We start from the raw sequence: 57671 nt of genomic DNA, 5'->3' as shown, positions 1-57671 counted from the left end.
AGATGACGGTCCAGCCACGGCATGGTGGTGGTGCCCACCCGTCGGTACCAGTCGTCGACGCTGACCAGCACCTCCTCGGTCTGGTGGACGGCAATCAACGCCAGCGTCCACGCCCAGACGCGATCATTGCGGTTCATGCTTCCTCCTTCTGGCGGCTTCGTGTGGCGGCAAGAGCCCCCAGGGCATGGGCGACGGTCAACCAGCCGCCGGTCAGGGCGATGGCCCGCCCCCAGTGGGCGGTGCGCGGAACTCCGGCCCGGCGCAGCCGACTGGCCGCCCACCACCACTGCGGCAGGACGACGGTGGGGGAGGTGGCCACGCCCGTCGTGTACCGGCCGCCCAGCGCCGTCGCAGCCAGGTGGCCGAAGCCGTGGGCGCCGAAGACCAGCTGCACATCCTGGTAGAGCCAACCTCGGCCGCGGGTGTGGATCCCGTCGGCCACCGCGGCGCCCAAGAGCACGCCCATTGTCGCAATGCCCACCCGCACATGGGTCTGCGAGATGCCCGTCGTGGGAGCCATGGTGAGCAACTCCTCGCCGTCATTGGCCAGGAAGGAAGCCCCCAGGGAGAGCGGGACCAGCCAGCGCTCCCGGTTGTCCAGTGCGTCGTCGGTGGGTGCTGCGGGCATGGCTCCTCCAGTTCCGAAACAATCAGTAGCGATACTGACGGTAGCGCAATGGGGGTCCATCTGGAAGGGTGGGGCCATGGCAGTGGGTAGACCGCGGGACTCATCGGTGGAGCGCAAGGTGTTGGGTGCCACGCGCGCCCTGCTGGCCGAGCGGGGATACGCCGGCCTGCGGATCGACGAGGTGGCCGCCCGCAGCGGGGTCGCCAAGACCACCATCTACCGCCGCTGGCCCACCCTCGCGCACCTGGTGGTGGCTGCCATGGTGGAGTTGATCGGGGAGCGGGACCTGACTCCCGTGGGCGACCCGGAGCAGGACCTGCGAAAGGCCTGTCGCAGTGGTCTGGTCTCCCTGCGCCAGGCCGGTCCCGGCGTCGCGGCACTGGCCTTGGAGGTGCATCGGCAGGCCGACGACGAGCTGCGTCGGGCCTACCGCGCGGCCGTGATCGACCCGGTGCGCGAGGCGATCGCGGCGGCCATCCGGCGGGGGCAGTCCGCCGGTACCTTCCGTGCGGACGCCGAGCCCTACGTCACCACGGATGCCCTGGTGGGAGCCGCCGTCTATCGACTGGTGATCCTGCACGAATCACCCGACGAGGGTGACCTGGATGCCCTGCTGGACGTTCTGCTGGCCGGTCTCATGCCGGGCTGAGAGGGCGCAGCCGATGATCTCAACCCCTTGGGGGAGGCATGTCCACCGTTCGGTGGACACGGCATGACCCCTTGTCACGATGTGATGGAGATATGATCCAGATCGAGCACCTGACCAAGCGCTATGGCAATTTCACCGCCGTGGACGACGTCACCTTCACCGCCCAACCCGGCCGCGTGACCGGCTTCCTCGGGCCCAACGGCGCCGGAAAGTCCACGCTGATGCGGATGCTGTGCGGCCTGACCCCGCCGACCTCGGGCAGCGCCACCGTGCTCGGGATGAAGTATTCCGAGCTGCCCAACCCCATCCAGCACGTCGGCGTGATGCTGGATGCCGCCGCACAGCACCCCGGGCGGACCGGCGCGGAGGTGCTGTCCCTGGCTGGCCTGATCGCGGGCGCATCCAAGCAGAAGGTCTCCGAGATGACCGACATGGTCGGTCTCACCCCGGCCGAGACCAAGCGTCGGGTCAAGGACTACTCGCTGGGCATGCGGCAGCGCCTGGGCATTGCCGGCGCGCTGATGGGCGACCCGAAGGTGCTCATCCTGGACGAGCCCGCCAACGGCCTTGACCCGGCCGGCATCCACTGGATGCGCGAGCTGATGGCCGACTACTCCGCCAAGGGCGGCACCGTGCTGCTCAGCTCCCACCTGTTGGGTGAGGTGCAGCTGATTGCGCATGACCTGGTGATGATCGGCAACGGCAAGATCGTCGCGCAGGGATCGCTGAAGGAGATGCTGGCAGCCAAGGAGCAGGGCTGCGTGGTGGACTCGATGACCCGGCAGGACCTGGTGACGGCCGTGCAGAGTGCCGGCGGCACCATCCAGCAGCGCCCCGACGGTGCCTTCAACGCCAACCTGCTGCCCGCCCAGATGGGCCAGGTGGCGCTCGACGCCAAGGTGCCGCTGGTGCTGCTGCGCGAGCGCGACCAGAACAACCTGGAGCAGCTCTTCCTCACCCTCACCCAGAACACCGCCCGGCAGGAGATCCGATGAGCACCGTGACCCTTCCCGAGACCGCCCCCGCCCCCGCCTTCGAGCGACCCACTGGCAAGGGCCTGTCCTTTGGCCGCTTGCTGCACGTCGAGCTGCGCAAGCAGGTGGACACCCGCGGCGGCCGCGGCCTGCTGATCGCGATCGCGGTGATGACCATGATGGCCCTGGCCGGGGTGATGTACTTCCAGCGCGAGACGGGGGCGTCGTACTCCAACCTGGTCTCTGCCGTCGCCAGCCCGCAGGGCATGCTGATCCCGGTGCTGGGCATCATCACCGCCTGCAATGAGTGGTCCCAGCGCACCGCGCTGATCACCTTCACCCAGGAGCCGCGACGGTGGCGGGTGGTGGCCGCCAAGACGCTGGCCGCGATCCTGTGGGCGACGGCCTTCCTGCTGCTGGCCTGGGGCCTGGCGGCGGTGTGCCATATGGTCTCGATGTCGATCGCCGGTAATCCGGTGGACTTCGACCTGGATGCCAAGGCCCATCTGGGTGGTTGGATCGGCCAGCTGGTGGGTGTGCTGATGGGCCTGGGCTTCGGCTTCCTGCTGCTGATCACCCCGCTGGCCATCGCCGCGTACTTCGTGCTGCCGACACTGGTGGCGGGGATCACCATGGGCGTCCCGGCGCTGCAGAAATACGCCCCGTGGGTGAACACCACCACGCCGCCGATCGTGCAGGACCCGATGGTGATGGGCATGCCGGAGGTGAGCCATCCGTGGGCCAAGTTCGCCACCACCATCCTGCTCTGGGTGGTGCTGCCCTACGTCGCCGGCGCCGTCCGGGTGCTGCGACGAGAGGTCAAGTGAGCTGCTGATGTGGTGGCTGTTCGGTCTGGTCCAGCTGGCCCTCCTGGCCCTGGTGGCCTTCGTCGTGGTGCGCACCATGCGACGAGTGCCCCGGGGCGAGGAGCGCGCCCGGCTGGTGGCGACGGGCGAGGGGCACTGGTACTGCGTCGTGCACAAGCCCGGGGTGTGGAGACTCGAGACCCTGGCCCGGAACCCCGGTTCCGGTGAGCTCACTCTGCGCGAGGGCCAGCTGACCTTCACCCGGAAGGGGGAGCCCCAGCCGGTCTGGAGCCACCCGGCCAACCAGCTGAAGGTAGCGGTGGGCGGGGGGCTGCAGCGCGAACTGCGGATGATCACCCCACAGGGCGAGGAATTGCTGGTTGCGGTGAGTCATGACCCGCTGTTCTCCTGGCGTGGCCCCGAGGACAGCCGAGCCCTGGTGGAGAACTCTCTGGTGGATGACCTGGTGACCATGCTGCGCGGCTGGGGAGCCCAGCCCCTGTGGGATGTCACCTTTCCCCAGGCCGACGCCTGAACCTGGCCCGCCTGGTGCGGGGCGTCACCCCGCGAACAGGATGAAGCTGGCCACCATCACCGCCATCCCGGCCAGCATGCCGTAGATGGTCTGGTGCTTGTCGGTCTGGTAGCGCCAGGAGCCGGGCAGCAGCTCGTCGAGCGCCAGGAAGACCATCATCCCGGCGACGCCGCCGTAGAAGACGCCGAAGAAGGTGGGCGGGACCACGAAGCTGACCAGTGCCGCGGCCAGCAACCCGCCCACCGGTTCGGTCAGGCCGGAGACCGTCGCCCAGGTGAACGCGCGACGACGGGATCTGGTGGCCGCGTAGATCGGGGCGGCGACGGCGATCCCCTCCGGCACATTGTGGATGGCGACGGCGGCGGCCAGGGTCAGACCCACCTGCTGGTCCTGGTAGGTGGTGAAGAAGGTGGCCATTCCCTCGGGGAAGTTGTGCAGCCCCAGCACCACCGCGGTCAACAGGCCGGAGCGCATCACCCTCCGGGTGGCGGGGGCGGTGCGCTCGTCGAACAGATCGTCGGCACCCTCCCGCTCATTCGGGTTCAGCGCGGCCGGTAGCAGCCGATCAATCCCCAGCACCACACCGATCCCGGCGAAGAAGGCGACCCAGACCACCAGCAGGGAGACACGCTCCGAGGCGCCGCCCTGCCGCAGGTAGTCGATGCCCAGCGGCACGATCTGCACCAGCGAGATCAGCAGCATCGCCCCGGCGGCGAAGGCCAGCGCCACCGCCAGGTACTCCCGCTGCGGGCTGCGGTGCCGCAGCGCAAGCGCGCCGCCGACGCTGGTGGCCAGGCCGGCGAGCAGGCTGATCAGCAGGGCGAGTGCCATGCTCGGAGTCTAGGGCCCGTCAACCGGGGACGCCGGCCAGACCCCGGAGCTGCCTCGTCGCCAGGCACCCACCAGATGGGTGTCGACGATTCCGACCGCCTCCATCAGGGCGAACATCGTGGTGGGCCCGACGAACTGGAAACCCACCTTCTTCAGGGCCCTGGACAGGGCGACGGATTCCGGTGACTGGCTGGGCACCTCCGCGAAGCAGGTCGGGCGCGGGGTCTCAGCGGGTTGGAAGCCCCAGATGAAGTCCACCAGCCCGCCCTGCTCCCGCAGCGCGACGGTGGCTCGGGCATTGGCAATCGTCGCGTCGATCTTGCGGCGGTTGCGGACGATGCCGGCGTCGGCCATGAGCCGTTCGACGTCATCTTCTCCGAAGGCGGCCACGCTGTCCGGCTCGAAATTGGCGAAGGCCGCGCGGAAGTTCTCCCGCTTGCGCAGGATGGTGGCCCAGCTCAGCCCGGACTGGAAGGCCTCCAGGCTCAACCGCTCGAACAGGCCACGCTCGTCGCGCACCGGCATGCCCCATTCCTCGTCGTAGTAACGCCGCAACAGCTCGTCCTGCGACGCCCACACCGGACGGGCCCGGCCGTCCGCCCCGATCACCAGATCACTCATGGCTCCATGCTGTCAGGAGGTTCTGACAATTCCGTCGGAACCTGGTTGACCCAGGCACATGACTGATCACCCGGACCGGGATCTGGATCACGGACCGGCCTGCTGCGGTGAGCCTTGCCCGGTACCTGGCCCGTCGCGCGCTGTAGCCGCATCCTGCCGTGTGAGCCGGGCTCCGCTGGCCGTTCACCTGCCCGTCGTCTGGCGTCCCTAGTCTGCCGTCCGTGCCCGAGCCCACCATTCAACCCGCCCTGGCCCGACGCCTGGGGCTGACCGACGCCGTGATGATCGGGCTGGGTTCCATGCTCGGTGCCGGTGTCTTCTCCGCCTTCGCGCCCGCTGCCCAGTCCGCCGGCCGGTGGCTGCTGCTCAGTCTGGCGATCGCGGCCGTCGTCGCCTTCGCGAATGCGACGTCGTCTGCCCAGCTGGCGGCCCGCTACCCGACCAGCGGCGGCACCTACTTCTACGGCCGCGAGGAGCTGGGCCAATGGCCGGGATTCCTGGCGGGCTGGTGCTTCGTGATCGGCAAGACCGCTTCCTGCGCGGCGATGGCGCTGACCGTCGCCTTCTACCTGGCGCCCGTCGGATGGCGCCGTCCGGTGGCGATTGCCGCGGTCTGGGCGTTGGCGGCGGTCAACATGTTCGGCGTCACCCGCACCGCCCGGCTGGCCCGGATCCTGGCCGTGGTGGTGCTGGTGGTGCTCACCGGAGTGGTGCTGCTGGGCTGGGTGGGGGAACCCGGACACCCTGCCGTGGCGACGACGTCCGGCGGGTCCCCGCTGGGAGTGCTGCAGGGGGCCGGCCTGCTCTTCTTCGCCTTTGCCGGCTACGCCCGGATCGCGACCATGGGCGAGGAGGTCACCAATCCCCGACGCACCATCCCGCGCGCGATCATCCTGGCGCTGGGGATCGCCCTGCTGGTCTACGTCGCGCTGGCGCTCACCCTGCTCCGAGTGCTGGGCGTGGGTGCCCTGGCAGGCAGCGCCGCCCCGGTGGCCGACGCGATCCGGGCGCTGGACATGGCCTGGGCCCAGCCCGTCGTCCGCTTCGGCGCCGCGGCCGCCGCTCTGGGGGCACTGCTCAGCCTGGTCACCGGCGTCGGCCGCACCAGCCTGGCGATGGCGCGCGAGGGCGACCTGCCGCGCTGGCTGGCCGCCGTCGACCCCACCCATCAGGTTCCGCGACGCGCGGAGGCAACCCTGGCCGTCGTGCTGACCGCGCTGCTGCTGGTCACCGACCTGCGGGGTGCCATCGGCTTCTCCAGCTTCGGGGTGCTGCTGTACTACTTCGTCGCCAATGCCTCCGCCTGGCACCAGACCGAGGGACGGCTCTACCCCCGCGCCCTGCAGGGCCTGGGCATGGTGCTCTGCGCGGTGCTGGTGGTCAGCCTGCCCCTGGGCTCTGTCCTGGCCGGGCTGGTGGTCCTGGCGGTCGGCATCGTGGGGCGGCTGGTGACCCGGTCGCTTGCCTCGAACTGATTGGGTCAGCTGTCCTGTGGAACTTTGTGTCGGGACTACGCCACACAAAGTTCCACAGGACAAGCGTCCAGGTGGTTCTGGCGGGGAGAACTACTCCCCGGGGTGGTGGTGGACCTTCTTCGACGGGTCGTACTTCTCGTACGGGCGGTCCTGTTCGCCCTCGACGGTGTAGATGCCCGGCGCGTCCAGCACCAGGTTGGAGCCACCGGCGGCATCCGAGAGGTAGCGCGGGGCAATGGCCCGAGCCACATGCCACAGGATCACCGTCGCCAGGGTGCCGAGCGCGATCCCGCCCAAGGTGAAGTTCTCGCTGAACTTCAGGGAGACATCGCCGATCCCGATGATGATGCCGGCCGCGACGGGGACCAGGTTGACCGGGTTGCCGAAGTCCACCTGGTTCTCCTTCCAGATCTTGGCGCCCAGCAGGCCGATCATGCCGTAGAGCACCACGCAGATCCCGCCCAGCACCCCACCCGGCGTCGCCGAGATGATGGCGCCGAACTTGGGGGAGAAACCGAAGCCGATCGCCACCACCGCGGCCACCACATAGGCGGCAGTGGAATAGACCCGGGTGGCGGCCATCACGCCGATGTTCTCGGCATAAGTGGTGGTGGGGCCGGCGCCGGCACCCGTCGCGATCATCGAGGTCAGGCCGTCGGCGATGATCGCCTTGCCCATCGACTCGTCCAGGTTCTTGCCGGTCATCTCCGCGACGGCCTTCACGTGCCCCGTGTTCTCCGCAATAAGGGCGATCACGACGGGCAGCGCCACCAGGGCGAAGGCCAGGCTGAAGTGCGGCAGGTGGAAGCCCAGCACATTGTTCGTCGCGCCGTACTCCCACCCGGTCAGGTCGGTCATCGGCGGCAGTCCGAACCAGTCGGCGGTCTTCACATTGGCCCAGTCAACCCGGTAGGCGGTGGTGCTCTTGCCGTCCACCATCCGGGTGATCGGGCCCAGCGCCCGGTCAAACAGGGCGCTCAGCAGGTAACCGATCACCAGGGACAGGAAGATAGCGATCCGGCCCAGGAAGCCGCGCAGGCCCACGGACAGGAAGACCACCACCAGCATCACGATGAAGGCGGTCCACTGGTCCTGCGGCCAGTAGACCCCGGCCACGACGGGCGCCAGGTTGAAACCGATCAGCATCACCACGGCACCGGTGACCACCGGCGGCAGCACCCGGTGGATCACCCGGGCGCCGGCCACGTGGATCACGATGCCCACCACCAGCAGCGCCAGCCCGACGAAGAACAGGGCGCCGGAGACGTCGGCCGGGTTGCCGCCCATGCTGTAGATGGCGGTGGCCACGCCGACGAAGGAGGCCGAACTACCCAGATAGCTCGGGACCCGGTTGCGGGTCAGCGCCAGGAAGATCAGCGTCGCGATCCCACTCATCATCACCGCCAGCTGCGGGTTGAGCCCCATCAGCAACGGGAAGACGAAGGTGGCTCCGAACATGGCCACCACGTGCTGGGCGCCCAGACCAATGGTCTTGCCCCAACTCAGACGTTCGTCGGGAGCGACGACGGCCCCCGGTTCGAGATGGCCATTTCCGTGCAGTTTCCAGAGCATGTGGGTTCCCTTCCGGGGGATGATCCTATGCTGCGGCCGCGGCCAGCTGTCACGCAGATGGTTCTTTGGGACTCAACCAGCCGTGACACGACGTTCGCCGGATGGGTTCGAGTTCCTGGCTGAACAGCACTGTGGCCCGGAGCTGAGCTCCGGGCCACAGATCAAGCCGCTATCAGGACCGCCAAGGACATCATGAATCGAGTTTCTTGGAGCCCGTCACATAGCCCACCTTGGTCCAGTCCGGGATGTTGGCGAAGCCGGGCGCCCCGTAATTGGCGATGTCGGGGTGCTGGACATAGAAGTCATAGGACTGCCACAGCGGAATGGTGCCCGCCAGCTCCCACAGCTTCGCGTCGGCCTGGTTCATCAGGTCGTAGCGCTTCGTGGCATCCAACTCGACGGCGGCATCACCCAGCAGCTTGTCCACCTCGGGGCTGCCGATCTTGCCGAAGTTCTGCTCGCCCTTCTCCTTCCAGATGGCGTCGCCGCTGGACAGCACCGGGTTCCCATTCCAGCCGAACAGCGTCAGGTCGAAGTTGCCGGGGATGACGTACTTGCTGAAAAGGTCGGTCGGCGGAACCTTGCTGACCTGCATGTTGATGCCGACGGCCTTCAGCTCCTCCTGGACCACCGGAACCACGGCCTCGTTGGTCTTGGAACCGTCGTTGTAGACATAGGTGATGGTGAGCTGCTTGCCATCCTTCATCGCCTTGCCGTCGGTCATGGTGTAGCCGGCCTCGGTGAGCAGCTTCTTTGCGGCCTCGACGTCGTACTTGCCGAAGTCTCCGGAGTTGTCCTTGTAACCGTCCTGGTTGGTGACCAGCAGGTGGTTGTTCTGCTGTGGCATGCCCTTCGGGTACGGCATGACGGCATTCACCGACTGGAAGATGTCATCGCGGTTCATCGCCCGCTGCACGGCCTGGCGCACCTTGACGTCGGCCAACGGACGGCCCTTGGCGCCGTTCAGGGTGATGTGGGTCCAGTCGGGGCCCGCAGCCTTGCGCAGGACGGATCCCTTGCCCACCAGGTCCTTCAGGACCGTGTAAGTGGCGGGCACGGAAGTCTCAGCCTGGTCCAGCTGGCCATTCTTGTAGGAGGTGGCGGTGGCCGGCGGGGACTCGATGGTGGTCCAGAGCACCTTGTTCAGCTTCGGCTTTTCGCCCTTCCAAGCGGGGTCCGGCACGATCGAGACCGTCTTGTTGCCCTCGTCGGCCTTCTCGATCTTGAACGGTCCGCCGGTGACCAGGGGCTTCTTGATCCAGCCTGTGTTGAAGGTGTTGGCGTCCTTGGCTAGGGCATCCGGCATCACGTCGGCCAACGCCATCCAGTCGGCGTACTGGGTCTTGAAGGTCACCTTGGCGGTGTACTCATTGCCACCCTTCTCGATCTTCTCCACCTGGTCATAGCCGCTACTGGAAGCGATCTGGTAGGCCTTGTCCTTGCCGCTCATGACCCTGAAGACATTCTCGATCGACTTGTAGTCGATCGGCGTGCCGTCGGACCACTTCATGTCCGGGTTGAGTTCGATCTCCATCGTCAGCGGCTTGTCGGAGGTCTTCTCGATCCGCTTCGTGTAGAGCGGGTTGGGCTCGATCTTGCCATCAGCGGTGTACAGGTACAGCGTGGGGAAGATCGCGTAGCCGATGTCCTTGGTGTTCTTCTCGTTGCCGTCCGTGTGCCACACATTCCAGTTGGCCGGGTAGGCATTGTTTGCCAGCCTCAGCGTGCCACCCTGGCCGACATCCTTGGCGTCCTTGGGGTTGACATCATTGACATTGGCGGCAAGTGCCTCATCCGACGCGCCACCGGAGCCGCTGTTGCTGTTGTCTGCCTTGCCGCAGCCGGAGAAGACCAGCGTGGCAATGGCCGCCGTGGCCAGCAGACGCTTGGCTGTCGTGTGAGTCGTCATGTTTCCTCTTTCTCGAAGGGCCCGCAACTAGCCGATGACTAGCGTCTCGGCTTGCGCGACATAGTGGCATGCTGCCCCATGCCCGGGGGTCTGGTCTAGGAGTTCTGGCGAATTGTGTATGCAATTGTTACGTTCGCCATCCGAGAGTAGGTTGCGGAAGACCGGGCAGCGTCCCTGGAAGCGACAGCCGTCCGGGATCTGGTCGGGTGAGGGCAGGTCGCCGGTGAGCATCAAGCGCTTGCGGGTCCGTTCGCGTTCGGGGTCTGGCACCGGCACTGCAGACAGCAGCGCCTTGGTGTACGGGTGCTGGGGATCCTGGAAGACCTGCTGGGTGTCACCCACCTCGACGATCTTGCCGAGGTACATCACTGCTACCCGATCCGAGATGTGGCTCACCACCGAGAGGTCATGGGAGACGAACAGGTAGCTGACCCCCAACCGGTTCTTCAGATCATCGAGCAGGTTCAGCACCCCCGCTTGGATGGAGACATCGAGGGCGCTGACTGGCTCATCCAACACAATCAGCTTCGGCTCGCAGGCCAGTGCCCGGGCGATGCCGACGCGCTGCCGCTGGCCACCGGAAAACTCCGTGGGATACCGGGAAGCCTGCTCTGGGATCAGCCCGACGGTCTTGAGCAGCCAGCTGATCCGCTCGTCCATTTGCTTGTCGGTGTACTTCTGCACCTGCATGGGTTCGCGCAGGATGTCGCCGATCGGCATGCGGGGGTCCAGGGAGGCCATTGGGTCCTGGAAGACGATGGCGATGTCTGAACGCATCTGGGCCTTCTCCTGACGGCTCAGGGTAGAGGTGTCCTTGCCGGCTACCCGAATGGTCCCCTTCTGTGGCTTGGCCAGCTGCATCACCTCCATGATGGCGGTGGTCTTGCCGCAGCCGGACTCACCCACCAGGGCCAGAGCCTCGCCCTGCCGGATGTCGAGGTCGATCTCGTCGACTGCCTTCACTTCGCCGATCCGGCGCTTGACCAAGGCTCCCTTGGTGAGCGGGAAGACCCGCTGCAGACCGGTCACCTCCAGCACTGGCTCGCGCTGCTCCCGGGGGGTGAGGATGGTGGGCTCGGCCACGTGGTCACGAGGGAAGATGTCGGTGTTGCTGGCCAGCAGGTCCGAGAGGTGGCAGGCCGCGCGGTGGTTGTCGTCTACGGCATGTAGCGGGGGCTCCTGCGTGTGGCAGATGTCCTGGGCGATCGGGCAGCGCACGGCGAAGGGACAGCCGTCGGGCACTGAGACCAGTGATGGTGGATTGCCCTTGATGGATACCAGCGGCTCCTTGTGGTCGGCATCGACCCGGGGCACCGACGCCAGCAGGCCGACCGTGTAGGGCATCCGCGGGGAGTAGAAGACGTCGTTGATGGGCCCTTCCTCCACGCCCTTGCCGGCGTACATCACCATGACTCGGTCAGCGAAGCCGGAAACCACGCCGAGGTCGTGGGTGATCAGGATGGTGGCGGCGCCGGTGATCTCGCGGGCGCGCTTGAGCAGGTCCATGACCTGGGCCTGGATCGTCACGTCCAGCGCCGTGGTGGGCTCATCGGCGATGATCAGCGACGGATCGTTCGCGATGGCCATGGCGATCATGGCTCGCTGTCGCATGCCACCGGAATACTCGTGCGGATAGGCACCCGCCCGCCGCTTCGGGTTAGGGATACCAACTTCCCCCAGCAATTCCACCGCACGGTCGGCGGCCTTTGCCTTACTGATTTCTGGATGGTGGATCCGCACCACCTCGGCGATCTGGTCGCCGACGGTGTAGACGGGGGTGAGCGCGCTGAGGGGATCCTGGAAAATCATGCTGATCTCGTTGCCCCGCAGCTTGGACATCTCGTCGTCGTCGCGGCCCAGCATCGACTGGCCCTTGAATTCCACGCTGCCGGAGATTCTGGCGCTGCCAGGCAGCAGCCCCATGATGGCCAGGGAACTGACCGACTTGCCGGAGCCGGACTCGCCGACGATGGCCAGTGCTTCACCCTTGTGCAGGTCATAGTTCAGGCCACGCACGGCGTGTACGACGCCAGCCTCGGAATTGAAGTTGACCGTGAGGTCACGCACCCGCAGGAGGGGCGCAGCGGAATCGTGGATGTCTGTCATGTGTGTGTCCTAGATCCGGCTGGAGCCGCTGGTCGGGTCGAGGGCGTCGCGCAATGCTTCACCCATCAGGTTGATCGAGATGACCACCAGGGCGAGCACGAGGGCAGCGGGAATCCAGGTGTAGGGCGCCGAGATGTTGTAGTCCTGCAGCACCGTGCCCAGGGACACTTGCGGGTACTGGATGCCGAAGCCGATGAAGCTCAGGCCGGTTTCGCCCAGGATCGCGCCACCGACGCCCAAGGTCGTGTCGATGATGATCCAGCTGGCGACATTGGGGATGATGTGCCGCCGAATGTTGGTCAGGGGAGAGACACCCATGAACTTGGCGGCGTTGACGTAGTCGGTGTTCACGAGCTGCTGGGTCATGGCTCGCAGTACACGGGCGGTCAGCATCCAAGAGAAGCTGGCCAGCAGGGGAATCATCCAGAGCCAGGAGGCCTTCTGTAGGGCCGGGCTGAACAGCATCATGATCAGCAAGCTGGGCACTACCAGGAACAGGTTGATCAGGTTCATCACGCCGGTGTCCACTCTGCGGCCCCACTTGTTCTTGGCGCTGACATATCCAGCCAGCGTGCCGAAGAAGAGAGCGATGACAGTGGTAAGCACGGCGGTGCCAATACCGATCACCAGCGAGATCCGGAGCCCCACCATGACCCGAGCGAAGATGTCGAGACCGTTCTCGTTCACACCGAACCAGTGGTACTTGGACGGCCCGGTCAGAGAATTGCGTAGGTCCCGCTCGAAGGGGCCGTAGGAGTAGAACATCGGCGCGAAGATCGCCGCCAGAACCAGGAAGCTGAAGATGCTCATCCCGATCCAGGCTTGCGGATTGCGCAGGAAGCGTCGGCGCAGCAGCTCACTTCGTGACATGGCCCGCGCCTGGACCGACGGGGGCAACTCGGTGAGTTCCGCGACGGGCGTTGCGACGGTCTCACTCATGGCCGCGGCTGTGGCGTAGTGCTCGACGGAGTCGACACCGCGCGCGGCAGGGTTGGTGGGAGTGGCGGAGACTGGGTTGTCGGTCATGGGTCACCGGATCCGGGGGTCGAGGAGGCCCTGCAGGAAATCGGCCAGCGTGGCGGACATCAGGGTGAGGATGGCTGAGTAGAGCACCACGCCAGCGGTGCCGTTGACGTCGGCCATCTGGAGGGCCTGGACGCCGAAGGAGCCGATCCCGTTCCAATTGAACATCATCTCGATGAACAGGGATCCAGCGAAGGCGGCACCCACCGCGAAGGCCAGATACTGGCCCATCGGGATGAGGGCCATCCGCAAGCCGTGCCGGGTCATGGCCTTCGACTTTGTCAGGCCCTTGGCCCGGGCTGTGCGGAGGTAGTCGGAGCCCAACACGTCCAGTGTCGTGACCTTCATGTACCGCGAATAGGAGGCCATGCCGAACATGGCCAGCACGATCGTAGGCATCACCAGAGCCTGCGCCTGGTACTTGATGTCGGCCCAGGAACCCGGCTCCAACAGGGGATTGATCGGGTTGATGGCTGGTAGTCCGTGGCCGGTGGCATCCATGATTGACTGGTTGATCTGCTGCACAACCAGAATCGCCACCACTGTGGGGAGGGAAAGGACTAGGAAGGAGAACATGGTGGTGGCGCGGTCGCCTAGAGAATTGCGTCGCACTGCCGAAACCATGCCCACCAGAATGCCGAGGACGACGCCGATCGCAGTGCCCAGCACCACCAGACGCAGACTCATCGGGATGCGCGTCTGAAGCACCTCCAGGACAGGGGTCATCGCCTTGTTCGTACCGGCGGTGACACCCAGGTTGCCATGCAGGAGATCGGTGAGCCATCGGGTGTAGCGGGTCATCAAAGAGTCCGCGGGGTTGATGTTGCGTGCGTTCAGGTACATCTGTGCGGTCTCCGGGGGGACCGGCTTGGTCGCCATCGGCGGGTAGAGAACCTCCTCAGGGTGCATCAGCTTGGCCGACAGCAGAAACGCGAATGAGGTGGCAAGGAAGCTCAGCAGTAGGTAGTTGAGGAAGCGAAGCGAGAGAAACTTAGCCATGGTCCGACCCCTCTGCCGTGCGCGGGGCGCTGGGCGGTGCGGATTTCAAGCCCGCTGAAAACCTCACACTGAACTCCATTGTCATCGTGCCGGGTCACCGACGCGTTCCCGACTCCTGCGTGCCAACACAGTACCCTGCAGCCGCAAGGATCAGCCGAAATGCACTCCATCTGGACGAACTTCCGTGGTCCGGCGCCGGCTGGGCGCTAGCAGCTATCGTGACACCATGTCCTTGGTAGAGGCGATCGTCTTCGGCGTGGCGCTGTTGCTGTCGGCTGTTCTCGGGGATCTCTTGCACGCGTGGGAGTTGCCCCGATGGCCACACACGGTGTCGGTGTTGTTGATGGCAGTGTTGGGCGGCTATCTGGGCAGCGTGCTGCTGGTCGCGGCCATGTTGGGGGCTGGCGTGGGGTGGCTGCTGATTGGCGGCGTACTTCAGGCCCGTGAGCACGCCGAGCGGCGAAGGATTGTTCGGGAGGTTCGTCGTGCTCGATTGGCGAACGAGGAGAAACGACTCCGGGGGTGACGCTGCCGCTCAGATCCATGACCGGAACCACATCCGCAGCAGCCACGCCTTGCGGGTCATCAGCTGGTCGGTGAGGATCGGGTAGATGAAGGCGAAGTTGGCCGCCACCAGGGCCATTGCCCCGCCCGCGATCCATGCGCCCCGCTTTCGTCGCGGCCCGTCGGCCGGGCCGATGATCCGGCCCAGCCACATCGCCAGAATGGTGACGGTGAACGGGATGATGCAGATGGCGTAGAAGAAGAACAGCGGCCGGTCGGCGTATTTGAACCAGGGCAGGTAGGTGCTCATGGCGGCGATGATCGGCAGCCCGAAGCGCCAGTCCCGCCCGCCGATCCAGACCACCATCCCGGCCAGCAGCGCGGCCAGGGCAAGCCACCACAGGATCGGGGTGCCGGCGCCGGAGATCACCCGCAGACAGGTGTCGTTGACCGCCTCGCAGCCGTCGACGCCGGGCTTGATGCCGTTCACCGCGTCGATCCCGATCGGCCGGTACATCACCAGCCAGCCCCAGGGATTGGCCTCGTAGACGTGGGTCTCGTTCATCATCCCGGAGCCGGTGTGGAAGTCGTACATTTCCTTGTGGTAATGGAAGAGCGAGGCCAAGGGTGCGCCGAAGACCTTCACCGTCCAGGCGCCCTCATGGCTGGCTCCCCAGCCCCGGCTCCAGCCGCCATGGGTCGTCAGCCAACCGGCCCAGGTGGCCAGGTAGACCGGCACGGCCACCACGACGAGCTGGACGAAGGCCGGGATCCCGTCGCGCAGCACCGAGCCCCACGCCCGCGGGCCGGCGCCGGCCAGCCGTCGGGCGGACAGGTCCCAGACCACTGACAGGATTCCCATGCTGGCCAGCACGAAGATGGAATTCCACTTCACCGCGCAGGCCAGGCCGAACATGATCCCGGCCAGCAGCCGCCATGGCCGCAGGTACAGCGCCGGGCCGTAGCGGCCGGCCAGGTCCACCTGCCCGGTGCGGGTCAGGTGGGCGGCCAGCCTGTTGCGGAACCAGTCCCGGTCCGCCGCGACGCAGGCCACGGCGCTGACAATGAACAGCGCCTGGAAGATGTCCAGGAGTCCAATCCGGCTCATGGTGAAGGCCAGCCCGTCCAGGCTGAGCAGGAGGCCGGCGATGGCGCCCACCAAGGTGGAACGGGACAGCCGTCGGGCCAGCCGGATGGTGACCAGCACCAGCAGCGTGCCCGCCACCAGGGAGCTGAACCGCCAGCCGAAGGAGTTCATCCCGAAGAAGTGCTCCCCGACGGCGATCAGCCACTTCCCCAGGGGCGGGTGCACGATGAAGGACGGGTCGCGGGACCAGCCGTCGGTCATGCCCTGGGCGATCGCGTCGTTGATCTTCAGGCCGGGTTTGCCGGGCTGGGTCTTGGGCCAGCTGCCCTCGTAGCCCAGGTGCAGCATGGTCCAGGCGTCCTTGGGGTAGTAGGTCTCGTCGAAGACCAGGTTCCCCGGACGACGCAGGTTGACGAAGCGGATCAGGAAGGCGAAGGCCGTGATCCCCAGGGTGACCAGCCAACTCACCAGCCGGTCCGGTGGCGGGGCGTCACGCAGGCGGGCGATGGCGCTGTCCGGCGACTCGTCGCGGGTACTGGTGGTGGCTTCGATCACGGGGCAATCCTAGAAGGTGGCTCTGACAGTTCCGGGAAATGCACCAGGGCCCGGCAGCGGTGAAGCGGCCGGGCCCACGGTGGGGAATGGAATCCGTCAGAAGCGCATCCGACGGGCGGTGATGGTTGCCCCGGCCAAGGTCAGGCTTAGCAGGCTCAAGGTGACGGCCGGGTTGGGGCCGGAGTCACCCGCGTCGCCGGTGTGCGGCAACACGGAGGGGCGGGGACCCTGCGGGGCCCCGGACGTGGTTCCGGCGGGCGTCGGCCGCTGCGACGAGTGCTCGGCCGGGCCCGGCGTCCCGCTGGGGGTCACGGTCGGGCTGGGAGTGCCGGACGGTGTCGCGGTGGGAGTCCTGCTGGGCGATTCGGCTGGAGTCGGCGTGGGAGTGTCGATCGGGGTGGGTATCGGTGTCGGGGTGGGCGTCGGAGTTTCGACCGGGGTCGGCGTCTCGGTCGGCGTGGGCGTCGGAGTTTCGACCGGGGTGGGTATCGGTGTCGGGGTGGGCGTCGGGGTTTCGACTGGGGTGGGTGTAGGCGTGGGCGCGGGGGTCTCGACCGGGGTCGGCGTCGGAGTTTCGACCGGTGTCGGGGTAGGCGTCGGAGTTTCGACCGGTGTCGGGGTAGGCGTCGGAGTGGGTGTCGGCGTCGGGGTCGGGGTGGGCGGCATGTCGCCGTCCGCGTCTCCACCACCGGTCCACTTGCCCACCGTGGTGACATCGCTGGACTGCTTGCCCAACGTGGTCACGCTCGCCTCGTCAGCCCAGCCACCAAGTCCCGGGTCGGTCACCTGGACGGGCAGGAAGATCCGGCCGGCGGATCCCTTGGGAAGGGTGATGCTGCCGCTCACCGTGTCCTCGTCGCAGGTCAGCGCAGCGGCATTCGTTGGCGACACCTTCTCCGGGTCGCCCGACTCATTGAGCGACGGGAAGGAGTAGGCGCCAGGGTGCACCGGGCAGACAAAGCGCTGCCCGGCCGAGGTCAGTTGGTCGGTCCAGGTGAACACCTGGTTCTCCGTGGTGGCGGTCGGGAGCTGGACGGTCACGGTGATGCTGCCATCGCTGTTGAGCTGCCCCCACTTCTGCACCGTGGTGGGCATGGTGTGGCAATCCGGGCAGGGGCGGATGGTGATCGGCGTGACGCTGGTCTTGCCATTCACCACCCAGATGACGTCCTTGCTGGTGTCGGGCAGGTTGTCGCCCGAGACATAGGCCGTCAGCCAGCCATTGACCCGGACATTCTGGTGGGTCTCGACGTAATCGGTCATGGTCACCAGGACTGTGGTTCCCCTGACCGTCATGGTTGCTGCGACGGCTCCGGCTGGCGTGAGCAGCTGGAAGGTCGAGCCGCTCTGGCCTCCGAACTCGGCCGGGAACTGGAAGCTGAAGCTGTCACCCGCACAATGGCCGTCGGTGATGGTTCCGGAGAAAAGGACCTTGAGGCTCTCCCACGCGTGCAGGTCCGTGGACTTGCTGAGGGAGACGTTCATCGGATCGGTCACCGGAGAGGGCGTGCAGGACGCCGGCTTCGGGGTGTCCACGGCGACCGGCGTCACCGCTGGGATGGGCGCGCTCGGCATGGCGGTGGCCGGTGCGGGCTGGCCGCTGCTGCCATTCGTTGGCGTCGGGGACGGGCTCGGGTCCGCGCCCAGGGCGACGGTTGCCGGGCTGGCCCAGATGGACGTGATCCCCAGGATCGCCAGCGCGGAAAGGCTCGCGCGTTGACGACTAGTCGTGAAGTGCAGTTTCGGTTATCCCCCAAGTTGTCGACGCAACCTTGCGCCGCGGCATCCGCCTGGATGCCTGTCGCCATTCCCCACGAGCAGCGATTCACTCAGGTTATGCCAGTCGGCCGACTGGATTGCCCTCTGGAGTGGATGCAGCGCCGGTCTTGGGCAATTCGTCAGTGTGTGAACAAACCGACCAAGCGGTCACAATGGACTCCATGAGCACCGATGTCGCCCCACCAGAGGCAGGTCAGGATGATGGCCCACAGCGCGTCAGCGTGCGGCAGTTGGAACCGGATTCCCGGGGTCTGGGGCGGGTGGTGCTGGCGGCCACCCCGATCGGTTCCAGCGTCGATGCGTCCGAGAATCTGCGGGCCGTGTTGGCTGGCGCGGAGGTGATTGCCGCCGAGGACACGCGTCGGCTGCAGACCCTCCTGCGGCGTTTGGGGGTCACCACCCAGGCCCGGGTCCTGAGCTATTTCGAGGGAAATGAGACCTCCCGGACCGACGAGCTGCTGGCCGAACTGCGCGCCGGCCGCAATGTGGTGGTGGCCACCGATGCCGGGATGCCGTCGGTGAGCGACCCGGGATATCGCCTGGTCAGCGCCGCCATCGAGGCCGGACTGGAGGTCACCTGCGTGCCCGGGCCGAGCGCCGTGTTGACCGCGCTGGCGGTCTCCGGGCTGCCGGTGGACCGCTTCTGCTTCGAGGGATTCCTGCCCCGAACCGGCGGCCCCCGGCGTCGTCGGCTGGCGGAGCTCGCTGCCGAAGCCCGCACGATGGTCTTCTTCGAGGCGCCGCACCGGTTGGCCGACTTCCTCAGCGATTGCGCCGCCGCTCTGGGTGACGATCGTCCCGCCGCGGTCTGCCGGGAGCTCACCAAGCCCCATGAGGAGGTCAAGCGCGGTGGGTTGGCCGAGTTGGCCGAATGGGCGGTGGAGCACGCCCGGGGCGAGATCTGCGTCGTGGTGCAGGGGGCCCCGGCCCGCGACGAGGCGGAGGATGCCCTGGCGCTGGTGCAGCGCCGGATTGCCGACGGGGAGAAGCTGTCCGCGGCCGTCGCGGAGGTGGCCAAGCTGACGGGAGCCAACAAGAAGCAGCTCTACCAGGCGGCACTGGACGCCCGCTGAACTGGGTCGCGTGTCCTGTGGAACTTTGGGTGGTGAGTACGCGACACAAAGTTCCACGGGACAGGCGTCCAGATCGGGTTGGGGCCAGCGACGGGCCCAGTCGTCGTGCGATCTGGGAGGATGGAACCCATGGACATCCCCGCACGGCTCGCCGAGCTGAAACTTCCCCCGCTCCCGGAGCCGCTGCCCAGCCCCGTCATCGACTCGCACACCCATCTGGACGCCACCCAGGAGTATTCCGGCCTGGACGTGGAGACCAATCTGGCGGCGGCTCGCGCGGTGGGGATCGAACGGGTGGTGGAAGTGGGCTGTGACGTCGCATCCTCCCGGACCGCCGCCGAGCTGGCCGCCCGGTACCCGCAGGTGGTCGCCGCCGTCGCGATGCACCCCAATGACGCCGCCCGCAGCACGACGCTGGAGCAGGACATCGCCCAGATCGACGCCCTGGCCGGGGCCGGCCACCATGTCCGCGCGGTGGGGGAGACCGGGCTGGACCACTACCGCACCACCGATGAGGCGTTGCATGCCGTGCAGGAGCACAGTTTCGTCGCGCACATCCAGATCGCCCGACGGCATGGCAAGACCTTGGTGATCCACCATCGTGACGCCCACGCCGACCTGCTGAGGGTGCTGGCGGAGCAGGACCTCCCGGAGCGGACCTTGATGCACTGCTTCAGCGGCGACGCCGATTTCGCCCGGGCCTGCCTGGCACATGACGACGCGGACCACGGGATGTGGCTCAGCTTCCCCGGCGTGGTCACCTACAAGAACGCGCCCTACCTGTCCGAGGCGCTGAAGGTGACGCCGCGTAACCGGATCCTGGTGGAGACCGACGCGCCCTACCTGACCCCGGTGCCCGCCCGGGGCAAGGCCAATGCGCCCTATCTGGTGCCGCACACCCTGCGCTTCATGGCTGACGTGCTGGGCATGGGGCTGGACGAGCTGTGCCGGCAGGTGCGCAGCAACACCGTCGAGGCCTTCGGTGGGGAGTGGGGCAGCGATGCCTGAGAACGGACTGTTGGATCCCCGTTCCGTGCGCGCCCTGGCCGCCGAGCTGGACCTCAAGCCCACCAAGCAGCGCGGGCAGAACTTCGTGATTGACCCCAACACGGTGCGGCGGATCGTGTCCCTGTCCGGGATCGGTGCCGACGACGTGGTGCTGGAGGTGGGCCCCGGTTTGGGCTCGCTGACCCTGGGGCTGCTGGAGACCGGGGCCGCGGTCACCGCCATCGAGATCGACGAGAAGCTGGCCCCTCGCCTGGCCCGGACCGTCGCCGAGCGGATGCCCGAGGCCGACGGCCGGATGAGCGTCGTGCACTCCGACGCCCTGCAGGTCAACGAACTCGACGGGGACCCGGTGACCGCGCTGGTGGCCAACCTGCCCTACAACGTCTCCGTGCCGGTGCTGCTGCATCTGCTGGCGCGCTTCAACTCCTGGCGGACCGGGCTGGTGATGGTGCAGTTGGAGGTGTGTGACCGTCTGGTCGCCACCCCGGGCAGCAAAATCTACGGTGTGCCCAGCGTCAAGATGGCCTGGTATGCCGAGGCCACCCGGGTGGGAACCGTTCCGCCCAAGGTCTTCTGGCCGGTGCCCAATGTGGACTCCGGGTTGGTGCGGATCATCCGTCGCGACCCGCCGCAGACCACCGCCACCCGGGAGCAGGTCTTTGCGGTGGTGGACGCCGCCTTCGCCCAACGACGCAAGATGTTGCGGGCCGCCCTGGCCGGAATCTGCGGCTCCTCTGCCGCCGCCTCCGAGGTGCTGGTGGCCGCCGGGGTTGACCCCCAGGCCCGGGGTGAGGTGCTGACCATCGAGGACTTCGCCCGGATCGCGGAGCAGCTCAGCTCCTGAGCGTCGCACCAGGACTGTCCTGGGCCACTGCGTCTGCCCGCTGAACGGCAGCATGGCGCCGCTGCCCGGCCCCGATCGCCACCGGCCTCGACGGGTCCGCCCGGCGCCGCACCCACCCCGCGGCCATCCCGGCTGTGGGCTGGGCGTCGATCGGCGTCGAACTGACCATCTTCTTCACTGCCCGGGGGCTGTCCAAGGTCTCGGCTCCGGCCACGGCCCCCTTCCCGCGCGGGCTGGTGGCGGGCTGGTGGGGTGCCGGTGATGGTCCCGGGCTTGGGTGGAGGGGTGAGGTGATGGCCCAGAAACTCGTCGAGGGGTGGCGTGGTGCCGGTGACGCGCCCCGAGCTGGCCGAGGGGCACCCGCTCCATCCGTCGCTTCCGCCCAGTTTCTCCGACGGGATGCGCACCCCAACCCATCTGGGCTAGGTTCGCTGGCGTGGGAGCGATGCAGCAGACAACCGACTCGAACCAGAGTGTGCGCGTCCGCGTGCCCGCCAAGATCAACCTGGCGCTGTGCGTGGGGCCGGTGCGCCCCGACGGATTCCATCCGCTGGGCACGGTCTTCCACGCCGTGAGCCTGTTTGACGAGGTGCTGGCCCTGCCCGGCGACCCCGGACAGGTGCTGCTCACCATGTCCGGCGACGGGCTGGAGGAGGTGCCCGCCGATGGCTCCAACCTGGCCTGCCGGGCGGCCCGGTTGCTGGCCGAGCGGCATGGCACCCCGGACCTGGGAGTGCGGCTCCACCTGAAGAAGTCCATCCCGGTGGCGGGCGGCATGGCCGGTGGTTCGGCGGACTGCGCCGGTGCGCTGCTGGCCTGCTCCATGCTGTGGGACCTGGACACCACCCCCGACGACCTGCATGACCTCGCCGCGGAGCTCGGCTCGGACGCGCCCTTCCCGCTGATGGGCGGCAATGCGATCGGCACCGGCCGGGGTGACCAGCTGGTGCCGATGATCAGCCGGGGGCAGTACCACTGGGTGCTGGCCTTCGCCCACGAGGGGCTGTCCACCCCCGCGGTCTTTCGTCGCTTCGACGAGCTTCAGGCCCTCCCCGGAGCCCCGGCCACCGGCACCGAGATCCCGCCGGAGGTCTCCGCGGCCCTCGCCACCGGGGATGCCGTCCGTCTGGGGCGCGCCCTGCACAATGACCTGCAGGCCGCGGCCGTCGACCTGCGCCCCGAGCTGGGCCAGACCCTGCGGGCCGGGCTGGCCGCCGGCGCCCTGGGCGGGATCGTCTCCGGCTCCGGCCCCACCTGCGCCTTCCTGGCGGCCAGCGAGCCCGCCGCCATGGACCTGAGCTCCGTGCTGGCCAAGCTGCCCACGGTGCGCGCCACCCGTCGCGCGACGGGGCCCGTGCCGGGCGCCACCATCCTGGGCTGAGGCCGCACGTGGGGCCGCCCCGGAGCATCGGTTGGCGCGACATCCCCGTCTCCCACCCATTGTGGGACCGCGGGCAGCGCGTCGGCCCGGGACTCTGCTTTCATGTGCCTATGACCCAGATGCCCCCGATGCCCCCGGCCACCCCCAGCCATGACGAGGTGGATGATCTGGTGGCGGCCTGGCATCGGGAGCGGGCCGATCTCCCCGTCGAGCCGATGCACATCTGGTCCCGGATCCTGCGGCTGGCCGTCCACCTGGACGAGGCCCGACGGGTGGCGCACGCCCGGCACGGCCTGGAGGGCTGGGAGTTCGACGTGCTGGCGGCGCTGCGCAAGGAGGGCGCCCCCTACACCATGAGCCCCGGGCAGCTGCTCAAGCAGACCCATGTCACCTCGGGCACCATGACCAACCGGGTGGATCGCCTTGTCAGCCGTGGTTTCGTGCGACGTCAGGCCGACCCCAACGACGGCCGGGTGGTGCGGGTGGTGCTCACCGACGACGGGCGGGAAGCCGTCGATGCCGCCCTGGAGGCGCTGCTGGAAGCAGAAGAGAACCTGTTGGCGCACCTGGACGCGGAGAAGCGGGACCGGCTGGCGGCCGCGCTGCGTGGTCTCCTTCTGGCGCAGGGGGATGTGGCCGCGCACTAGCCAACCGCTGGTCGGTGGAGTCCCGGCGTCGCCGTGTCGGATCGCGATCTGCTGATCCGCAATCGCGCAGGGTGCCCGTTTGTGTCCCGGGCCTGGTCACCGGATGGTCCCGCCGGTCACTGTGTTGCGGACCGTGGACGGCGCGCATCGCGTTCCGCCGGGCCCAAGGCGCCAGTCACCGGCTTGCGGAACCCGGGCTTGCCCGGAAAAGCATGGGTCAGTGCGTGTCCATTTCACCAGAAACGGCTCTCAGCGGACGCTTGGCTGCGTTGACTAGCGTGGCCCGTGGCCGACAATTCACCAACGAACGGATTGCCTTGACCACGCTGAGCCTCACCGTCCCCACGGCGCTGATTCCTCTGCAGACCGGCATCGTCGGTCAGCTGATGGGCTGTCTGGAGAGGCTGATGGTAACCATCGGTGCTCCCGGCGCCGCGCTGGCCGTTTTCCTGGAGAATGTTTTCCCGCCGATCCCCAGCGAGGTGATCCTTCCGCTGGCCGGTTTCGCGGCCGGGCAGGGGCATTTCAGCGTCCTCTCCGCGGTGCTGTGGACCACCCTTGGCTCCGTCACCGGAGCGTGGCTGCTCTACTGGCTGGGCCAGGCCCTGGGTGTGGAACGCCTGAAGGCCATCGCGCGGCGGCTTCCGCTGACCGACCCGCAGGACATCGACACCGCCCTGGGCTGGTTCGACCGGCACGGCGGCAAGGCGGTCTTCGTCGGGCGGATGATCCCCGGGGTGCGCTCGCTGATCTCCATCCCGGCTGGCCTGCACCGGATGAGCCCCGCCCTGTTCACGCTGTACACGACATTGGGCAGCCTGGCCTGGAATGCGTTGTTGATCTACGCCGGCTACGCGCTGGGCCACAACTGGGCCCTGGTGGAGGGCTGGGTGGCCCGGGTCCAGGACGTGGTGATGGTGCTGCTGCTGGCCGCCGCGGGCTGGTTCATCACCCGTCGGATCCGTTCCCGACGGCGGCAGCGTGCGGCCGAGTCCCAGGAGTCCGCGCCCGAGCGGGAACTCGTCGACGCCTGACCTGCCCGGACTCCCCGGGCACGGCGCCTGTCGCACGCCCGGCACCGGTAGGCTCGGCCTGTGACCGATACCCTCACCGTCCTCGTTGTCGGGTCCGGTGGCCGCGAGCATGCGCTCGCCCTGGCCATCAGCAAGGATCCCGCTGTCAGCGCCGTGCACGTCGCCCCCGGCAATCCCGGCACCGCGAGCTTCGCCACCAACCACCCGGTGGACCAGAACGATGGCGCGGCCGTCGCCGGACTGGCCCAGGAACTGGGCGCCGACCTGGTGGTGGTCGGTCCCGAGGCCCCGCTGGTGGCAGGCGTGGCCGACGCGGTGCGCGAGGCCGGGATCGCCTGCTTCGGCCCAAGCAGGGCAGCCGCGCAGTTGGAGGGTTCCAAGGCCTTCGCGAAGGAGGTGATGGCCGCCGCCGGCGTGCCCACCGCCGCCGCCCGGGTGTGCGTCACCCAGGAGGAGATCGAGGCCGCGCTGGACGAGTTCGGCGCAACCTACGTCGTGAAGGACGACGGTCTGGCCGCCGGCAAGGGTGTCGTGGTCACCGATGACCGCGATGAGGCGTTGCAGCACGCGCTGGCCTGTGAGCGCGTCGTGATCGAGGAATTCCTGGACGGCCCGGAGGTCAGCCTGTTCGCCATCTGCGACGGCACCACCAGCCGGCCGATGCAGCCCGCGCAGGACTTCAAGCGCGTGGGTGACGACGACCAGGGCCCGAACACCGGCGGGATGGGCGCCTACACCCCGCTGCCCTGGGCGCCGGCCGACATCGTGGAGCAGGTGGACCGGCTGGTGATCCAGCCCACCCTGGCGGAGATGGAGCGCCGTGGCGCCCCCTTCACCGGCCTGCTCTATGCCGGGCTCGCCTTGACCAGCAAGGGAATCCGGGTGGTGGAGTTCAATGTCCGCTTCGGTGACCCGGAGACCCAGGCCCTGCTGGCCCGGCTCAAGACCCCGCTGGGGCAGCTGCTGCACGCCGCCGCCACCGGCGTACTGGCCCAGACCCCCGCGCTGGAATGGGGCAGCGGAGCAGCCGTCGTCGTAGTGATGGCCGCCAATGGTTACCCGGCGAGCGCCGAGGTTGGCGGGCAGATCATCCTGGCCCCCGACACCGAGACGGCGCACACCATCCAGGCCGGCACCGCTGAGCTGGACGACGGCACCCTGGTGGCCAATGGCGGCCGGGTACTGGGCGTCGTCGGCGCCGGCGATGACCTGACCGCCGCCCGCCAGGCCGCCTACGCCCAGGTGGCCGCCACGGACTTCGCGTCGGGCTTCAACCGTACCGACATTGCCCTCAAGGCATCCCAGAACAAGATCAACCACACCGCACCCACCACGGAGAACTGAATGAGCGCCGTCCCCAATGTGTTGGCCAACCGCTACGCCTCGCAGGCGATGCGGGAGATCTGGTCGCCCGAGAACAAGATCAAGTTGGAGCGACGGTTGTGGATCGCCGTGCTGGAGGCCCAGCGTGATCTTGGGGTTTCCTTCGGCGACGATGACCCGCAGGCCGTGATCGACGCCTACCAGGCCAAGATCGACGAGATGGATCTGGGCTCCATCGACGCCCGGGAGCGGATCACCAAGCATGACGTGAAGGCCCGGATCGAGGAGTTCAACGATCTGGCCGGTTACGAGCACATCCACAAGGGGATGACGAGCCGGGACCTGACCGAGAATGTGGAACAGCACCAGGTGCTGGCCAGCCTGCAGCTGGTGCGGGAGCGGATCATCACGGCCCTGGCGATGACCGCGGATCTGGCCGTGCAGTACACGGACCAGGCCATCACCGGCCGGTCCCACAATGTGGCCGCGCAGGTCACCACCCTGGGCAAGCGCTTCGCATCGGCCGTCGACGAGATGTTGGTTGCCCATGCCCGCGTCGACGAGCTGATCAAGCGCTACCCCGGCCGCGGGATCAAGGGCCCGATGGGCACCGCGCAGGACATGCTGGACCTGCTGGACGGGGACACCGCCAAGCTGGCCGAGCTGGAATCCCGGGTGACCCAGAGCTTGGGCTTCGCGTCGGTGCTGGATTCGGTGGGTCAGGTCTACCCGCGCAGCCTGGACTTCGACGCGGTCAGCGCGCTGTACCAGACCTCGGCCGGCCCGAGCAGCCTGTGCACCACGCTGCGCCTGATGGCCGGCAATGAGCTGGTCACCGAGGGCTTCAAGCCCGGGCAGGTGGGCTCATCCGCCATGCCGCACAAGATGAACGCCCGCTCCTGCGAGCGGGTCAACGGTTTCAACGTGATCTTGCGCGGTTATGTCGCGATGACCGAGGGACTGAGCGGCGTGCAGTGGAATGAGGGCGACGTGAGCTGCTCCGTGGTCCGCCGGATCGCCCTGCCCGACGCCTTCTTCGCCCTCGACGGGATGTTCGAGACCTTCTTGACCATCCTGGGCGACTTCGGGGCCTTCCCGGCCGTGATCGGTGCCGAGCTGGAACGCTACCTCCCCTTCCTCACCACGACGAAGGTGCTGATGGCCGCGGTCCGCAAGGGCGTCGGCCGCGAGGACGCGCACGAGGCGATCAAGACCAATGCCGTCGCGGTGGCCCTGGAGATGCGCGAGCAGGGGTTGCGCACCAATGACCTGTTCGACCGGCTGGCCCGGGAGTCGTCGCTGGGCCTGACCCGGGACGAGCTGGAGGCGCTGGTCAGCCAGCCCCTGGAGCTCACCGGAGACGCCGGGAACCAGGTCGCCCGGGTGGCGGCCCGCGTGCAGGAGCTGGTGGCGGCCAATCCCGAGGCCGCCGCCTACCGCCCCGGCTCCGTCCTCTGACGAGGGAAGAACCCGGGCTCCAGTACTGACCGTATCTGGCACCGATACCGGTGCCAGATACGGTCCTTGAGCTTGTCACAGTGTCCTGGCGACTTTCTTGCCTCTCCGAAACCACTCCAACGGTGCACCAGACCCGCTAGGTTCAATCCATGAAGAGCGTCTTCCTGGGCCTGACCACGCTGGACGTGGTGCAGCGGGTGGGGGAGCGGCCGCCCTGGGGCGTGAAGTCCGTGGTGGAATCCACCGAGCTCACCGCCGGTGGACCCGCGGCCAATGCCGCTGTCACCGCCGCGGCCCTCTTGGGGCGTGCGACGCTGATCACCGGGCTGGGCAGCTCACCCGCCGCCCATACGGCCCGGGCCGATCTTGAGGCCCACGGGGTCACCATCATTGATCTTGCAGATCCCAGCTTCACCCTGCCGGTCAGTACCTGTGTGGTGGAGCCGGACGGCACCCGCACCGTCTTCTCCACCAGCGCGCTGCGCACCCGGTTCCAGCTCAATGACGCCGCCCATCGTGCCCTGGCCACGGCCGATGCCCTGCTGGTGGACGGGCACCACCCGGTGGCCGCCGGGATGGCGCTGGGGCTGCTGGCCGATTCGCCCTGTCTCACGGTGCTGGATGCCGGCAGCGTGAAACCCGCGGCGGAGAGCTGGCTCAGCTGGCTGGATGTGGTGGCCGGCTCCGCCGATTACGCCCAGGGACTGGGAGTTGATCTTGCAGGCGCGGTGCGCCACGTGCTGGAGCGGGGCGCCACCGCCGCGGTGATGACCGACGGTGGAGGAAAGATCCTCTGGCGGAACCCGTCGGAGCAGGGGATGGTGCAGCCCCCGTCCGTGTCCGCCGTGGACACCCTGGGAGCCGGCGACGCCTTCCACGGGGCCCTGGTGGCTCATCTGCTGCTCTCCGACGGTGACCTTGCTGCCGCGGTGGCCGCGGCCAGCCGCGTGGCCAGCCTGCGGGTGCAGCACGCCGGCGCGAGGGGTTGGCTGAACCACCTGTCCTGAGCCAGTCCGAGCCCTTGGTGTGGTGCTTCCACGGGCTCGGGCGACATGGGTTGGCCCTCGGCGGGCTCGCGCATCGTGGGGCGGCCTGAGACGCCGTCGTGCCCAGAACCGGGGTCAAAAACATAGTCCATCGGGAAACTCGGTCACGGTGGAGCCGGGGCGCCCGGGACAGGCTCCGGTGCCAGGGGGTGGCCGTAGACAGGTTCGGGCCTGGGGCGGGTGGCATGTGATGGGCTGGGGCCGTGGGTGGCCGGGGCACAAGAAACGGGCGCCGCGGCCAATGGCCACGGCGCCCGAATCCGCGTCGAACCAGAAGAGCTCAGCTCTTCCAGCTGTAGACCAGCATGGAGTACGGGGCCAGGGTCACATTGCCCGAGTACTCGAAGCCATCCTGGTCCTGCTCTTCCGCCGTGATGTCGTAGGCCTCGGCGCTGCCGAAGTGCGGCGAGTAGACGGTGGAATCGGAGTTGAACTTCAGCTCCCATCGGCCGCCGGCCGGCAGTCCGATCCGGTAGTTTCCGCGCACCTGGTCCGAACCGTTGATGACCACCACCACGTCATCATTGGTGCCGTGCTCGCGCCACCGGTGCCAGGCCATCACCTTGAAGTCGTCGTTGGTGTGGAAGATGTTCAGGCCCGGGCCGCGCAGGCCCTCGGTGTCGTCCTGCCAGTTGCGGCGCAGCTGCATCAGGTCGGCGTGCAGCTGCACGATCCCCTGGTAGTCCTCGTTCAGGTTCCAGTCCAGCGGGACCTCGTCGGTGAAGTAGCCACCCTGCAGGAACTCCTGGCCCTGGAAGACCATCGGGATGCCGGGGGCGGTGAGCGCCACCATGGTGCCCAGGGTGGCGCGCTTGGTGGCATACCAACCCTGCTGGTCAATCGGGTTCACGTCGCTGACCGCGCGCTGCTTGCCGTTGGCAACTTCGTCGTGGCTCTCGGTGAAGATCACCCGGCGGAAGGCCTCGCCGTCATAGTTGTGCGCGATGGCCTCCGAGACCTCGCCCAGGTTGCGGTCGGCGTCGTTGTAGGCACGGATGAAGCGACGCATCGGGTGCACGAACTCGGCGTCCCACTGGGCGTGGAAGGCGGCCTGCGCCCAGCCCTCGCCCACCATGTCGTCATGGCCATGCATGTCCTCGGCGATCATGATCTTGCCGGGGAACTTGTCCCGCACCTCGCGGTTGACGGCGCCCATCAGGTCGAAGCCGTCGGGCAGGTCATTGGTGAAGGCATCCTTGGAGCGGATGTAGGCGGTCATGTCCCAGCGCAGGCCGTCGGCGTGGTACTTCTCCAGCCACATCATCGCGTTGTCGCGGATGAAGCGACGCACCTCGGGCCGGCCATAGTCCGGGCGGGCATCGCCCCACGGGGTCTGCGAGCGCCAGTCGTTGTAGAAGTAGATGCCGCCCTTGCCGTTCTCGCTCCACCCGTCGAACTGCCACAGGTCCAGGTCGCTGGGGCCGAAGTGGTTGTAGACCACGTCGATGATCACGGCGATGCCGTTCTTGTGGAACTCGCGGACCAGGGTCTTCAGGCCGTCGGGCCCACCATAGGCGCTCTCGACGGCGAAGATGTGGGCCGGGTTGTAGCCCCAGGAACGATCGCCGGCGAACTCCATCACCGGCATCAGCTGCACCGCGGTGACGCCCAGCTTCTTGAAGTGGTCCATCTTGGCCAGCACGGAATCGAAGTTGCCCACCTGGTCCGCGGGGGTGTTGAAGGAGCCGACGTGCAGCTCGTAGATCACCAGCTCATTGTGCGGGGGGCAGGCGAAGGAGTCGCCCTGCCAGTCGAAGTCGTCATGGTTGTAGATGATCGAATTGCCCACCGAGTTGGTGACCTTGTGGGCGTAGGGATCCACCTTGTCCAGCTCGATGACGTTGTTGGGGTCCTGGCTGTTGACCAGGTGGTACTTGTACTCGTCGCCCACCTTCGCGCCGTCGACGGCGGCGTACCAGTAGCCGTCCTGCTCGGGTTCCAGGGGGTTGGCGTCGTTCTTCCACTCGTTGAAGCTGCCGAAGACCGAGACCTGGCTCGCGTGCGGTGCCCACACCCGGAAGGCAACGCCCCCGTCATAGGGCAGGGCGCCCATGCCATCCAGTCGAGGTTCTTGAGTCATGCGTGCTCCACCTTCCAGGATCTGGTTCTCCGCGTGCTGTGCGGCCCCCGCAAGACTAACCGGTGCCGGTCCGGTGACCCACTTCATCGAAGGCGGCCAAACATGGCGCGGACGCACAAGGTGTTAACTCTTAATCATCCATCGGCGGGATTCTGTTGTGGGATTGACCTCCCGCGTGTGAAATGTTGTCCATGTCCAAGCCATTTGGACGGCGTCACGGCGCGCGAGTGGAGCCCCGTAGGGCTGCCCCCGAGACCATTCGAGCCGTGGCGTTCCTGTTTCCGACGCGCAGCCGCCGTCGAGGCGGACCCGAGAGCCCCCTTGGAGTGATAGCCGTGCCACCCGAGCAGGGGAGCAAGTTCGCCCAGGTGCTCAGCGACGCGATCAAGGCCCGCGGGCTGAGTCTGGAACGGATCCGCCACCGGCTGGAGGAGTCGGGGGTCAGCATCAGCGTCGCCACCCTCAGCTATTGGCAGAATGGCCGGTCCCAGCCCGCGCGGGCGCAGTCCCAGAAGGTGCTGTCCGCCCTGGAGACCGTGCTGGACCTGCCGGCCAACACCCTCACCTCGCTGGCGCCGGTGGCCCACACCCGTCGCCGCTCCGGGAATGGCGCCGAGTTGCAGGTGTTGCCGCATTCCGTGGAGGACGCCCTGGAACACGCCGGGTTGAGCACGCAGGGGCTGCGCACCATCAGCACCCACGTCACGCTCTCGGTCACTGCGCAACGCGGCTATTCCTCTGAGGTGGTGCGCAAGGTGGTGCAGTGCCTGGTGCCCGGGACCCGCAGCTTTCCCGTCGTGGTGGCCGACGCCGGGCTCGCCGACGGCCGGGGGCAGGAGGTGCAGGGTCTGTCCAACTGCACCACTGGGCGGCGCTTCCATGTGCCCGAGGACAACCTGGTGCTCACCGAGATGCTGCTGCCCCGGCCGCTGCGCCAGGGTGAGCTGTTGATGCTGGAGTACCTGACCACCTTCGAGCCCGGGCCCCGTCCGGGCGAGGACACCAAGTCACTGGGGCTGGCGGTGCAGCGGATGAACGTGCTGGTGATGGAGGTGCACTTCTCCGAGCGGAACCTGCCGTCGCGGGTGGTGGCCTGCACCGGGGCCGCCCCCGAGGACCTGGCGGACGAGATCGATCTGGACGTGCCGGGCGCGGTGGACCTGCCGGTGGACGGGGGTCTGGCACAGATGGTGCACGTCGATGTGCAGCCGGGGGTGTACTTCCTGCGCTGGGAATGGTGAACCCGCGGCCCGAATTTGGTCATAGGGTGTCTGCGTGAGCCAGTACACCAGCCTTGACCTGCCCCTGATCCATGCCGGAAAGGTGCGCGAACTCTACGCGTTGCCGGCCGACGACCGGATGCTGATGGTGGCCACCGACAACATCTCCGCCTACGACTTTGTGCTCACCCCCAGCATTCCGGACAAGGGTGTGGTGCTGACCCAGCTCTCGCTGTGGTGGTTCGACCAGTTGCGGGAGTTGGTGGACAACCACGTGCTGTCCGCGGACCCGACGGGTGAACTGGGGGCCGACCGGGCCGCGGCGGTGCGCGGCCGGGCACTGGTCTGCGAGAAGCTGGAGATGGTCCCCGTCGAGTGCGTCGCCCGAGGCTACCTGACCGGCTCCGGCTGGGCCGAGTACCAGGCCAGCCGGACCGTCTGCGGGATTCCGCTGCCCGACGGGTTGCAGGACGGCTCCCGGCTGCCCGAGCCGATCTTCACCCCCGCCACCAAGGCGGAGCTGGGGGAGCACGACGAGAATGTCGACTTCGAGACCATGTGCCGCACCACCGGCGTCGAGCTGGGCAACCAGCTGCGGGACCTGACGCTGGGCATCTATGCCCGGGCCGAAGAGATCGCGCGGGAGCGGGGGATCATCCTGGCCGACACCAAGTTCGAGTTCGGCCGTCGCCCCGACGGCACCATCGTGCTGGCCGACGAGGTGCTCACCCCGGACTCCTCCCGCTTCTGGGATGCCGACGGGTGGACCCCCGGCGGGCAGTTGGCGAGCTTCGACAAGCAGTTCGTCCGGGACTGGCTGACCAAGGAGTCCGGCTGGAGCCGCAGCAATGACGCGCCGCCGCCCGCCCTGCCCGCCGACATCGTCGAGGCCACCCGGGCCCGCTACCTGGAGGCCTACGAGAAGCTCACCGGGGCGGAACTGCAGCTGGGCTGAGCGCCCTTTTGGCGAGTGATCGCAGCCTGACCCGGCTCCGAACCACTCCCGGCGCCAAAGTTGGCAGCCATTTGGGACTTTGAACGTGTCCAATCGATTTCTGTGTCCACAGGAGCGCCAACTTTGGCGCCCGGTCGGATCCTTGGACGGTTGACCGGCATCTTGAGGCGGGTGCAAAGGGCAAGAGCCCAACCACGGGGCCGAGCCTGTCGAGGCCTTGGCCTCAGCCCTTCACGCCCGGGCCAGCAAGCCCAGCCCGCCCAGCACCAACGCCACGCCGACGCCCATCAGCCAGGTGAAAGGCTCGCCCAAGACGAAGACTGCCAGCAGGTTGGCTACCATCGGCTCGGCCAGCGCCAGGGTGGCGGCGGTGGCCGCGTCAATGCTGGCCATCCCGCGCTGGTAGAGCAGATAGGCCAGGGCGGTGGCCATCACCCCGAGCCAGGCCAGCACCAGCAGGTTGCGCGGATGGCCGGCGAAGGTCAGGCTCTGCCCCAGCATGGGGGCCAGCAGGACCAGGGCAGACAGGGTGAAGATGGCGGCGGTGCTGGTCAGTCCGTCGACGCCGGCCTCGGCCACCTGCCGCCCGGCGACGGTGTAGCAGCCGAAGGCGCAGCCGGCCACCAGCGCCAGCGCCAGCCCCAGCGGCGCCGGCGGTTCGGCGCCGCCACCCACCAGCAGGGCCGCCCCGGTCAGGGCCAGACCGGTGGCCAGCGCCCAGCGCCGGGAGGGTCGCAGGCCGCGCAGGGCCCAGCTCGCCAGCCCGGCGAAGCAGGGGGAGGTGCCCAGGACCACCAGGGTGCCCACCCCCACCCCGGCCAGCGACACGGCGGCGAAGAAGGTCAGCTGGTAGAGCGCGACGCACAATCCCGCCAGCAGCAGCCAGCCGATGGTGCCGCGGCCCAGCCCGCGCAGCCGCCCGACGACGCCACGGGGGAGGGCGAACAGCAGCAGCGCTGCGGCCCCGATGCAGGAGCGCAGCCCGCCGACGGCCAGCGGGGCGGGGGAGCCGGTCAACAGCGCCTGGGAAGTGCCGGTGGTGCCCCACAGCACCGCGCCGGACAGGGCCAGGATGGCCCCGGTGAGCGGGCCGCTGCTGGTTCGGATCACGGCCGTCACCCTAGGCGCTCGCCCTCCGGGCTTGGGTGCACGTCGGCTGGCGAGACGCCCGACATCAAGTGACTTTCCTCACACTTTTTTCGCCAGAGGTCTTCCCTTCGACCCATCGGCTCTGTAAATATGAATGCTATTCATTTCGTTAGTCAGCCGGTCGACGTCGACCACCAGCGAAGGGGATCCGATGACCACACTGCAGAACTTCATCGACGGCACGTTCGTCGACGCCCACGGCAGCCAGACGATTGACCTTGTGGACCCGACCACCGCGCAGGTCGTGGCCCAGTCCCCGGTCAGCGACCGGACCGACGTCGACGCCGCCTTCGACGCCGCCCAGCGAGCCTTCCGGGCCTGGCGGCGCACCACGCCGGGCGAGCGACAGGGCATGCTGTTGCGTCTGGCCGACGCCGTGGAGGCCGCCAGCGACGAGCTCGTCGCGGCGCAGCGCCGCAACACCGGCCAGCCGGCCGAGCAGATCGCGGTGGAGGAGGTGGCCACCGGAGCCGACCACCTGCGCTTCTTCGCCGGAGCGGCCCGCCTGCTGGAGGGACGCGCCGCCGGCGAGTACTTCGGGGAGAACACCTCCTATGTCCGGCGGGAGCCGATCGGCGTCGTGGCCCAGGTGACGCCCTGGAACTATCCCCTGATGATGGCCATCTGGAAGCTGGGGCCGGCCCTGGCTGCCGGCAACACCGTGGTGCTGAAGCCGTCGGACACCACCCCCGAGTCCACCCTGGTGCTGGCCCGGCTGGCCGGTGAGATCTTCCCGGCGGGCGTGGTCAACGTCGTCCTGGGGGATGCCTCCACCGGCCAGCTGATGACCGAGCACCCCACCCCGGCGATGGTCGCCATCACCGGATCGGTCCGGGCCGGGCGGGCCGTGGCCACGAGCGCCGGCGGCCAGCTGAAGCAGACCCACCTGGAGCTGGGCGGCAAGGCCCCGGCCGTCGTCTTCGCCGACGCGGACCTGGCGCACACCGCCGAGCAGCTGGTGGCCTTCGGCACCTTCAACTCCGGCCAGGACTGCACCGCCGTCACCCGGGTGCTGGTGCAGGACAGCGCGCACGACGAGCTGGTCAAGCACCTGGTGGCCGCCGCCGAGGCCACCACCACCGGCAGCACCGACGGCAGTGAGGACTTCGGCCCGCTGAACAATGTCCGCCACTTCGACGAGGTGGTGGCCAAGCTGGGCCGGGTGCCGGAGCATGCCACCGTGCTGACCGGAGGCCAGCCCCTGGGCCGGGAGGGCTACTACCTCCCGGCCACCATCATCGACGGCCTCCAGCAGGACGACGAACTGGTGCAGGCTGAGACCTTCGCCCCGGTGCTGACCGTGCAGACCTTCACCACGGAGGAGGAGGCCATCGAGCTGGCCAATGGCGTGGACTATGCCCTGGCCTCCAGCGTGTGGACCAGTGACCACGGCACCGCGATGCGGGTCAGCCGGGAGCTGGACTTCGGCTGCGTCTGGGTGAACACCCATGTGCTGCTGGCCGCGGAGATGCCGCACGGCGGCTTCAAGCAGTCCGGCCACGGCAAGGACCTCTCGCTCTACTCCGTCGAGGAATACACCCGGGTCAAGCACGTGATGCACAACCTGGAGCGCTGAGCCCCAGACCATCCGTCCGCGCCCCGGCCGCCCGTCCGGCCGGGGCCCACCAGCAAGGAGCACTGCAATGACGCAGCTCACGCCGGTCGTCGAGGAGAAGGGGCTCAAGGCCGAGAGCCTGGGGCTGGCCGCGGTCATCGCCATCGGCCTGTCCACCGTCGCCCCCGCCTACTCCATGACCTCAAGCCTGGGGCCCACCGCCCTGGAGATCGGTACCCAGGTGCCGGCCATGCTGTTGCTCGGATTCATCCCGATGTTCCTGGTGGCCATGGCCTACAAGGAACTCAACGACGAGATGCCGGACAGTGGATCCAACTTCACCTGGTGCTCCTCGGCCTTCGGGCCGTGGGTGGGGTGGATGGGTGGCTGGGGTTTCATCGCCGCCAATGTGATCGTGCTGTCCAGCCTGGCCGGGGTGGCGGTGGACTTCTTCTATTCCTTCCTGGGCACCATCACCGGCTCCGAGGCGGTCGCCAACCTCACCAACATCACCTGGGTCAACATCGTCACCTGTCTGGCGATCATCGCCATCAGCACCTGGACGGTGCTGCGCGGCATCGAGACCACCGCGTGGGTGCAGTACGTGCTGATGGGCCTCCAGATCGGCGTGCTCCTGCTCTATGCAGCCATGGCGCTGCACAAGGCGTGGCGGGAGGGCTTCCCCCACGAGGTGCCCAGCGTCCACTGGATGAACCCCCTGGCGGCGGGCAGCTTCTCCGCCGTGGCGGCGGCCGTCAGCCTGACCATCTTCCTGTTCTGGGGCTGGGATGTCTGCCTCACCCTGAGCGAGGAGACCAAGGGTGGGGCCCGGATCGCCGGCGTCGGGGGCACGGCGTCGGCCGTGATCGGGCTGTGCATCTACCTGGTGCTGGCCTATGCCACCATCGCCTTTGCCGGGGTGGGCACCGACGAACACGGCCTGTCCAATGTGGACAACGCGGACAATGTCTTCCTGCACCTGGCCCAGCCGGTGATGGGCAAGTGGTCCTTCCTGCTGGTGCTGGCCATCTTCTCCGCCTCCACCTCATCCCTGCAGGCCACCATGAGCGGCCCCTCCCGGGCACTGTTCGCCATGTCCCACTACCGGGCCCTGCCGCCCTTCCTGCAGAAGGTGGACCTGGCCCGCGGCACCCCGTGGGCCGGCATCCTGGCCTCGGCCGTGGTCTCGGGCAGCTTCTACATCGGGATGCGGCTGGTCTCCACCAGCGTGCTCAATGACACCATCGCCACGCTGGGCATGATGGTCTGCTTCTACTACGCCCTGACCGCCTTTGCCTGCGTCTGGTACTTCCGCAAGCGGGCCCGCACGCCCAGCCAGATCCTGCTGCGGCTGGTGATGCCGGCCGTCGGCGGGCTGCTGCTGGCCGTGGTCTTCCTGCGGGTCAGCATCGACGCGATGGACCCCAACTTCGGCTCCGGCTCCCAGGTTGGTGGGATCGGTCTGGTCTTCCTGATCGGGATCGGGATCCTCGCCATGGGCGTGGTGCTGATGCTGATCACCCGCTTCATCGACCCGACGTTCTTCCGCGACGGCCTGGTCTGGAATGGCGTGGACCCGGCTGCGGAGCTGGCCGAATGAGCGCCCGGTCAATCCTCCTGATGCGCCACGGGGGCGGGTTGCAGGCCCCCCACCAGGGCCCGCAGGCCCAGCTCGAAGGCGTCGTCGGAAGCCCGACGGGTGCTGCCGGCGCGCGTCAGCCGGGCGCGAGCCGCCGCGGTGAACCGGGGCGCGGCCTCGGCCGCGGAGCCGGGTTCGAAGATGTCGGCCGGGGCGTCCAGGTCCAGGGCCGAGCCGAAGACGAAGGCCTCCACCGCGACGATCACATCCACCGCCTGTTCGGGCTGCCAGCCGGCGCGCAGCAGGCCGTCGAGCACCGCCTCATACATGGCCAGGGTGACCGGCGCGTCGGCCACCGGCTGCACCGCCATCACCGGCGCCAGCATCGGGAAGGGCGCATAGGCCTCGCGATAGGAGCGGGCCCAGGTGAGCAGCGCCTCCCGCCAACCCTGCCGGGCGAAGCAGTCCACGTCGATGGCGGTGTTGATCTGTTCCTGCATCCACATCATCACCACCGCCTTGGAACTGGCGTGGTTGTACAGCGCCGAGGCCCGCACCCCCAGCGCCCGCGCCAGGCCGTTGAGGCTGAAATTGCGGCTTCCCTGGTCCGTCACCATCCGCAGCGCCTCGGCGGTGATCCGCTCCCGGCTGAGCACCGGTGCGCTGGGGCGGCCGGGGCGTCGGGCCGGCGACGTGATCTGTTCCACCCCCTGATCCTACGAATTTCGACACACATCACAGGAGAGAACCATGACCAATGAGACGATCCAGACCGTGAATGACGCCAATCGGGCCCCCGAGCCCCTGGCGGTGGACGTTGCCGTCGTCGGTGCCGGCCCCGCCGGGCTCACCACCGCCCGTCGGCTCACCCAGGCCGGCAAGTCCGTCGTCGTGCTGGAGGCCCGGGACCGGGTGGGCGGTCGGACCTGGTCCAACCGGGTGGACGGGGCCTTCCTGGAGCTCGGCGGCCAGTGGATCTCGCCGGACCAGACCGCGCTGATCGCCCTGGTGGACGAGCTGGGGCTGGAGACCTTCCAGCGCTACCGCGAGGGCGACAATGTCTACCTGGCCCCGGACGGCACCCGCCACCTCTACCGGGGGGACATGTTCCCGGCCGGGCCCGAGGTGGAGGCCGAGATGGCCCGGATCACCGCGGAGCTGGACCGGCTGGCCGCCGGGATGGACCCGGACAAGCCGTGGGAACACCCGCAGGCCCGTGAGCTGGACACCATCTCCTTCCACCACTGGCTGCGCCAGCAGTCCGCCAATGAGGAGGCCTGCAACAACATCGGCATCTTCATCGCCGGCGGCATGCTGACCAAACCCGCCCACGCCTTCAGCACCCTGCAGGCCGTGCTGATGGCCGCCTCCGCGGGCTCCTTCTCCAACCTGGTGGATGACTGCTTTATCCTGGACCGACGGGTGGTGGGCGGCATGCAGTCGGTCTCCCTGACCATGGCCGAGCAGCTGGGCGACGTCGTGCGGCTCAACCAGCCGGTGCGCACCATCCAGTGGGATGAGCAGGGCGCGACGGTGATCAGCGACGGGCTGCGGGTGCGCGCCCGGCAGGTGGTGTTGGCGGTGCCGCCGAACCTCTACCACCGGATCAGCTATGAGCCGCCGATGCCGTGGCGCCAGCACCAGATGCACCAGCACACCTCGCTGGGCATCGTGATCAAGGTGCATGCCGTCTACTCGACGCCCTTCTGGCGCGAGGCGGGGCTGTCCGGCACCGGCTTCGGCGCCGCGGAGATCTCCCAGGAGGTCTACGACAACACCAACCACGGCGACCAGAAGGGCACCCTGGTGGGCTTCGTCTCCGACGAGCGGGCCGACGAGCTCTTCGGCCTGCCCGCGGACCAACGGCGGGAACTGATCCTGCGCTCGCTGGCCAACTACCTGGGTGAGCAGGCGCTGCACCCGGAGGTCTACTACGAAAGTGACTTCGTCAGCGAGGAATGGACTCGCGGGGCCTACGGCGCCAGCTACGATCTGGGTGGCCTCCATCGCTGGGGGCCCTACCACCACGACCCCGTGGGCCCGATCCGCTTCGCCTGCTCCGACATCGCCGGGGCCGGCTTCCAGCACGTCGACGGAGCGGTCCGGATGGGTGAGCGGGTGGCCGCCGAGATCATCGACGAGATCCAGAACTGACCAGGAGAACCAACCGTGACCACCCGATACCTCGTTGCCTGGGCCGGTGACCGGCACTGCGGCGACGCCCTGCGCCTGGGCGCCGTGCTGGCCAAGACCTTCGACGCCACCCTGGACGTGATCTACGTCGCTCGCACCGGCGGCGGCCTGGCCGCGGCCCAGGCGGGGGAGCGGGCCTTCGAGCAGGCACTGATGGCCGAGGCCAAGGCCAAGATGCGCAGGGCCGCGGCCGAACTGCCCGAGGGGCTGGATGTGCAACTGCACGTGCTGCGTTCCCCGTCGGTGGCCGCCGGGATCCTGCAGGCGGTCAAGGAGCTGGACTCGGACCTGCTGGTGATCGGCACCGGCCACGGCGGCGGGATGCCGGTGATGTCCCAGGTGGCCAGCACCATCCTGCACGCCAGCCCGGTGCCGGTGGCCCTGGCGCCGCGCGGCTATGCCAACACCAGCCATGACCGGCTGGACGAGATCGCCTGCGCCGTGGGCACCCGGGCCGGGGCGCAGGTCGTCGTCGACGACACCCTGTCGGCGGTGCTGCGCACCGGGGTGAAGCTCAAGCTGATCTCCCTGGTGGAGCTGGGCACCGACGCCAAGGCCTCGGCCGAGGCCCGGGCGGCCGCCACCGCCGCCATCGAGGCAGCACGGGACACGGTGGCCGGCCGGGCACCCGTCGAGCTGGTGGTGGCCGAGGGGCGCAATGCCACCGCGGCCATCCACTCCGTCGACTGGAACCCGAACAGCGTCGTGATGGTGGGCTCCTCCCGGCTGGCGGCCGGGCGGCAGACCTTCCTGGGCAGCATGGCTGCCCGGATGCTGGCGGCGCTGCCGGTGCCGATGATCGTGGTGCCCGCTCCCGGGCAGCATCGCTGACCCAATCGGTCCGCCAGCCGGTGACCAGCCCGTCGGTCACCGGCTCGCGGGGTAGCGCTCCCGGGCAAAGCGGTAGAGGTCACTGGCCAACTCGGAGAGCCGGTGCGCGGCATGGTGGTGCCGTTCCCAGGCGGCGTGCAGGCGGATCGTGACCGCTTCCCCCTGCTCGTCCAGCACGAGTAGTGGCACCAGCCCGAACCGGCTGTCGTCGGACAGCACGCACACGCCGCGGCCCGACGCGGCCACGGCCTGGGCCACGATCGGGGAGGAGAACTCCGCTGCCGCCGCCAGACCGACGCCGGCGGCATCCATCGCCTGGTCCAGTCGCTGCCGCGCGTGGAAGGTGGGGTTCAGCAGCAGCAGGTCCACGTCGGCCAGCTCGTGGAGCGGCACCTGGCCGCGTCCCGCCCACGGATGCCCGGGCTGCACATGCGCCAGCAACGGCAGGTCCGCGATCCGACGCCGGGCCAGGTGCGGCGGGGGTGTGCGCGGCCCGATCGCCAGGTCCACCCCCTGCCCGAAACCCTGGTAGGCCGCCAGCGCGGTGGTCTCCACCACCGACGGCAGCGGTGCGTCCGCCGGCCAGCTGGCCAGCCAGGGGGCGATCACGTCGTCCCGGGTGGTGCCGGTGGTGGCAATAGTGATCTCCTGCAGGTGCCCCGCGGCCACCTCCCGGGCCACCCGTCGCACCTCGTCCGCGGCCCGCAGCGCCACCCGTGCGGGCTCCACCATGCCGCGCCCCGCGGGGGTCAGGTGCAGCCGGCCCTCCTCGCGTCGGAAGAGCTCCATCCGCAGGCTGCGTTCCAGTTGCCGGATCTGGCGGGAGACGGCCGGCTGGCCGATCCCGAGCCGCTCCGCGCCCGCGGTCACCGTCCCTTCCTCAACCACAGCAAGGAAACAGCGCAGGGCGTGCAGGTCCATGGTATTCCTCTTCGGAATGGGAAAGATCAACAATTGGTATTGGACAGCATAGTCCCGGGGCGTGCAGGGTTCTCGGGTAGCCAGCGGTGATCGGTGACCAACCCAGCACAGCGACGTCGCCCCAGCCCGGCGCGGCCCACGAGTCACCCGCCACCCAGCCAGCCACCGTCCCGAACCCAGCCCCGGGCCCGAGGGCCGGGCCCCACCCAGATCCAGCAACCCGGAGGTAGCCATGACCCCCACCCAGCAGCCCACCGTCGAGCAGCAGCGCAAGCTGGTCACCGCCATTCCCGGCCCGAAGAGCCAGGAGTTGCACCGCCGCACCAAGGCGGCCGTCTCCGCCGGTGTCGGGATCGGCCTGCCCGTCTACATCGAGCGCGCGGGCGGCGGCATCCTGACCGACATCGACGGCAACCAGCTGATCGATCTGGGGGCGGGCATCGCCGTCACCAGCGTCGGCAATGCGGACCCGGCCGTGGTGGCCAGGGCCAGCGCCCAGCTGGAGGCCTTCACCCACACCTGCTTCATGGTCACCCCGTACGAGTCCTATGTAGCGGTCTGCGAGCAGCTCAACCGGCTCACCCCGGGCGACCACGAGAAGCGCACCGCCCTGTTCAACTCCGGCGCGGAGGCCGTCGAGAATGCCATCAAGGTGGCCCGAGTGCACACCGGCCGGGACGCCGTCGTCGTCTTCGACCACGCCTACCACGGCCGGACCAACCTGACCATGGCGCTGACTGCCAAGAGCATGCCCTACAAGCACGGCTTCGGCCCCTTCGCCGGGGAGGTCTACCGCGCCCCGATGGCCTACCCGTACCGCTGGATGGGCCAGCCCGAGACCATCACCGAGGACGCCTTCGAGGCCTTCACCCAGGCCGTGCACGCCCAGGTGGGCGAGCAGAATGTCGCGGCCGTGCTGATCGAGCCGATCCAGGGCGAGGGTGGCTTCATCGTGCCGCCCGCCGGCTGGTTGAAGAAGGTGGCCGACTGGTGCGCCGAGCACGGGATTGTGTTCATCGCCGACGAGGTGCAGACCGGTTTCTGCCGCACCGGCGACTGGTTCGCCTGCGAGGCCGAGGGCGTGGTGCCTGACCTGGTCACCACCGCCAAGGGGATCGCCGGCGGCCTGCCGCTGTCCGCCGTCACCGGCCGGGCCGAGATCATGGACGCCGTGCACGCCGGCGGTTTGGGCGGCACCTATGGCGGCAACCCGGTGGCCTGCGCCGCTGCGCTGGGCGCCATCGAGACCATGGAGAAGCAGGACCTGGCCGGCCGGGCCCGCCAGATCGGGGAGATCTTCACCCGTCGGCTGGGTGCGATGGCCGAGCGCTTCGACGTGATCGGCGAGATCCGTGGCCGGGGCGCCATGATGGCCGTCGAGCTGGTGGAGCCGGGCAGCACCCGGCCCGCGGCGGACCTGACCAAGAAGATCAACGCCGCCTGCCATGCTGAGGGCGTGGTCACGCTGACCGCCGGCACCTACGGCAATGTGCTGCGCTTCCTGCCGCCCCTGGTGATCAGCGACGATCTGCTGGAGGAGGCACTCGACGTCCTGGAGCAGGCCATCGAGGCCAGCCTGTGACCACCAGCCCGCCCGAAGGAGCCATCATGACCGACATCAACCAGACCCTGGAAGACCTGCCCCACGGGCTGTTCATCGACGGGCAGTGGCGCGCGGCCAGCGGCGGTGCCAGCTTCGACGTGCGCAACCCCGCCACCCGCCAGGTGCTCACCCAGGTGGCCGACGCCACCCCCGAGGACGGCCTGGCCGCCCTGACCGCCGCCCACCGGGCGCAGGCCGACTGGGCCCGCACCACCCCGCGGGAACGCTCGGAGCTGCTGCGCCGCGCCTATGAACTGATCATCGAGCGCACCGAACTGTTCGCCACCCTGATGACCTTGGAGATGGGCAAGACCCTGGCCGAGGCCCGGGGTGAGGTGGCCTACGGCGCCGAGTACTTCCGTTGGTTCAGCGAGGAGGCGGCCCGGATCAGCGGCGGCTACAGCCAGGCCCCGGCCGGCGGCTCCCGGTTGCTCACCATGCGCCAGCCCGTCGGGCCGGTGCTGATGATCACGCCGTGGAACTTCCCCCTGGCCATGGGAACCCGCAAGATCGGCCCCGCCATCGCCGCCGGCTGCACCATGGTGATCAAGCCCGCCGCCGAGACCCCGCTGACCATGATCGCCCTGGTGGCGCTGCTCGAGGAGGTGGGGGTTCCGGCCGGGGTGATCAACCTGGTCACCACGTCCACCTCCGGCAAGGTGATGGAGCCGCTGGTGCGGGACCCGCGGGCCCGCAAGCTGACCTTCACCGGCTCCACCGGGGTGGGCCGCACGTTGGTGGAGCAGTCCGCCGAGCAACTGCTGCGGGTCTCGATGGAGCTGGGCGGCAATGCCCCCTTCATCGTCTTCGACGACGCGGACCTCGACGCCGCCGTCGACGGCGCGATGGCCGCCAAGATGCGCAACATCGGCGAGGCCTGCACCGCCGCCAACCGCTTCTTCGTGCACGAGGCGGTGGCCGACGAGTTCACCACCAAGCTGGTGGGCCGGATGACGGCGCTGACGCTCGGCAATGGCCTGGACGACGGGGTCGACGTCGGCCCGCTGATCACGGACAAGGCCGTGGGTGAGGTCCAGGCCCTGGTGGACGACGCCGTCGCCCGCGGTGCCCGCAAGCTGTGTGGGGACCAGCCGGTGCCCGACGAGGGATCCTTCCTGGCCCCGACGGTGCTGGCCGACGTGCCGGCCGAGGCGGACATCGCCCGGCAGGAGATCTTCGGCCCGGTGGTGGCCATCCAGACCTTCACCGACGAGGACGACGTGATCCGCCGCGCCAATGACACCGAGTTCGGCCTGGCCTCCTACTTCTACTCGACCTCCCAGGCCCGCTGCCTGCGGGTGGCCGAGCGGCTGGAGTACGGCATGGTCGGCGTCAACGCCGGGGTGATTTCCAACCCGGCCGCCCCCTTCGGTGGGGTGAAGGCGTCTGGCTTCGGTCGCGAGGGCGGTGCGGAGGGAATCGCCGAATACCTGGAGACCAAGTACGTCGCCCTGCCCATCTGAGGAGCCACCGGCCAGTGCGGCCCCATACCGGGACCGCGCTGGCGGTGCCCTCCCTCGAGCAAAGGACCCCCATGAGCACTGACGCTCCTCCCACCGGCCAGCCGCCCCTGCCCGTCGACGACCTCACTCCCTCCGGGGAGGAGAAGGGCAAGTTGCTGCGCTCCCGGCACGTCACCATGATCACGCTGGGCGGCATCATCGGGGCCAGCCTGTTCGTCGGTTCCGGCAATGTGATCCGCACCGTCGGGCCGGCGGCCGTGATCTCCTACCTGATTGGCGGGCTGCTGGTCTACCTCGCCATGCGGATGTTGGGGGAGATGGCGGCGGCCCGGCCCGCCATCGGTTCCTTCATGGAATATGCGCGCGAGGGGCTGGGGGACTGGGCTGCCTACCTGGTGGGCTGGCTCTACTGGTACTTCTGGGTGGGCGTGCTGGCCTACGAGTCGGTCCTGGGTGGGCAGACCATCCACAACTGGTATCCGGTGGTGCCCCCGTGGGCCGCCTCGCTGGGGCTGCTGGCCCTGTTCGTCGGCACCAACCTGATCTCCGTGCGCACCTTTGGTGAGGTGGAGTTCTGGTTGGCCGGGATCAAGGTGGTCTCCATCACGGTCTTCCTCGTGATGGGCGTGCTGTTCGCACTGGGCCTGTGGCCGCACTCCAGCATGAGCGTGCAGAACCTGTGGGCACACGACGGCTTCGCCCCCAAGGGGGTCGGGGCGGCCCTGACCGGCGTCGCGCTGGTGATCTTCTCCTACTTCGGCACCGAGATTGCCGTGATGGCGGCCGCCGAGTCCGAGAACCCGGCCAAGGGGATCAAGCAGGCCACTTCCACCATCATCTGGCGGATCCTGCTCTTCTTCGTCGGCGCCATGCTGGTGATCACCATGATCATTCCGTGGGACGAGCTGCCGGCCCCCGTGGACGTCAGCTCCGCGCCCTTCACCCTGGTCTTCGCCAAGATCGGCATCCCCGGCGCGGCGATGATCATGCAGCTGGTGATCTTCAGCGCCGTGCTCTCGGTGTTGAACTCCGGGCTGTACTCCGCCTCCCGGATGTTCGCGGCGCTGGCCTACCAGGGTTTCGCGCCGGCGATCATGAAGAAGACCTCCCGCCACGGGGTGCCGGTGGCGGCGCTGCTGGCGTCGACGATCGGCGGCGTGGTCGCCTCAATCGTCAACTTCGCGGCTCCCGGTTCGGGCATCTTCGAGTTCATCATGAACTCCTCGGGCCTGGTGGCCCTGTTCGTCTATGTCTTCATCGCGTTGACCCAGCTGAACATGCGGCGACGGATGTCGGCCGAGCAGAAGGCGAGCCTGGCGCTGCCCGTCCCGGGCACCCCGTGGATCAACATCCTGCTGATCGGGGCCATCATCGCGATCATGGGCGTGATGATGACCACCGCCGCCGGACGCACCCAGGTCTGGGCCAGCCTGGTCTCCACCGGGGTCTTGGTGCTCTTCTGGCCGCTGGTGCGGCGACGCCTGACCAGCAACGCACGATAGGATCACGGCATGGCCCGTGTAGTCGTTGATGTGATGCCCAAGCCCGAGATCCTTGACCCCCAGGGCAAGGCCGTGACCGGTGCGCTGAACCGCCTTGGATACACCGGATTCACGGTGCGCCAGGGCAAGCGGTTCGAGATCGAGGTGGACGGTGAACTCACCGACGACCGCCTCGGCCAGATCCGCGACGCTGCCGAGAAGCTGCTTGCCAACACCGTGATCGAGCAGTTCGAGGTGCACGTCGAGGGCCAGAACTGATGGCCACGATTGGTGTGGTGACCTTTCCCGGGTCACTGGACGACCACGACGCGATCCGCGCCGTCGAGATCGCGGGGGCCACCCCGGTGCCCCTGTGGCACGCGTCCGACTCCCTGGCGGGGGTCGACGCCGTGGTGCTGCCCGGCGGCTTCAGCTACGGGGACTACCTGCGCTGCGGCGCGATCGCCCGCTTCTCCCCGGTGATGGACTCGGTGATCGCGGCGGCCAACAAGGGGATGCCCACCCTGGGCATCTGCAATGGCTTCCAGGTGCTGTGCGAGAGTCACCTGCTGCCCGGCGCGATGATCCGCAATGAGCAGCGCCACTTTGTCTGCAAGGACCAGCGGCTGCGGGTGGAGACCAATGACACCACCTGGACCTGCGACTTTGCGCCCGGCGAGGAGATCACCATCGTCCTCAAGAATGGCGAGGGGAACTACCAGGCCAGCCCGGAGACCCTGAAGATGCTGGAGGACAACAACCAGGTGGTCTTCCGCTACATCGACGGCAATCCCAATGGCTCCAACCATGACATCGCCGGGATCACCAATGAGCGCGGCAATGTCGTCGGCCTGATGCCGCACCCCGAGCACAACATGGAGGAGCTGACCGGGCCCAGCCTGGACGGCCGGAAGTTCTTCAGCTCCGTGCTGCGCTTCCTGGAGTCGCGCGCCTGAACCCGACGCAGGCACGGGCCTCGACAGGCTCGGCCGCCGTGGCGGCGTACCAGCCCAGCCCAGCCCCGGTCCCCGAGCCCGTCGAGGGGCACCCGGAGGGTGCGTTTCCAAGCCCAGCAGGAGCACACGGAAAGGCCCGGACCATCAGGTCCGGGCCTTTCGCGTACTCAGGCGGGGGTCACTTGCGGCCGCGACCCTTCTGGTAGACCTGCACCACCGTCGGGCGGGGCAGGGTGTTGTTGTAGTCCGGGAACTGGCTGACCTGCTTCTCCCAGGTGCCGTCCTCGCCCGGGTGCTGGACGGAGACGAAGACCGTCTTGTCCTGGTCCCGGATGATCGGGCCGCAGGTCTCGGCGTCGCGCGGGACGGAGAGGAACTGCTGCACCCGGCCGCGGTCGCTGCCCTTCAGGGTGACCTTGAACAGGCCGTCGTTGTAGCCGATGCCGTCGGGGGCGCCGTCGGTGGAGATCCACAGGTTGCCCACCGAGTCGAAGGCCAGGTTGTCCGGGCAGGAGATCGGCGAGACGTGCTCGCGCGGGTAGCCGGCAAAGTAGGTGTTCTCGTCGGTGGCCGGATCGCCACAGACCAGCAGCAGGCTCCAGGCGAACCGGGTCGACGACTGGCTGCCCAGCTCGTCGATCTCGATCACATGGCCGTCGCGGTTCTGGGTGCGCGGGTTGGCCTCATCGGGCCCGGCCTTGCCTTCCTTGCCCCGGTCGGAGTTGTTGGTGCAGGCGACGTAGACCCGGCCGGTCTTCAGCGAGGGCTCGACGTCCTCACACCGGTCCATCTTGGTGGCGCCCAGCTTGTCGGCGGCCAGACGGGTGTAGACCAGCACTTCCTCCAGGCTCATGCCCTCGACCATGGACTTGCCGTTCTTGGTCAGTGGCAGCCAGCGGCCCGTGCCGTCGAAGTACTCATCGCTGGGCAGGGTGGCCTTGCCGTCGATCTCGCTGGCCGGAGAGTTGCCGGTGAACTTGGCCACGTACAGGTCGCCCTCCTCCAGCAGGGTCATGTTGTGGCGACGGTCATTGGCCCGGTACTTGCGCTTGGACACGAACTTGTACAGGTAGTCGAACTTCTCGTCGTCGCCGGAGTAGGCCACCACATGGCCGTCCTCACCGACGATCACATTGGCGCCCTCGTGCTTGAACCGGCCCAGGGCGGTGTGCTTGCGCGGGGCGGCCTTCGGGTCGAAGGGGTCCACCTCCACGATCCAGCCGAACCGGTTGGCCTCGTTCTCGAAGCCCTCGTTGCGGGTGTCGAAGCGCGGGTCGGTGTGCTCCCAGCCGCGCACGGACTCCTTGTCGGTGATGCCGTAGCGCTTGTTCTGCGGCAGGTCCTTCTTGCCCACGAAGTAGGAGTGGTAGTTCTCCTCACCGGACAGCAGGGTGCCCCACGGGGTCAGGCCACCGGAGCAGTTGCCCAGGGTGCCCAGCACCTTGGTGCCCGAGGGATCGGCCTTGGTCTTCAGCAGCTCGGACCCGGCGGCCGGCCCGGTCACCCGGTAGGGGGTGTCGATCACGATGCGACGGTTCAGCTTGCCGCCCTTCACGTAGTTGTACGGCGCGTTGCGGTTCTTGCGCTCCAGCTCCACCACGGTCAGGCCGTGGTTGATCATCCCGATCTCCCGCTTCTGCTCGATCGGCATGTCCGTCGGGAACATGATGTTCTCATTGGTGTACTCGTGGTTCACGAACATCACCGCGCGACGGCCCTCGCTGCCCGGGATCTCGATGATCTCGGTGTAGTCGTTGTTGTAGCCGAACTGCTTGCGGGCGGCGGCAGCGGTCTGCTTCTTCGGGTCGAAGGCGGGGGAGTCGGCGAACAGCGGGTCACCCCAACGGATGATCGGCTTCCAGGCGTAGCCCTCGGGGACGGTGAATTCGTCGGTCTCGAAGTGCACCGGGTTGATCGCGTCGAAGACCAGACGGCTGCCCCGCGTGCCGCGGCCCCGCCCGGCGGGCAGCGCCTTCTCGGCCACCGGCGCGGCAGCCGCGTCCAGCTGCGAGGCGCCGAACAGCGCCACCGCGCCGGCGGTGCCACCCAGCACGGCGCGCCGGGAGACTGCCGAGGAGGCGATGTCACGGAAGTAGTCATTGGAGGTGGTGTTGCACACCTCACCCAGGCACTGGTTGTCGCACTTGAGCTGGCAGGTGACGGCGGAGCGCTTGCCGCGCACGTGGCCGATCATGGGCAGGAGCCGCTTCGAGTCCATGGATTGGGTACCTTTCGCGTCGGCTCACGATGAGCCGGGGTCAGTGGGATGCGGTCCCGAGACAACCAGTTGCGGGTTGAATCGGGTCAACCGATGGTTGAACGGTGCATGAACTTGGGTCTTTGGCATCGCCGATCAGGTGGCTCACCGCTCTGGCAGACATGGACAGCTGTCCTGTGGAACTTTGCGTTGTGACTTCACGACACAAAGTTCCACGGGACAGCTGTCCAAGACTTTGCGGACCGAACCAACCCCCTCAGGCGCGTCGGATCCGGCTGGCCAGGGCCTCGTCGGCGCGCACCTCGGGCAGCAGCGCGGCCCCATCCAGGCCGGTTCCCCGAGGCGGCAGCAGCCGCGCGCCCGGATGCCTGGCCAGGAGGGCGTCGGTGAAGCTCTGCATTACCTCGGGGCTGCTGAAGACCTTGCCGACGGTGCTGACGGCGGGGTCGGGGCGCTCGGCCTGGCCCACCCGCTCCAGCCCCGCGCAGGCGCTGAGGGCCAACTCCTGGCCGGCCCCGGTCAGGATCGCACGGCACACCTCGTCGCCCTGGGCAGCCAGCTCCCCGACGGTGCGGGACCACGCCGCAATCCGGCTCACCCGGTGCTCGTCGCCCTGCAGGATCATGTAGGCGCCCTCCAGATCGCCGAACTCGACCTTGGCCAGGGGAGTCAGGGCGGTGGCCGGGCCCCGGCCGTCGTGCGCCCGCATCACCGCATCCAGCGCGGCCCGGCCAATCCAGTAGCCGGAGCCCGCGTCGCCAATCAAGTTGCCCCAGCCGTCCACCCGGGCCACCGCGCGCTCCCCGACGGCCAGGGTCACCACGCCGGTGCCGGCGGCGGTGACCACGCCCGGCACATTGCCCAGGGCGCCCAGGTAGCTGGTGGTGGAGTCGTGCGCCAGGTGCACCTGCCCAAAACCACCCTCGCCGACCAGGCCCAGCAGGGCGTCGGCCTGCATGTCGTCGGTCAGGCCGGAACTCCCGACGGCCAGCACCTCGGCCCGACGCGGGGCGGCCGCCACGGCCGCCAGGGCAATCCGGGCCAGCTGGGGAAGCACCGGCCGGTCGGTCAGCACCCCGTCGAACTCCTGGCTGTGCAGGACCATGCCCGCATGGGTGAGCTGGGCGCGGGCACCGGTCTGGCCGGCATCCATCGCGAGCACGGCCGGGGTGGTTGTGGACGTCGTCGTCATCCCCCCAGACTATGACAGCCGGGTGGGGGTCGGCTGCGCCGGTGCTGAAGATGCGCCGCACCCCTGAACGCCGCAAGATCTTCGGTGCTTGATTCGCCGCGCCGGTGATGTGAGGCTGAAGGACGTGAGCAACACCAACATCACCCGGGACGAGGCTGCCGTGCGCAGCGCGGGCCTGCGGCTCGAGACCTATCACACCACCGTCGACCTGCGGCAGGCCCCGGATCAGGGCCAGCCACGCTACCCGGTGCACACCGTCGTGGTGCTGGAGGCCAGCATCACCGAGACCTTCCTGGACTTCCTCGACGGCGAGGTGCACCGCCTACTGGTCAACGGTGAGCGTCAGCCGGTGCGCTACGACGGCGCCCGGATCCCGCTGACGCTGGAGGCCGGCCGCAATGTGGTGGAGGTGCACGCCGAGGCCAGCTACTCCCGCTCCGGCCAGGGCCTGCATCGCTTCGTCGACCCGATCGACCAGCAGACCTACCTCTACACCCAGTTCGAGCCGGCCGACGCCCGCCGCGTCTTCCCCAACTTCGAGCAGCCCGACCTGAAGGCCGCCCACCACATCTCCGTCCTGGCCCCCGACGGTTGGCTGGTGCGTTCCAACCAGCCCCGGGTGGGCGGCGGGCCGGTCAAGAACGAGGCCGGGGAACTGGACGGCGTGCGGCATGCCTTCGGGCCCACCCCGCCACTGTCCACCTACCTGACCTGCATCATCGCCGGGCCCTGGCACCAGACCTCCTCCCACTGGCGCTCCGGCGACGGCCTGGAGGTGGAGCTGGGGGCCCTGTGCCGGCAGAGCCTGGTGCCGCATTTCGACGCCGACAAGGTCTTCGAGCTGACCAAACAGGGGCTGGACTTCTACCACCACGCCTTCGGCTACCCGTACCCGTGGGGCAAGTACGACCAGGTCTTCGTGCCCGAATACAACCTGGGCGCCATGGAGAATCCCGGTCTGGTCACCTTCACCGAGAGCTACATCCACCGCTCCGCCGCCACCCGGGCGCAGTACCAGGGCCGGGCCAACACCATCCTGCATGAGATGGCGCACATGTGGTTCGGGGACCTGGTCACCCCGGCCTGGTGGGACGACCTGTGGTTGAAGGAGTCCTTCGCCGAATTCATGGGTGCTCACGTCAGCGTCCAGGCCACGGAGTTTCGCGACGCCTGGGTGGCCTTCGCCGGACGGCGCAAGGCATGGGCCTATGCCCAGGACCAACTGCCCACCACCCATCCGATCGTGGCCGACATCGGGGACGTCGAGGCGGCCAAGCAGAACTTCGACGGGATCACCTACGCCAAGGGCGCGGCCGTCCTCAAGCAGCTGGTGGCCCACGTGGGGGTGAGCTCCTTCTTCGCGGGGTCGCGTGCCTATTTCCAGGCCCATGCCTTCGGTTCGGCGCGGCTGGCCGATCTGCTGACCGCCCTGGAGCAGTCCTCCGGCCGGGACCTCGACAGCTGGTCCCGAGCCTGGCTGCAGACCGCGGGGCCGGACACCCTCAGCCCCGTGCTGGAACTGGCCGAGGGTCGGATCAACCGGTTGGGGATCCGCCAGGAATCCGTCGACGCCCGGGACGGCTCGCCCGTCGGCCGGCCCCACACGCTGAAGGTGGGCCTCTACCGGCTGGGCGACGGCCGGCTGGAACGCACCGAGTCCTTCGACGTCGAGCTGGCGGGCGACGAACTGACCTGGCTGGCCGACCCCGTCGGGCAGGACGCGCCGGACCTGGTCCTGGTCAACGACGAGGATCTCACCTACGCCAAGATCGGGCTGGATGAGCGCTCCCTGGAGACCGTCCGGGAGCACCTGTGCGAGTTGTCCGATCCGCTGGCCCGCGCCCTGGTCTGGTCGGCCCTGTGGAACATGACCCGCGATGCCCAGCTGCCGGTGGCCCACTACGTGGCGGCGGTGCTGCGCCACGGCGCGGCCGAGACCGACGTCGCCACCCTCAGCTCGCTGCTGACCAACCTGGATTTTGCGATCAACCACTACCTGCCCGCGGCCAGCCGGAATGCCGCCGCCGAGCAGGCCGCGGGGGCGCTGTGGGAGCTGCTGCAGGACAGTGCTTCCGGCAGCGACGCCCAGATCGTGCTGGCCCGGGCGCTGGCCGGTCTTGCCGTGCGGGCCCGGACTGTGGCCCCTCAGCTGGCCGGGCTGTTGGACGGCAGCGTCGTGCTGGACGGCCTGGAGCTGGGGCCGGAGCTGCGCTGGCTGTTTGCCCGCGCGCTGGTGGCGCAGCGGGTCTGGGGGCCGGATGAGCTGGCCGTCGAGCTGGAGCGTGACCCGTCGGCCGACGGCGTGACCGCTCACCGCGAGGCCATGGCCTCCCGCCCCGTCGCCCAGGTCAAGCAGGAGGTGTGGCGGGAGCTGCACACCCCGCTGGCGCTCAGCAATGACCACGTCGATGCGCTGGTGGCCGGTTTCAGCACACCCGGGCAGGAGGAGCTGGGGGAGCAGTCCTCGGCCGGCTACTTCGACGGGCTGACAACGGTCTGGGCCGAGCACGCCATCGAGATCGCCCAGCGACTGGTGAACGGTTTGTTCCCCTCCGGCCCGGACACCGTGGAGCGCGCCGAATCCTGGCTGGCCGACAATCCCGGGGCCCCGGCGGCGCTTCGTCGGTTGGTGGTGGAGGGCACGGACAATGCCCGTCGGGCCCGGAAGGCGCAGGAGTTCAACTCCTGAGTCCCTCCCGGCCTTTTGGACAGATGAACTGACCGCATTCAGCGCCGTTGTCGGTGCCAGATGCGGTCAGTACATCTGACCCACTGTTTCGGCGGCACCGACGGTCCATGTGCTCGGGGTTCAGACGCCCGGTGACCGTCCGGGTCGGGGACGTTGACGGTCCCGAGCCCGTCGCGGGATTGCGGTGTGGTGCCCGACCCCGGCCGCTGCCGGGTCGGACCACAGTCCTAGAGTTGGGCCGGGTACCGACGATGGTGCCCGGCCCCACCGCGTCGTGTTTGCCCCGTCGTGCTTCCCCGGCGTCTCGACGGCATGGTCGCGGCGGCCCACCACTCCCGTGAGGCACAGCCATGAGTACCACCCTCGACGCGGACCTCCCCGTCGATCTGCCACCCACCTCGCTCGACGAGCAGACCATCACCCAGGAGCGCAAGCTCAAGCCGAAGCAGCTGGTGATCTGGGGCGGCATCGCCCTGCTGGGTGCCGTCGCCTGGGCCAGCATCGCCCTGGCCCGCAAGGAATCCATCAACGGCATCTGGTTCGTCTTCGCCGCGGTCTGCAGCTACCTGATTGCCTACCGCTTCTACGCCACCTTCATCGAGAAGGTGCTGGTCAAGCCCGACGACACCCGCGCCACGCCGGCGGAGTACGCCTACAACGGCCACGACTTCGTCCCCACGGACCGTCGGATCCTCTACGGCCACCATTTCGCCGCCATCGCCGGCGCCGGCCCGCTGGTCGGCCCCATCCTGGCCGCCCAGATGGGCTACCTGCCGGGCACCATCTGGATCATCGTCGGCGTGATCGTGGCCGGCGCGGTGCAGGACTACCTGGTGCTGTTCATCTCCATGCGTCGCGGCGGCCGGTCCCTGGGCCAGATGGCCAAGGACGAGCTGGGCACCATCGGCGGCACCGCCGCTCTGCTGGCCACCCTGAGCATCATGCTGATGATCGTCGCCATCCTCGCCCTGGTGGTGGTGAACTCCCTGGGCGACAGCCCGTGGGGCGTCTTCAGCGTCGGCATGACCATCCCGATCGCCCTGTTCATGGGCGTCTACCTGCGCTATCTGCGGCCCGGCCGGGTGATGGAGGTCTCCGTCATCGGCTGCCTCATGCTGCTGGCCGCGATCATCGGCGGGGGCTACGTCTCCCGGACCGGCTGGGGTCAGGCCTGGTTCCACCTGGACAAGCCCACCGTGGCGTGGTGCCTGATCATCTACGGCTTCATCGCCGCCATCCTGCCGGTCTGGCTGCTGCTGGCCCCGCGCGACTACCTGTCCACCTTCATGAAGGTGGGTGTGATTGCGATGCTGGCCATCGCCATCGTGTTCGTGCAGCCGCAGATCACCGTGCCCGCCATCAGCGAGTACGCGTCGCGCTCCGATGGCCCTGTGTTCACCGGTTCGCTGTTCCCCTTCCTGTTCGTCACCATCGCCTGCGGTGCGTTGAGCGGTTTCCACGCGATGATCGCGTCGGGCACCACCCCGAAGATGGTGGAGAAGGAGCGCCAGACCCGGCTGATCGGCTACGGCGGCATGCTGATGGAGTCCTTCGTCGCCATCATGGCGCTGGTGGCCGCCGTCAGCATTGACCGGGGGATCTACTTCGCCATGAACTCCGCGGCAGGTGCCACCCACGGCACCGTCGAGGGCGCGGTGCAGTACGTCAACTCGCTGGGCCTGACCGGGGTGCACGTCGACGCCGCGACGCTGACCGAGACCGCGAAGAATGTCGGCGAGCAGTCGATCGTCTCCCGCACGGGTGGCGCCCCGACGCTGGCCGTCGGGCTGGCGCACATCATGCACCAGGTCTTCGGCGGGCCGGCGATGATGAGCTTCTGGTACCACTTCGCCATCATGTTCGAGGCGCTGTTCATCCTGACCAGCGTCGACGCCGGCACCCGCGTGGCCCGCTTCATGCTGGCCGACGCGCTGGGCAACTTCCACGCCCGCTTCCGGGACCCGAGCTGGAAGATCGGCGCCTGGCTCACGACGGCCGTGATGGTGGCCGGCTGGGGCTCGATCCTGATCATGGGCGTGACCGACCCGCTGGGCGGCATCAACACCCTGTTCCCGCTGTTCGGCATCGCCAACCAGTTGCTGGCTGCGCTGGCGTTGAGCATCTGCGCCGTAGTCTTCGCCCGCAAGGGGGCCCGCCATGCGCTGTGGATCATCGTCATCCCGTGGCTCTTCACCGCCGTGATCACCGTCTACGGTTCCTACCTCAAGATCTTCAGCAGCAACCCGAAGGTGGGCTACTTCGCCAACCACAAGCTCTACGCCGACGCCATCAAGGCCGGCAAGACCGAGCTGGGTGCCGCCAAGAACCTGGACCAGATGAATGCCGTCAGCTTCAACACCATGGTGCAGGGCAGCCTCTCGGTGCTCTTCGTGGTGTGCACGCTGATCGTCTTCGCCTTCGCGGCGGTCCGCACCGTCCAGGCGCTGCAGGCTGGCGGCGGGGTCTCCTCGGAGGATCCGGCCCTGCCGGCGCAGCTCTACGCCCCGGCCGGTCTGGGTGCGAGCAAGGCGGAGAAGGCACTGGAGAAGCAGTGGGATGAGTTCTACGCCACCCACCCCGACGCCCACCTGGTGCGAACGGGGCACTGATGCGCGACGGCTTGAACCCCGCCCCAGCCCCCGCGCTTGTCGAGGGGTCCGGGGCGGGTCATGAGGTGGTGGCCTCGACAGGCTCGGCCGCCGTGGCCGGGTCTGTGCCCCCGGGCTCGACCTCGCTCCCCCCGGGCTCGACCTCGCTCCCCACGGGCTCGACCCCGATCCCCGAGCCCGTCGAGGGGTCTTTGGCTGACCGGGAGTTGCAGCTGTCAGGTCTGACCGGGCGGTGGCGTCGCCTCACCCGGTTCGCCAACGGCGTGCTCGGCGCCGACAAGTACGAGCGCTACCTGGACTGGCACCGCACCACCCGCCAATCCGGGGAGCCGCTGGACCGCAAGTCCTTCTGGCGGCACGAGTACCACCGCCAGGAGCACAACCCGGGCAGCCGCTGCTGCTGAGTCGAAGCGTGGCGGGAGCAACCTTCCGTGATGCCAGAACAACGATCGCGCCTCGCATCCACCCGGATGCGGGGCGCGGTGCGTTCCGGGTGGGCTGGGTTGGGGCGCGGTGCCTCCGGGGCTACGGCCACAGGGCCAATCCATTGGAACTGTCCAGCGGAGCGTGGAGAACCTGCGTCGGTGGCTTCCTGGTGGTGTGCATCCCAATCCCGCCGGAACCTGTCCTTGGACGGCGGCGTGGGTCGCACCCACTCCGCGACGGTGGCTGAACTCGTCGGGGCCACCCACCTGCTTGCTCCGGCTGGATGCTTGCTTCGGGTTCGCGTCGCTCCGGCCCGTTGCACCCGATAGATTGGGTCCGTGGCCGACACCGTAGAAAATGCCGTCAACACTCCCGACGTCCAGCAGCCGTGGGCTGAGCTGGGGCTGAAGCAGGACGAGTACGACTCGATCCGGCAGATCCTCGGCCGGCGCCCCACAGGCGCCGAGCTGGCGATGTACTCGGTGATGTGGAGCGAGCACTGCTCGTACAAGTCCTCCAAGGTGCACCTGAAGCGCTTCGGCGTGCTGGAGCAGACCACCCCGCGTGGCCCGCTGCTGGCCGGCATCGGCGACAATGCCGGTGCGGTGGACATCGGCCAGGGCTACGCCGTCACCTTCAAGGCGGAGAGCCACAACCACCCGTCGTACGTGGAGCCCTACCAGGGCGCCGCCACCGGCGTCGGCGGCATCGTGCGTGACATCCTCGCCATGGGCGCCCGCCCGATCGGCGTGATGGACCCGCTGCGCTTCGGCCCGCTGGACGCCCCCGACACCAAGCGCGTGCTGCCCGGCATCGTCTCCGGGGTCGGCGGTTACGGCAACTGCCTGGGCCTGCCGAACATCGGCGGCGAGGTGGTCTTCGACAAGACCTACTACGGCAACCCGCTGGTCAATGCCCTGTGCGTCGGGCTGATGCGCCACGAGGACCTGAAGCGGGCCCAGGCCACGGGTGCCGGCAACAAGGTGATCATGTACGGCGCGGCCACCGGCGGCGACGGCATCGGCGGCGCCTCCATCCTGGCGTCGGAGACCTTTGACGCCGACGGCCCGGTCAAGCGCCCCTCGGTGCAGGTGGGCGACCCCTTCATGGAGAAGCTGCTGATCGAGTGCACCCTGGAGCTCTTCCAGGCCGACGTGATCAACGGTCTGCAGGACTTCGGCGCCGCCGGCATCTCCTGCGCCACCAGCGAGCTGGCCAGCGCCGGCTCCGGCGGCATGAACGTGGAGCTCGACGTGGTGCCGCTGCGCGACCCGTCGCTCAGCCCCGAAGAGATCCTGATGAGCGAGTCCCAGGAACGCATGATGGCCGTGGTGGAGCCCGGCAAGGTGGAGCGTTTCATGGAGATCTGCGCCAAGTGGGATGTGCTGGCCACCGTGGTGGGTGAGGTCACCGACGGCGACCGGCTGATCATCACCTGGCATGGCGAGACCATCGTCGACGTGGACCCCCGCACGGTTGCCCATGAGGGGCCCACCTACAACCGGCCGATCGCCCGGCCGGAGTGGATCGACCAGGTCAACACCGACGACGCGAATGCACTGGAGCGCGCAAGGACCGGCGAGGAGCTGGCCGAGACCCTGAAGAAGATGGTCGCCAGCCCGAATCTGTGCGACAAGTCCTGGGTGACCAGCCAGTATGACCGCTATGTCCGCGGCAACTCGGTGCTGGCGCAGCCGGAGGACGCCGGCATGCTGCGGATCGACGAGAAGACCAACTTGGGGATCAGCCTGGCCACCGACTGCAATGGCCGCTTCGCCTACCTCAACCCCTACCAGGGGGCGCAGCTGGCGCTGTGCGAGAGCTACCGCAATGTGGCCGTCGGCGGTGCCGAACCCGTGGCCATCACCGACTGCCTGAACTTCGGCTCCCCGGAGGACCCCGAGGTGATGTGGCAGTTCCAGGAGGCCATCAAGGGCCTGGTGGACGGCTGCCAGGAGCTGGGCACCCCGGTGACCGGCGGCAATGTCAGCTTCTACAACCAGACCGACGGCACCAACATCCTGCCCACCCCGGTGGTTGGCATGCTGGGCGTGATCGACGACGTGACCAAGCGCATCCCGATGGGCTTCAGCCACGCCGGCGACGGGGTCTTCCTGCTGGGCACCACCAAGGAGGAGATGAGCGGCTCGGTCTGGGCCCAGGTGATGCACGACGATCACCTGGGCGGCCAACCCCCGGCCGTCGACTTCGCCGCGGAGAAGGCCCTGGCCGCGGTGATGATTGCCGCCAGCAAGGAAGGCCTGCTGACCAGCGCCCATGACCTGGCCGACGGTGGTCTGGCCCAGGCCCTGGTGGAAAGCGCCCTGCGCAAGAACCTGGGCGTCGCGCTCACCCTGCCCGACGGTGACCCCTGCGTGCAGCTGTTCAGCGAGTCCGCCGCCCGGGCGATCGTCAGCCTCCCGGCGGGTTCCCTGCCCCGCTTCCAGCAGCTGTGCGCCGAGCACGACCTGCCGCTCTTCCGTCTGGGCGAGGTCACCGAGGCGCCCGAGCTGGAGATCCAGGGCCTGTTCACCCTGGGTCTGGACGAGCTGCGGGAGGCCTGGACGGCCACCATCCCGTCGGTGATGAACGCCTGACCCTCTTGGTCTAGGGGCCGAACAGAAGTGGGGGGGGGGGGGGGGGGAGGGGGGGGGGGGGGGGACGCGCCACCACACCCCCGCCCC

At 68.4% G+C, this 57671-nt stretch carries 46 protein-coding genes and 2 pseudogenes (1 of these 48 running past the window's edge); 31 read left to right on the top strand and 17 right to left on the bottom strand.

The window, feature by feature from the left end; genetic code table 11:
* Both AAEX60_RS15610 and AAEX60_RS15605 read right to left on the bottom strand, forming a co-directional pair.
* Nucleotides 1-137, bottom strand: partial view of an HXXEE domain-containing protein gene (locus tag AAEX60_RS15610; RefSeq protein WP_342104787.1) — the start only. The gene continues 295 nt to the left of window position 1, outside the view; the window shows 137 of its 432 coding nt (coding positions 1-137); its start codon is at nucleotides 135-137; its stop codon lies beyond the left edge, outside the window.
* Nucleotides 134-628, bottom strand: coding sequence for an HXXEE domain-containing protein (locus AAEX60_RS15605; RefSeq protein WP_342104785.1), 495 nt, complete (start codon nucleotides 626-628; stop codon nucleotides 134-136). Before AAEX60_RS15605 ends, AAEX60_RS15610 begins: the two co-directional genes overlap by 4 nt.
* A gap of 76 nt (nucleotides 629-704) precedes the next feature.
* Here AAEX60_RS15605 and AAEX60_RS15600 point away from each other — a divergent pair, with 76 nt between their 5' ends.
* The 4 genes from AAEX60_RS15600 (at nucleotide 705) to AAEX60_RS15585 (ending at nucleotide 3592) form a co-directional block, all read left to right on the top strand.
* On the top strand, nucleotides 705-1277 hold the full coding sequence (locus tag AAEX60_RS15600) for a TetR/AcrR family transcriptional regulator (RefSeq protein ID WP_342104784.1): 573 nt from the start codon (nucleotides 705-707) through the stop codon (nucleotides 1275-1277).
* A 92-nt stretch (nucleotides 1278-1369) separates the two neighbouring features.
* Nucleotides 1370-2272: an ABC transporter ATP-binding protein gene (locus AAEX60_RS15595; protein ID WP_342104782.1), complete on the top strand. Its 903-nt coding sequence runs from the start codon at nucleotides 1370-1372 to the stop codon at nucleotides 2270-2272.
* Entirely contained in the window at nucleotides 2269-3078 is an 810-nt protein-coding gene (locus AAEX60_RS15590) for a hypothetical protein (protein ID WP_342104779.1), read from the top strand. The genes AAEX60_RS15595 and AAEX60_RS15590 overlap by 4 nt, the downstream gene beginning before the upstream one ends.
* Nucleotides 3079-3085: 7 nt before the next feature.
* The gene (locus AAEX60_RS15585; RefSeq protein WP_342104777.1) at nucleotides 3086-3592 is read left to right on the top strand and encodes a hypothetical protein; all 507 of its coding nucleotides are present in this window, start codon (nucleotides 3086-3088) and stop codon (nucleotides 3590-3592) included.
* Nucleotides 3593-3616: 24 nt separating this feature from the next.
* Here the strand turns inward: AAEX60_RS15585 and zupT are convergent, their stop codons facing one another.
* Together zupT and AAEX60_RS15575 are read right to left on the bottom strand one after the other, a co-directional pair.
* Complete coding sequence (zupT, locus tag AAEX60_RS15580; protein WP_342104775.1) at nucleotides 3617-4423, bottom strand: zinc transporter ZupT; 807 nt, start codon at nucleotides 4421-4423, stop codon at nucleotides 3617-3619.
* Nucleotides 4424-4432: 9 nt separating this feature from the next.
* Nucleotides 4433-5044, bottom strand: coding sequence for a DNA-3-methyladenine glycosylase I (locus tag AAEX60_RS15575; protein ID WP_342104773.1), 612 nt, complete (start codon nucleotides 5042-5044; stop codon nucleotides 4433-4435).
* Between the two features lie 221 nt (nucleotides 5045-5265).
* Between AAEX60_RS15575 and AAEX60_RS15570 the strand changes: the two genes are divergently transcribed.
* Entirely contained in the window at nucleotides 5266-6519 is a 1254-nt protein-coding gene (locus AAEX60_RS15570) for an APC family permease (RefSeq protein ID WP_342104772.1), read from the top strand.
* A 90-nt stretch (nucleotides 6520-6609) separates the two neighbouring features.
* Here AAEX60_RS15570 and AAEX60_RS15565 read toward each other — a convergent pair whose 3' ends face one another.
* From AAEX60_RS15565 to AAEX60_RS15545, 5 genes are all read right to left on the bottom strand, one after another.
* Nucleotides 6610-8091 carry a uracil-xanthine permease family protein gene (locus tag AAEX60_RS15565; RefSeq protein WP_342104770.1) on the bottom strand — a complete coding sequence of 494 codons (1482 nt, stop codon included), beginning with the start codon at nucleotides 8089-8091 and terminating at the stop codon, nucleotides 6610-6612.
* Nucleotides 8092-8281: 190 nt separating this feature from the next.
* Entirely contained in the window at nucleotides 8282-10000 is a 1719-nt protein-coding gene (locus AAEX60_RS15560) for an ABC transporter family substrate-binding protein (RefSeq protein WP_342104767.1), read from the bottom strand.
* Between the two features lie 27 nt (nucleotides 10001-10027).
* Nucleotides 10028-12106 carry an ABC transporter ATP-binding protein gene (locus AAEX60_RS15555; RefSeq protein WP_342104765.1) on the bottom strand — a complete coding sequence of 693 codons (2079 nt, stop codon included), beginning with the start codon at nucleotides 12104-12106 and terminating at the stop codon, nucleotides 10028-10030.
* Between the two features lie 9 nt (nucleotides 12107-12115).
* Nucleotides 12116-13132, bottom strand: a complete 1017-nt coding sequence (locus tag AAEX60_RS15550; protein ID WP_342104763.1) for an ABC transporter permease — start codon at nucleotides 13130-13132, stop codon at nucleotides 12116-12118.
* 3 nt (nucleotides 13133-13135) lie between these two features.
* Nucleotides 13136-14128 (bottom strand): ABC transporter permease, encoded by a 993-nt coding sequence (locus tag AAEX60_RS15545; protein ID WP_342104761.1) that lies wholly within the window; start codon nucleotides 14126-14128, stop codon nucleotides 13136-13138.
* Between the two features lie 226 nt (nucleotides 14129-14354).
* Here AAEX60_RS15545 and AAEX60_RS15540 point away from each other — a divergent pair, with 226 nt between their 5' ends.
* Nucleotides 14355-14654, top strand: a complete 300-nt coding sequence (locus AAEX60_RS15540; protein ID WP_342104758.1) for a hypothetical protein — start codon at nucleotides 14355-14357, stop codon at nucleotides 14652-14654.
* 9 nt (nucleotides 14655-14663) lie between these two features.
* On the opposite strand, the gene AAEX60_RS15535 is transcribed toward AAEX60_RS15540, so the two are convergent.
* Nucleotides 14664-16217 carry a dolichyl-phosphate-mannose--protein mannosyltransferase gene (locus AAEX60_RS15535; RefSeq protein WP_446721327.1) on the bottom strand — a complete coding sequence of 518 codons (1554 nt, stop codon included), beginning with the start codon at nucleotides 16215-16217 and terminating at the stop codon, nucleotides 14664-14666.
* A 153-nt stretch (nucleotides 16218-16370) separates the two neighbouring features.
* The gene (locus tag AAEX60_RS15530; RefSeq protein ID WP_342104756.1) at nucleotides 16371-17771 is read right to left on the bottom strand and encodes an Ig-like domain-containing protein; all 1401 of its coding nucleotides are present in this window, start codon (nucleotides 17769-17771) and stop codon (nucleotides 16371-16373) included.
* Between the two features lie 10 nt (nucleotides 17772-17781).
* On the opposite strand from AAEX60_RS15530, the gene AAEX60_RS15525 reads away from it, so the two are divergent.
* The 10 genes from AAEX60_RS15525 to AAEX60_RS15480 all read left to right on the top strand — a co-directional run bounded on the left by AAEX60_RS15525 (nucleotide 17782) and on the right by AAEX60_RS15480 (nucleotide 27828).
* Complete coding sequence (locus AAEX60_RS15525; RefSeq protein WP_342104754.1) at nucleotides 17782-17994, top strand: hypothetical protein; 213 nt, start codon at nucleotides 17782-17784, stop codon at nucleotides 17992-17994.
* 220 nt (nucleotides 17995-18214) lie between these two features.
* The gene (gene rsmI / locus AAEX60_RS15520) at nucleotides 18215-19126 is read left to right on the top strand and encodes a 16S rRNA (cytidine(1402)-2'-O)-methyltransferase (protein WP_342104750.1); all 912 of its coding nucleotides are present in this window, start codon (nucleotides 18215-18217) and stop codon (nucleotides 19124-19126) included.
* A gap of 129 nt (nucleotides 19127-19255) precedes the next feature.
* Complete coding sequence (locus AAEX60_RS15515; protein ID WP_342104748.1) at nucleotides 19256-20134, top strand: TatD family hydrolase; 879 nt, start codon at nucleotides 19256-19258, stop codon at nucleotides 20132-20134.
* Nucleotides 20127-20978, top strand: a complete 852-nt coding sequence (gene rsmA / locus AAEX60_RS15510) for a 16S rRNA (adenine(1518)-N(6)/adenine(1519)-N(6))-dimethyltransferase RsmA (RefSeq protein ID WP_342104746.1) — start codon at nucleotides 20127-20129, stop codon at nucleotides 20976-20978. The genes AAEX60_RS15515 and rsmA overlap by 8 nt, the downstream gene beginning before the upstream one ends.
* A 445-nt stretch (nucleotides 20979-21423) precedes the next feature.
* Nucleotides 21424-22359, top strand: a complete 936-nt coding sequence (locus AAEX60_RS15505; protein WP_342104742.1) for a 4-(cytidine 5'-diphospho)-2-C-methyl-D-erythritol kinase — start codon at nucleotides 21424-21426, stop codon at nucleotides 22357-22359.
* Nucleotides 22360-22469: 110 nt separating this feature from the next.
* The gene (locus tag AAEX60_RS15500) at nucleotides 22470-23006 is read left to right on the top strand and encodes a MarR family winged helix-turn-helix transcriptional regulator (RefSeq protein ID WP_342104739.1); all 537 of its coding nucleotides are present in this window, start codon (nucleotides 22470-22472) and stop codon (nucleotides 23004-23006) included.
* Between the two features lie 317 nt (nucleotides 23007-23323).
* A complete protein-coding gene (locus AAEX60_RS15495) occupies nucleotides 23324-24040 on the top strand; it encodes a DedA family protein (protein WP_342104737.1) in 717 nt (238 codons plus the stop codon).
* Between the two features lie 60 nt (nucleotides 24041-24100).
* Nucleotides 24101-25384, top strand: a complete 1284-nt coding sequence (gene purD, locus AAEX60_RS15490; RefSeq protein ID WP_342104735.1) for a phosphoribosylamine--glycine ligase — start codon at nucleotides 24101-24103, stop codon at nucleotides 25382-25384.
* Nucleotides 25385-26821 carry an adenylosuccinate lyase gene (purB, locus tag AAEX60_RS15485; RefSeq protein WP_342104733.1) on the top strand — a complete coding sequence of 479 codons (1437 nt, stop codon included), beginning with the start codon at nucleotides 25385-25387 and terminating at the stop codon, nucleotides 26819-26821. It abuts the gene before it with no gap.
* Nucleotides 26822-26970: 149 nt separating this feature from the next.
* Complete coding sequence (locus tag AAEX60_RS15480) at nucleotides 26971-27828, top strand: carbohydrate kinase family protein (protein WP_342104732.1); 858 nt, start codon at nucleotides 26971-26973, stop codon at nucleotides 27826-27828.
* A gap of 319 nt (nucleotides 27829-28147) precedes the next feature.
* Here the strand turns inward: AAEX60_RS15480 and AAEX60_RS15475 are convergent, their stop codons facing one another.
* Nucleotides 28148-29947 (bottom strand): alpha-amylase family glycosyl hydrolase, encoded by a 1800-nt coding sequence (locus AAEX60_RS15475; RefSeq protein ID WP_342104730.1) that lies wholly within the window; start codon nucleotides 29945-29947, stop codon nucleotides 28148-28150.
* Nucleotides 29948-30282: 335 nt separating this feature from the next.
* Between AAEX60_RS15475 and AAEX60_RS15470 the strand changes: the two genes are divergently transcribed.
* Both AAEX60_RS15470 and AAEX60_RS15465 read left to right on the top strand, forming a co-directional pair.
* Nucleotides 30283-31188: a hypothetical protein gene (locus tag AAEX60_RS15470; RefSeq protein ID WP_342104728.1), complete on the top strand. Its 906-nt coding sequence runs from the start codon at nucleotides 30283-30285 to the stop codon at nucleotides 31186-31188.
* 34 nt (nucleotides 31189-31222) lie between these two features.
* A pseudogene (locus AAEX60_RS15465) lies at nucleotides 31223-32110 on the top strand (phosphoribosylaminoimidazolesuccinocarboxamide synthase); the annotation flags it as partial.
* A gap of 243 nt (nucleotides 32111-32353) precedes the next feature.
* Here AAEX60_RS15465 and AAEX60_RS15460 read toward each other — a convergent pair.
* Nucleotides 32354-33232 carry a DMT family transporter gene (locus AAEX60_RS15460; RefSeq protein ID WP_342104727.1) on the bottom strand — a complete coding sequence of 293 codons (879 nt, stop codon included), beginning with the start codon at nucleotides 33230-33232 and terminating at the stop codon, nucleotides 32354-32356.
* Between the two features lie 190 nt (nucleotides 33233-33422).
* Between AAEX60_RS15460 and AAEX60_RS15455 the strand changes: the two genes are divergently transcribed.
* Together AAEX60_RS15455 and AAEX60_RS15450 are read left to right on the top strand one after the other, a co-directional pair.
* Nucleotides 33423-34847 (top strand): gamma-aminobutyraldehyde dehydrogenase, encoded by a 1425-nt coding sequence (locus AAEX60_RS15455; protein ID WP_342104724.1) that lies wholly within the window; start codon nucleotides 33423-33425, stop codon nucleotides 34845-34847.
* Nucleotides 34848-34914: 67 nt separating this feature from the next.
* Entirely contained in the window at nucleotides 34915-36426 is a 1512-nt protein-coding gene (locus AAEX60_RS15450) for an APC family permease (protein ID WP_342104721.1), read from the top strand.
* Between the two features lie 8 nt (nucleotides 36427-36434).
* On the opposite strand, the gene AAEX60_RS15445 is transcribed toward AAEX60_RS15450, so the two are convergent.
* Entirely contained in the window at nucleotides 36435-37112 is a 678-nt protein-coding gene (locus tag AAEX60_RS15445; RefSeq protein ID WP_342104718.1) for a TetR/AcrR family transcriptional regulator C-terminal domain-containing protein, read from the bottom strand.
* A gap of 43 nt (nucleotides 37113-37155) precedes the next feature.
* On the opposite strand from AAEX60_RS15445, the gene AAEX60_RS15440 reads away from it, so the two are divergent.
* Nucleotides 37156-38559 (top strand): flavin monoamine oxidase family protein, encoded by a 1404-nt coding sequence (locus tag AAEX60_RS15440; RefSeq protein ID WP_342104715.1) that lies wholly within the window; start codon nucleotides 37156-37158, stop codon nucleotides 38557-38559.
* Between the two features lie 15 nt (nucleotides 38560-38574).
* A complete protein-coding gene (locus AAEX60_RS15435; protein ID WP_342104712.1) occupies nucleotides 38575-39429 on the top strand; it encodes a universal stress protein in 855 nt (284 codons plus the stop codon).
* Between the two features lie 36 nt (nucleotides 39430-39465).
* Here the strand turns inward: AAEX60_RS15435 and AAEX60_RS15430 are convergent, their stop codons facing one another.
* Entirely contained in the window at nucleotides 39466-40350 is an 885-nt protein-coding gene (locus AAEX60_RS15430) for a LysR family transcriptional regulator (protein ID WP_342104710.1), read from the bottom strand.
* 232 nt (nucleotides 40351-40582) lie between these two features.
* Between AAEX60_RS15430 and gabT the strand changes: the two genes are divergently transcribed.
* The 5 genes and pseudogenes from gabT (at nucleotide 40583) to purQ (ending at nucleotide 45853) form a co-directional block, all read left to right on the top strand.
* On the top strand, nucleotides 40583-41932 hold the full coding sequence (gabT, locus tag AAEX60_RS15425; protein WP_342104707.1) for a 4-aminobutyrate--2-oxoglutarate transaminase: 1350 nt from the start codon (nucleotides 40583-40585) through the stop codon (nucleotides 41930-41932).
* A 26-nt stretch (nucleotides 41933-41958) separates the two neighbouring features.
* Nucleotides 41959-43416, top strand: a complete 1458-nt coding sequence (locus tag AAEX60_RS15420) for an NAD-dependent succinate-semialdehyde dehydrogenase (RefSeq protein ID WP_342104705.1) — start codon at nucleotides 41959-41961, stop codon at nucleotides 43414-43416.
* Nucleotides 43417-43487: 71 nt separating this feature from the next.
* Entirely contained in the window at nucleotides 43488-44918 is a 1431-nt protein-coding gene (locus AAEX60_RS15415; protein ID WP_342104703.1) for an amino acid permease, read from the top strand.
* A 9-nt stretch (nucleotides 44919-44927) separates the two neighbouring features.
* Nucleotides 44928-45176, top strand: a pseudogene (purS, locus tag AAEX60_RS15410) (phosphoribosylformylglycinamidine synthase subunit PurS); the annotation flags it as partial.
* Nucleotides 45176-45853 carry a phosphoribosylformylglycinamidine synthase subunit PurQ gene (gene purQ, locus AAEX60_RS15405; RefSeq protein ID WP_342104701.1) on the top strand — a complete coding sequence of 226 codons (678 nt, stop codon included), beginning with the start codon at nucleotides 45176-45178 and terminating at the stop codon, nucleotides 45851-45853. The pseudogene purS and the gene purQ, both read left to right, overlap by 1 nt.
* Nucleotides 45854-46031: 178 nt before the next feature.
* Here the strand turns inward: purQ and AAEX60_RS15400 are convergent, their stop codons facing one another.
* Both AAEX60_RS15400 and AAEX60_RS15395 read right to left on the bottom strand, forming a co-directional pair.
* Nucleotides 46032-48071: a PhoX family protein gene (locus AAEX60_RS15400; RefSeq protein WP_342104698.1), complete on the bottom strand. Its 2040-nt coding sequence runs from the start codon at nucleotides 48069-48071 to the stop codon at nucleotides 46032-46034.
* A 256-nt stretch (nucleotides 48072-48327) separates the two neighbouring features.
* The gene (locus AAEX60_RS15395; protein ID WP_342104696.1) at nucleotides 48328-49263 is read right to left on the bottom strand and encodes an N-acetylglucosamine kinase; all 936 of its coding nucleotides are present in this window, start codon (nucleotides 49261-49263) and stop codon (nucleotides 48328-48330) included.
* Between the two features lie 124 nt (nucleotides 49264-49387).
* On the opposite strand from AAEX60_RS15395, the gene pepN reads away from it, so the two are divergent.
* From pepN to purL, 4 genes are all read left to right on the top strand, one after another.
* Complete coding sequence (gene pepN, locus AAEX60_RS15390) at nucleotides 49388-51952, top strand: aminopeptidase N (RefSeq protein ID WP_342104692.1); 2565 nt, start codon at nucleotides 49388-49390, stop codon at nucleotides 51950-51952.
* A 350-nt stretch (nucleotides 51953-52302) separates the two neighbouring features.
* Nucleotides 52303-54561, top strand: a complete 2259-nt coding sequence (locus AAEX60_RS15385; protein WP_342104689.1) for a carbon starvation CstA family protein — start codon at nucleotides 52303-52305, stop codon at nucleotides 54559-54561.
* 206 nt (nucleotides 54562-54767) lie between these two features.
* On the top strand, nucleotides 54768-54965 hold the full coding sequence (locus AAEX60_RS15380) for a YbdD/YjiX family protein (RefSeq protein WP_342104687.1): 198 nt from the start codon (nucleotides 54768-54770) through the stop codon (nucleotides 54963-54965).
* A 360-nt stretch (nucleotides 54966-55325) separates the two neighbouring features.
* On the top strand, nucleotides 55326-57584 hold the full coding sequence (gene purL, locus AAEX60_RS15375; RefSeq protein ID WP_342104684.1) for a phosphoribosylformylglycinamidine synthase subunit PurL: 2259 nt from the start codon (nucleotides 55326-55328) through the stop codon (nucleotides 57582-57584).
* Nucleotides 57585-57671 lie beyond the last annotated feature (87 nt).

It is taken from the genome of Luteococcus sp. H101, from assembly GCF_038433155.1.
Classification (GTDB): domain Bacteria; phylum Actinomycetota; class Actinomycetes; order Propionibacteriales; family Propionibacteriaceae; genus Luteococcus.
The sequence above is the reverse complement of the archived record's forward strand: the minus strand, read 5'-3'. Positions and strand labels throughout refer to the sequence as shown.

Excerpts from the sequence above, each read along its gene's own strand:
- AAEX60_RS15605 (WP_342104785.1), bottom strand. The coding sequence starts at position 628 with ATGCCCGCAGCACCCACCGACGACGCACTGGACAACCGGGAGCGCTGG.
- AAEX60_RS15600 (WP_342104784.1), top strand. The coding sequence starts at position 705 with ATGGCAGTGGGTAGACCGCGGGACTCATCGGTGGAGCGCAAGGTGTTG.
- AAEX60_RS15595 (WP_342104782.1), top strand. The coding sequence starts at position 1,370 with ATGATCCAGATCGAGCACCTGACCAAGCGCTATGGCAATTTCACCGCC.
- AAEX60_RS15590 (WP_342104779.1), top strand. The coding sequence starts at position 2,269 with ATGAGCACCGTGACCCTTCCCGAGACCGCCCCCGCCCCCGCCTTCGAG.
- AAEX60_RS15585 (WP_342104777.1), top strand. The coding sequence starts at position 3,086 with ATGTGGTGGCTGTTCGGTCTGGTCCAGCTGGCCCTCCTGGCCCTGGTG.
- zupT (WP_342104775.1), bottom strand. The coding sequence starts at position 4,423 with ATGGCACTCGCCCTGCTGATCAGCCTGCTCGCCGGCCTGGCCACCAGC.
- AAEX60_RS15575 (WP_342104773.1), bottom strand. The coding sequence starts at position 5,044 with ATGAGTGATCTGGTGATCGGGGCGGACGGCCGGGCCCGTCCGGTGTGG.
- AAEX60_RS15565 (WP_342104770.1), bottom strand. The coding sequence starts at position 8,091 with ATGCTCTGGAAACTGCACGGAAATGGCCATCTCGAACCGGGGGCCGTC.
- AAEX60_RS15560 (WP_342104767.1), bottom strand. The coding sequence starts at position 10,000 with ATGACGACTCACACGACAGCCAAGCGTCTGCTGGCCACGGCGGCCATT.
- AAEX60_RS15555 (WP_342104765.1), bottom strand. The coding sequence starts at position 12,106 with ATGACAGACATCCACGATTCCGCTGCGCCCCTCCTGCGGGTGCGTGAC.
- AAEX60_RS15550 (WP_342104763.1), bottom strand. The coding sequence starts at position 13,132 with ATGACCGACAACCCAGTCTCCGCCACTCCCACCAACCCTGCCGCGCGC.
- AAEX60_RS15545 (WP_342104761.1), bottom strand. The coding sequence starts at position 14,128 with ATGGCTAAGTTTCTCTCGCTTCGCTTCCTCAACTACCTACTGCTGAGC.
- AAEX60_RS15540 (WP_342104758.1), top strand. The coding sequence starts at position 14,355 with ATGTCCTTGGTAGAGGCGATCGTCTTCGGCGTGGCGCTGTTGCTGTCG.
- rsmI (WP_342104750.1), top strand. The coding sequence starts at position 18,215 with ATGAGCACCGATGTCGCCCCACCAGAGGCAGGTCAGGATGATGGCCCA.
- AAEX60_RS15515 (WP_342104748.1), top strand. The coding sequence starts at position 19,256 with ATGGACATCCCCGCACGGCTCGCCGAGCTGAAACTTCCCCCGCTCCCG.
- rsmA (WP_342104746.1), top strand. The coding sequence starts at position 20,127 with ATGCCTGAGAACGGACTGTTGGATCCCCGTTCCGTGCGCGCCCTGGCC.
- AAEX60_RS15505 (WP_342104742.1), top strand. The coding sequence starts at position 21,424 with ATGCAGCAGACAACCGACTCGAACCAGAGTGTGCGCGTCCGCGTGCCC.
- AAEX60_RS15500 (WP_342104739.1), top strand. The coding sequence starts at position 22,470 with ATGACCCAGATGCCCCCGATGCCCCCGGCCACCCCCAGCCATGACGAG.
- purB (WP_342104733.1), top strand. The coding sequence starts at position 25,385 with ATGAGCGCCGTCCCCAATGTGTTGGCCAACCGCTACGCCTCGCAGGCG.
- AAEX60_RS15480 (WP_342104732.1), top strand. The coding sequence starts at position 26,971 with ATGAAGAGCGTCTTCCTGGGCCTGACCACGCTGGACGTGGTGCAGCGG.
- AAEX60_RS15475 (WP_342104730.1), bottom strand. The coding sequence starts at position 29,947 with ATGACTCAAGAACCTCGACTGGATGGCATGGGCGCCCTGCCCTATGAC.
- AAEX60_RS15455 (WP_342104724.1), top strand. The coding sequence starts at position 33,423 with ATGACCACACTGCAGAACTTCATCGACGGCACGTTCGTCGACGCCCAC.
- AAEX60_RS15450 (WP_342104721.1), top strand. The coding sequence starts at position 34,915 with ATGACGCAGCTCACGCCGGTCGTCGAGGAGAAGGGGCTCAAGGCCGAG.
- AAEX60_RS15440 (WP_342104715.1), top strand. The coding sequence starts at position 37,156 with ATGACCAATGAGACGATCCAGACCGTGAATGACGCCAATCGGGCCCCC.
- AAEX60_RS15430 (WP_342104710.1), bottom strand. The coding sequence starts at position 40,350 with ATGGACCTGCACGCCCTGCGCTGTTTCCTTGCTGTGGTTGAGGAAGGG.
- gabT (WP_342104707.1), top strand. The coding sequence starts at position 40,583 with ATGACCCCCACCCAGCAGCCCACCGTCGAGCAGCAGCGCAAGCTGGTC.
- AAEX60_RS15420 (WP_342104705.1), top strand. The coding sequence starts at position 41,959 with ATGACCGACATCAACCAGACCCTGGAAGACCTGCCCCACGGGCTGTTC.
- AAEX60_RS15415 (WP_342104703.1), top strand. The coding sequence starts at position 43,488 with ATGAGCACTGACGCTCCTCCCACCGGCCAGCCGCCCCTGCCCGTCGAC.
- purQ (WP_342104701.1), top strand. The coding sequence starts at position 45,176 with ATGGCCACGATTGGTGTGGTGACCTTTCCCGGGTCACTGGACGACCAC.
- AAEX60_RS15400 (WP_342104698.1), bottom strand. The coding sequence starts at position 48,071 with ATGGACTCGAAGCGGCTCCTGCCCATGATCGGCCACGTGCGCGGCAAG.
- AAEX60_RS15395 (WP_342104696.1), bottom strand. The coding sequence starts at position 49,263 with ATGACGACGACGTCCACAACCACCCCGGCCGTGCTCGCGATGGATGCC.
- AAEX60_RS15385 (WP_342104689.1), top strand. The coding sequence starts at position 52,303 with ATGAGTACCACCCTCGACGCGGACCTCCCCGTCGATCTGCCACCCACC.